Origin of the sequence: Almyronema sp., from assembly GCF_052168255.1 — a bacterium.
In the GTDB taxonomy this organism is placed as follows: Bacteria; Cyanobacteriota; Cyanobacteriia; order Phormidesmidales; family Phormidesmidaceae; genus Sphaerothrix; species Sphaerothrix epifaneia.
This window is the reverse complement of record NZ_JBQLZL010000065.1, coordinates 1-57,671: the sequence shown is the minus strand read 5'-3', so window position 1 is coordinate 57,671 and position 57,671 is coordinate 1. Positions and strand designations below refer to the sequence as shown.

47 protein-coding genes, 1 tRNA gene and 1 pseudogene (1 of these 49 running past the window's edge) are annotated in these 57,671 nt (G+C 49.9%); 35 read left to right on the top strand and 14 right to left on the bottom strand.

Annotated elements, in window-relative coordinates:
• The 3 genes and pseudogenes from ACTS3T_RS14720 to ACTS3T_RS14710 all read left to right on the top strand — a co-directional run.
• Window positions 1–1,267, top strand: a pseudogene (locus ACTS3T_RS14720) (DUF3131 domain-containing protein) (its annotated part extends 11 nt beyond the left edge of the window); the annotation flags it as partial.
• 107 nt (window positions 1,268–1,374) lie between these two features.
• Complete coding sequence (locus tag ACTS3T_RS14715) at window positions 1,375–3,360, top strand: glycosyltransferase (RefSeq protein ID WP_377965775.1); 1,986 nt, start codon at window positions 1,375–1,377, stop codon at window positions 3,358–3,360.
• Between the two features lie 336 nt (window positions 3,361–3,696).
• Window positions 3,697–4,017 (top strand): STAS domain-containing protein, encoded by a 321-nt coding sequence (locus tag ACTS3T_RS14710; RefSeq protein ID WP_377964023.1) that lies wholly within the window; start codon window positions 3,697–3,699, stop codon window positions 4,015–4,017.
• A 53-nt stretch (window positions 4,018–4,070) separates the two neighbouring features.
• Here the strand turns inward: ACTS3T_RS14710 and ACTS3T_RS14705 are convergent, their stop codons facing one another.
• The 3 genes from ACTS3T_RS14705 to ACTS3T_RS14695 all read right to left on the bottom strand — a co-directional run bounded on the left by ACTS3T_RS14705 (window position 4,071) and on the right by ACTS3T_RS14695 (window position 8,243).
• Window positions 4,071–6,905, bottom strand: coding sequence for a tetratricopeptide repeat protein (locus ACTS3T_RS14705; protein ID WP_377964025.1), 2,835 nt, complete (start codon window positions 6,903–6,905; stop codon window positions 4,071–4,073).
• Window positions 6,906–7,080: 175 nt separating this feature from the next.
• Entirely contained in the window at window positions 7,081–7,596 is a 516-nt protein-coding gene (locus tag ACTS3T_RS14700) for a hypothetical protein (RefSeq protein WP_377964027.1), read from the bottom strand.
• A 113-nt stretch (window positions 7,597–7,709) separates the two neighbouring features.
• Window positions 7,710–8,243 (bottom strand): pentapeptide repeat-containing protein, encoded by a 534-nt coding sequence (locus ACTS3T_RS14695; RefSeq protein ID WP_377964029.1) that lies wholly within the window; start codon window positions 8,241–8,243, stop codon window positions 7,710–7,712.
• Between the two features lie 254 nt (window positions 8,244–8,497).
• On the opposite strand from ACTS3T_RS14695, the gene ACTS3T_RS14690 reads away from it, so the two are divergent.
• From ACTS3T_RS14690 to ACTS3T_RS14680, 3 genes are all read left to right on the top strand, one after another.
• Window positions 8,498–10,042, top strand: a complete 1,545-nt coding sequence (locus tag ACTS3T_RS14690) for a SagB/ThcOx family dehydrogenase (protein WP_377964058.1) — start codon at window positions 8,498–8,500, stop codon at window positions 10,040–10,042.
• 161 nt (window positions 10,043–10,203) lie between these two features.
• Entirely contained in the window at window positions 10,204–13,446 is a 3,243-nt protein-coding gene (locus tag ACTS3T_RS14685) for a glycoside hydrolase family 15 protein (RefSeq protein ID WP_377964031.1), read from the top strand.
• A gap of 159 nt (window positions 13,447–13,605) precedes the next feature.
• The gene (locus tag ACTS3T_RS14680; RefSeq protein WP_377964033.1) at window positions 13,606–13,884 is read left to right on the top strand and encodes a hypothetical protein; all 279 of its coding nucleotides are present in this window, start codon (window positions 13,606–13,608) and stop codon (window positions 13,882–13,884) included.
• A 28-nt stretch (window positions 13,885–13,912) separates the two neighbouring features.
• On the opposite strand, the gene ACTS3T_RS14675 is transcribed toward ACTS3T_RS14680, so the two are convergent.
• Window positions 13,913–14,704, bottom strand: coding sequence for an RNA polymerase sigma factor SigF (locus tag ACTS3T_RS14675; RefSeq protein ID WP_377964034.1), 792 nt, complete (start codon window positions 14,702–14,704; stop codon window positions 13,913–13,915).
• Between the two features lie 473 nt (window positions 14,705–15,177).
• Here ACTS3T_RS14675 and ACTS3T_RS14670 point away from each other — a divergent pair, with 473 nt between their 5' ends.
• The 12 genes from ACTS3T_RS14670 (at window position 15,178) to hisC (ending at window position 26,529) form a co-directional block, all read left to right on the top strand.
• Complete coding sequence (locus tag ACTS3T_RS14670; protein WP_377964036.1) at window positions 15,178–16,680, top strand: glycosyl hydrolase family 57; 1,503 nt, start codon at window positions 15,178–15,180, stop codon at window positions 16,678–16,680.
• A 358-nt stretch (window positions 16,681–17,038) separates the two neighbouring features.
• The gene (locus ACTS3T_RS14665) at window positions 17,039–17,443 is read left to right on the top strand and encodes an ExbD/TolR family protein (RefSeq protein WP_377964038.1); all 405 of its coding nucleotides are present in this window, start codon (window positions 17,039–17,041) and stop codon (window positions 17,441–17,443) included.
• A 96-nt stretch (window positions 17,444–17,539) separates the two neighbouring features.
• Window positions 17,540–17,926 (top strand): hypothetical protein, encoded by a 387-nt coding sequence (locus ACTS3T_RS14660; protein WP_377964040.1) that lies wholly within the window; start codon window positions 17,540–17,542, stop codon window positions 17,924–17,926.
• A 216-nt stretch (window positions 17,927–18,142) separates the two neighbouring features.
• Window positions 18,143–18,340, top strand: coding sequence for a hypothetical protein (locus ACTS3T_RS14655; RefSeq protein ID WP_377964042.1), 198 nt, complete (start codon window positions 18,143–18,145; stop codon window positions 18,338–18,340).
• A 78-nt stretch (window positions 18,341–18,418) separates the two neighbouring features.
• Window positions 18,419–18,503, top strand: a tRNA-Ser gene (locus ACTS3T_RS14650).
• A 168-nt stretch (window positions 18,504–18,671) separates the two neighbouring features.
• Window positions 18,672–19,241: a YHS domain-containing (seleno)protein gene (locus tag ACTS3T_RS14645; RefSeq protein WP_377964044.1), complete on the top strand. Its 570-nt coding sequence runs from the start codon at window positions 18,672–18,674 to the stop codon at window positions 19,239–19,241.
• A gap of 392 nt (window positions 19,242–19,633) precedes the next feature.
• Window positions 19,634–20,335, top strand: coding sequence for an SAM-dependent methyltransferase (locus tag ACTS3T_RS14640; protein WP_377964046.1), 702 nt, complete (start codon window positions 19,634–19,636; stop codon window positions 20,333–20,335).
• 106 nt (window positions 20,336–20,441) lie between these two features.
• The gene (locus ACTS3T_RS14635) at window positions 20,442–22,385 is read left to right on the top strand and encodes an alpha-amylase family glycosyl hydrolase (RefSeq protein WP_377964048.1); all 1,944 of its coding nucleotides are present in this window, start codon (window positions 20,442–20,444) and stop codon (window positions 22,383–22,385) included.
• A gap of 39 nt (window positions 22,386–22,424) precedes the next feature.
• Window positions 22,425–24,029 carry an ATP-dependent DNA ligase gene (locus ACTS3T_RS14630; protein ID WP_377964050.1) on the top strand — a complete coding sequence of 535 codons (1,605 nt, stop codon included), beginning with the start codon at window positions 22,425–22,427 and terminating at the stop codon, window positions 24,027–24,029.
• Window positions 24,030–24,176: 147 nt separating this feature from the next.
• The gene (locus ACTS3T_RS14625; RefSeq protein WP_377964052.1) at window positions 24,177–24,545 is read left to right on the top strand and encodes a LapA family protein; all 369 of its coding nucleotides are present in this window, start codon (window positions 24,177–24,179) and stop codon (window positions 24,543–24,545) included.
• Between the two features lie 68 nt (window positions 24,546–24,613).
• Window positions 24,614–25,477 carry a segregation/condensation protein A gene (locus ACTS3T_RS14620; RefSeq protein WP_377964054.1) on the top strand — a complete coding sequence of 288 codons (864 nt, stop codon included), beginning with the start codon at window positions 24,614–24,616 and terminating at the stop codon, window positions 25,475–25,477.
• 2 nt (window positions 25,478–25,479) lie between these two features.
• Window positions 25,480–26,529 (top strand): histidinol-phosphate transaminase, encoded by a 1,050-nt coding sequence (gene hisC / locus ACTS3T_RS14615; protein WP_462935233.1) that lies wholly within the window; start codon window positions 25,480–25,482, stop codon window positions 26,527–26,529.
• A 96-nt stretch (window positions 26,530–26,625) separates the two neighbouring features.
• Here hisC and ACTS3T_RS14610 read toward each other — a convergent pair whose 3' ends face one another.
• Both ACTS3T_RS14610 and ACTS3T_RS14605 read right to left on the bottom strand, forming a co-directional pair.
• Window positions 26,626–27,582, bottom strand: a complete 957-nt coding sequence (locus ACTS3T_RS14610) for an RNA polymerase sigma factor, RpoD/SigA family (protein ID WP_377967203.1) — start codon at window positions 27,580–27,582, stop codon at window positions 26,626–26,628.
• 92 nt (window positions 27,583–27,674) lie between these two features.
• Window positions 27,675–27,806: a hypothetical protein gene (locus tag ACTS3T_RS14605; protein WP_377967206.1), complete on the bottom strand. Its 132-nt coding sequence runs from the start codon at window positions 27,804–27,806 to the stop codon at window positions 27,675–27,677.
• A gap of 289 nt (window positions 27,807–28,095) precedes the next feature.
• On the opposite strand from ACTS3T_RS14605, the gene ACTS3T_RS14600 reads away from it, so the two are divergent.
• Window positions 28,096–28,968, top strand: coding sequence for an S-methyl-5'-thioadenosine phosphorylase (locus ACTS3T_RS14600; protein ID WP_377967208.1), 873 nt, complete (start codon window positions 28,096–28,098; stop codon window positions 28,966–28,968).
• Between the two features lie 139 nt (window positions 28,969–29,107).
• On the opposite strand, the gene ACTS3T_RS14595 is transcribed toward ACTS3T_RS14600, so the two are convergent.
• Complete coding sequence (locus ACTS3T_RS14595; RefSeq protein WP_377967211.1) at window positions 29,108–29,698, bottom strand: DUF3611 family protein; 591 nt, start codon at window positions 29,696–29,698, stop codon at window positions 29,108–29,110.
• A 133-nt stretch (window positions 29,699–29,831) separates the two neighbouring features.
• Here ACTS3T_RS14595 and ACTS3T_RS14590 point away from each other — a divergent pair, with 133 nt between their 5' ends.
• Window positions 29,832–31,229, top strand: a complete 1,398-nt coding sequence (locus tag ACTS3T_RS14590; RefSeq protein WP_377967214.1) for a TldD/PmbA family protein — start codon at window positions 29,832–29,834, stop codon at window positions 31,227–31,229.
• A 228-nt stretch (window positions 31,230–31,457) separates the two neighbouring features.
• On the opposite strand, the gene ACTS3T_RS14585 is transcribed toward ACTS3T_RS14590, so the two are convergent.
• Window positions 31,458–32,123, bottom strand: coding sequence for an endonuclease III domain-containing protein (locus ACTS3T_RS14585; protein WP_377967217.1), 666 nt, complete (start codon window positions 32,121–32,123; stop codon window positions 31,458–31,460).
• Window positions 32,124–32,286: 163 nt separating this feature from the next.
• On the opposite strand from ACTS3T_RS14585, the gene ACTS3T_RS14580 reads away from it, so the two are divergent.
• Both ACTS3T_RS14580 and ACTS3T_RS14575 read left to right on the top strand, forming a co-directional pair.
• Window positions 32,287–34,680, top strand: coding sequence for a heavy metal translocating P-type ATPase (locus tag ACTS3T_RS14580; RefSeq protein ID WP_377967219.1), 2,394 nt, complete (start codon window positions 32,287–32,289; stop codon window positions 34,678–34,680).
• Between the two features lie 11 nt (window positions 34,681–34,691).
• Window positions 34,692–34,955 (top strand): hypothetical protein, encoded by a 264-nt coding sequence (locus ACTS3T_RS14575; protein ID WP_377967222.1) that lies wholly within the window; start codon window positions 34,692–34,694, stop codon window positions 34,953–34,955.
• Here the strand turns inward: ACTS3T_RS14575 and ACTS3T_RS14570 are convergent, their stop codons facing one another.
• Entirely contained in the window at window positions 34,956–36,074 is a 1,119-nt protein-coding gene (locus ACTS3T_RS14570) for an alkene reductase (RefSeq protein ID WP_377967225.1), read from the bottom strand.
• 112 nt (window positions 36,075–36,186) lie between these two features.
• On the opposite strand from ACTS3T_RS14570, the gene ACTS3T_RS14565 reads away from it, so the two are divergent.
• Window positions 36,187–36,495, top strand: a complete 309-nt coding sequence (locus ACTS3T_RS14565) for an ArsR/SmtB family transcription factor (protein WP_377967228.1) — start codon at window positions 36,187–36,189, stop codon at window positions 36,493–36,495.
• Window positions 36,496–36,522: 27 nt separating this feature from the next.
• On the opposite strand, the gene ACTS3T_RS14560 is transcribed toward ACTS3T_RS14565, so the two are convergent.
• Together ACTS3T_RS14560 and ACTS3T_RS14555 are read right to left on the bottom strand one after the other, a co-directional pair.
• Complete coding sequence (locus ACTS3T_RS14560; protein WP_377967231.1) at window positions 36,523–37,482, bottom strand: sulfotransferase family protein; 960 nt, start codon at window positions 37,480–37,482, stop codon at window positions 36,523–36,525.
• A gap of 206 nt (window positions 37,483–37,688) precedes the next feature.
• On the bottom strand, window positions 37,689–38,006 hold the full coding sequence (locus tag ACTS3T_RS14555; protein WP_377967234.1) for a Mo-dependent nitrogenase C-terminal domain-containing protein: 318 nt from the start codon (window positions 38,004–38,006) through the stop codon (window positions 37,689–37,691).
• Window positions 38,007–38,574: 568 nt separating this feature from the next.
• On the opposite strand from ACTS3T_RS14555, the gene ACTS3T_RS14550 reads away from it, so the two are divergent.
• On the top strand, window positions 38,575–39,435 hold the full coding sequence (locus tag ACTS3T_RS14550; protein ID WP_377967236.1) for a hypothetical protein: 861 nt from the start codon (window positions 38,575–38,577) through the stop codon (window positions 39,433–39,435).
• Window positions 39,436–39,660: 225 nt separating this feature from the next.
• Here ACTS3T_RS14550 and ACTS3T_RS14545 read toward each other — a convergent pair whose 3' ends face one another.
• The gene (locus ACTS3T_RS14545; RefSeq protein ID WP_377967238.1) at window positions 39,661–41,496 is read right to left on the bottom strand and encodes a bifunctional metallophosphatase/5'-nucleotidase; all 1,836 of its coding nucleotides are present in this window, start codon (window positions 41,494–41,496) and stop codon (window positions 39,661–39,663) included.
• Between the two features lie 330 nt (window positions 41,497–41,826).
• Between ACTS3T_RS14545 and glgX the strand changes: the two genes are divergently transcribed.
• The 4 genes from glgX (at window position 41,827) to ACTS3T_RS14525 (ending at window position 49,011) form a co-directional block, all read left to right on the top strand.
• Window positions 41,827–44,028 (top strand): glycogen debranching protein GlgX, encoded by a 2,202-nt coding sequence (gene glgX, locus ACTS3T_RS14540; protein ID WP_377967240.1) that lies wholly within the window; start codon window positions 41,827–41,829, stop codon window positions 44,026–44,028.
• Complete coding sequence (locus tag ACTS3T_RS14535) at window positions 44,029–44,367, top strand: MGMT family protein (protein WP_377967242.1); 339 nt, start codon at window positions 44,029–44,031, stop codon at window positions 44,365–44,367.
• A gap of 332 nt (window positions 44,368–44,699) precedes the next feature.
• Window positions 44,700–47,447 (top strand): histidine kinase N-terminal 7TM domain-containing protein, encoded by a 2,748-nt coding sequence (locus ACTS3T_RS14530; RefSeq protein ID WP_377967244.1) that lies wholly within the window; start codon window positions 44,700–44,702, stop codon window positions 47,445–47,447.
• Between the two features lie 112 nt (window positions 47,448–47,559).
• Window positions 47,560–49,011, top strand: coding sequence for a glycoside hydrolase family 13 protein (locus ACTS3T_RS14525; RefSeq protein WP_377967246.1), 1,452 nt, complete (start codon window positions 47,560–47,562; stop codon window positions 49,009–49,011).
• 243 nt (window positions 49,012–49,254) lie between these two features.
• On the opposite strand, the gene ACTS3T_RS14520 is transcribed toward ACTS3T_RS14525, so the two are convergent.
• Window positions 49,255–49,986 carry a hypothetical protein gene (locus tag ACTS3T_RS14520; protein ID WP_377967248.1) on the bottom strand — a complete coding sequence of 244 codons (732 nt, stop codon included), beginning with the start codon at window positions 49,984–49,986 and terminating at the stop codon, window positions 49,255–49,257.
• A gap of 214 nt (window positions 49,987–50,200) precedes the next feature.
• On the opposite strand from ACTS3T_RS14520, the gene ACTS3T_RS14515 reads away from it, so the two are divergent.
• On the top strand, window positions 50,201–52,093 hold the full coding sequence (locus ACTS3T_RS14515; protein WP_377967250.1) for a metallophosphoesterase family protein: 1,893 nt from the start codon (window positions 50,201–50,203) through the stop codon (window positions 52,091–52,093).
• A 68-nt stretch (window positions 52,094–52,161) separates the two neighbouring features.
• On the opposite strand, the gene ACTS3T_RS14510 is transcribed toward ACTS3T_RS14515, so the two are convergent.
• Window positions 52,162–52,335 carry a hypothetical protein gene (locus ACTS3T_RS14510; protein WP_377967252.1) on the bottom strand — a complete coding sequence of 58 codons (174 nt, stop codon included), beginning with the start codon at window positions 52,333–52,335 and terminating at the stop codon, window positions 52,162–52,164.
• 175 nt (window positions 52,336–52,510) lie between these two features.
• On the opposite strand from ACTS3T_RS14510, the gene ACTS3T_RS14505 reads away from it, so the two are divergent.
• The 6 genes from ACTS3T_RS14505 (at window position 52,511) to argB (ending at window position 57,255) form a co-directional block, all read left to right on the top strand.
• Window positions 52,511–52,732 (top strand): helix-turn-helix domain-containing protein, encoded by a 222-nt coding sequence (locus tag ACTS3T_RS14505; RefSeq protein WP_377968009.1) that lies wholly within the window; start codon window positions 52,511–52,513, stop codon window positions 52,730–52,732.
• Window positions 52,733–53,048: 316 nt separating this feature from the next.
• Window positions 53,049–53,540 carry a hypothetical protein gene (locus tag ACTS3T_RS14500; RefSeq protein ID WP_377968008.1) on the top strand — a complete coding sequence of 164 codons (492 nt, stop codon included), beginning with the start codon at window positions 53,049–53,051 and terminating at the stop codon, window positions 53,538–53,540.
• A gap of 249 nt (window positions 53,541–53,789) precedes the next feature.
• Window positions 53,790–54,725, top strand: coding sequence for a toll/interleukin-1 receptor domain-containing protein (locus tag ACTS3T_RS14495; protein WP_377968007.1), 936 nt, complete (start codon window positions 53,790–53,792; stop codon window positions 54,723–54,725).
• Between the two features lie 281 nt (window positions 54,726–55,006).
• Window positions 55,007–55,654, top strand: a complete 648-nt coding sequence (locus tag ACTS3T_RS14490) for a Uma2 family endonuclease (protein WP_462935232.1) — start codon at window positions 55,007–55,009, stop codon at window positions 55,652–55,654.
• Window positions 55,655–55,699: 45 nt separating this feature from the next.
• On the top strand, window positions 55,700–56,305 hold the full coding sequence (locus tag ACTS3T_RS14485) for a shikimate kinase (RefSeq protein ID WP_377965710.1): 606 nt from the start codon (window positions 55,700–55,702) through the stop codon (window positions 56,303–56,305).
• Window positions 56,306–56,361: 56 nt separating this feature from the next.
• On the top strand, window positions 56,362–57,255 hold the full coding sequence (argB, locus tag ACTS3T_RS14480) for an acetylglutamate kinase (RefSeq protein ID WP_377965712.1): 894 nt from the start codon (window positions 56,362–56,364) through the stop codon (window positions 57,253–57,255).
• Window positions 57,256–57,671: the final 416 nt, after the last annotated feature.

The window sequence follows — 57,671 nt, the reverse complement described above, 5'->3', positions numbered from 1 at the left end:
TTCCCTGGCACTAGCAGGCACCTTAGCCAGCCTCTCGCTCAGCATGTGTTCGGCGGCTACTCCTGAAACAGCTAACGTCTCCGAGCCATCGCCCGCTACCGCCGAAAATTACTGTGCCCCGACGGTGGCGCTCACACCTGAAGAAGAAACCTACGCCCGCGTAGCTTGGCAGTATTTTCTAGACAATCGCCAACCGACAACGGGCTTTACCAACGCCGCCGATCAGTATCCTTCCGGTACGTTATGGGATATGGGCAACTACCTGATGGCCTTAAATGCAGCCCGGTGGCTCGACTTGATTGATCAAAGTGAATTTGACTATCAGCTCAACCAGTTTTTGACCAGCCTGAGCGAACTGCCCCTGTTTGAAGAGGCGCTACCGACAAAAGTTTATAACAGCGCTACCGGTGAAATGGTGGACTATAACAATCAGCCTAGCGATCGCGGTTTGGGCTGGTCAGCGCTAGATATTGGTAGATTGTTAACCGCTTTTCACATTATTCGCACCTGCCATCCCCAGTATGAAGACTGGCTAGAAGGCATTGTGGCTAGCTGGCAGTTAGAGCGATCGGTACAAGACGGGCAACTGTATGGCGCTACTGTGAGCGAAACAGGTGAAACCGAGCTAGTGCAAGAAGGGCGACTCGGCTACGAAGAATATGCCGCTAAGGGTTATCAGCTCTGGGGCTTTGAAGTCGATCGAGCTTTAGATTTACAACCGATGCAACAAGTCACTGTTGAAGGCATCGAAGTTCCTGTAGACAGCCGCGACTACCAGACTTCAAACGCCAACAACTACGTGGTCAGCGAGTCTTACATTTTGCACGCCATTGAACACGGTTTAGAAGGTGAACTCGCTGTAGCAGCACAAGCGGTTCTAGAAGCGCAGAAGCAACGCTACGAAGCCACGGGGCAGTTAACCGCCGTCTCAGAAGACAACATTGATCAAGCGCCCCATTTTCTCTACAACACCGTTTATGCCAACGGTGAACCCTGGGCGGTTATCACCGAGAAAAACGAACCCTATCCCGAACTACGAACGCTCAGCACCAAAGCTGCTTTTGGCTGGTATTACCTTTACCCAGAGGCCGCTTATCCGCAGGCACTCTTTGCCGCAGTGAAAACGCTACACGATCCGGCAGGCAGCGGCTACTTTGCCGGTATTTACGAAGCAACTGGCGAAACCAATGCCATCCTCACAGGCAACACAAATGGGTTGCTGATGGAACTCTTTTACTACAAAGCCAGAGGAAGTCAACCGCTGATTACCCAGCCCTAGCTCATCAGCCGACTAGCCAGCCTGTTGGCCTCCGGTAACCCTTACCTGGCTCAACCGGTTTAATTCTTCACCTGCAAGACCTCAAAGGATCAGCGATGGTAGCCTCCACAGTACTCGAAAACATGTCTGCTTTTTATGGCAATACGCGATCGCAGCTCAAAAAACGAACGCTGTTGTTTCGCTATTTAGCCATTATCAATATTATTGTTGGCTTCTGGTATTTGCAGTGGCGAGTAGCCCATTCGCTTAACAGCAACGTCTTGTGGTTTTCAGTGCCATTGTTGCTGGCTGAAATCTATAGCTACCTGGGCGGAGTCATGTTTATGATCGGGCTTTGGCGACCGCTCCAGCGTCAGGTGCGATCGCTCGATCGCCTCATCCCAGAAATGCCGCCCCAACAGTGGCCCACGGTTGATGTTTTTATTACCTGCTACAACGAACCGCCAGACCTGGTCGAGCAGACAATACGGGCGGCGCTAGCGCTGGATTATTTACCCCAGCAGTTGCGCGTTTATGTCTTAGATGATGGCAATTCCCCTGAACTACGTTCTGTGGCAGAACGCCTTTGCCTGGAAGACTTGCAATCTCCTGCTTTAATCCGCCGATCCGAACAGCTACAGCAGCAACGGCAAGCCCTAATCGAACGCTTAGCCCAACTGCAACAACTTCAGCCTCAAACTGAAGTCGCTGAAAGCTGTTTAACGACGCAATCGGCAGCGACTGAATCGTCTTTTCACCTGCTGCAAGTTTTTGCACAAGGTCTGCGACTTTTAAACCCAGAACACCCCTCACTGAGCGATCGCCTCAGTCAAGAAATTGCCCAAACCCAGGTAGCCATTCACCATCAAGAACTAGCCTTAGCTGACTTAGCTCGTTGCCGCTACATTGCCCGCCCGAAACCCAGCCATCGGCCTCATCATGCCAAAGCCGGAAACATTAACTATGCCATCTTTTCAGGAAAAACGGCGGGCGCATTTATTCTGACGCTAGACGCTGACCACGTTCCCAAACCTCAATTTTTGAAACGGGTGTTGCCATACTTTTTCAATTACAACCTGTTTACGGGTCAGTATGAACCTAACCGCATTGCTTTTGTGCAAACACCTCAGGGTTTTTATAATTTGCCTCAAGGCGATCCTTTTGGTCATCAAGCCCATCTGTTTTATGGCCCTATTCAGCAAGGAAAAGACGGCTTGAACTCAGCCTTTTATACCGGGACTAACGCCCTCATGCGGCGTGAAGCATTAGTTAACGTAGGCTTACAAAACTTTTCGGCAGCCTTCTCTGCTGACGAAAAACGGTTAGAAGAATTCGATTTAATTGGCGGCTTATCTAGCAGCAGCATAACAGAAGATATGAATACGGCCATGCGGCTGCACGCATCAGGGTGGCGATCGATCTATCACGATGAGCTACTAGCTGAAGGGTTAGCGCCAGATGATTTGAGTTCTACTTTGAAGCAGCGTTTACGGTGGGCACAAGGCACGATTCAGGTTTTGAAAACCGAAAATCCACTGACTAAGCCAGGGCTAAGCTGCTGGCAAAGGCTGCAATATTTCCAGACAATGTACAGTTACTTTGCTGGCTTTGCGGCTCTGGTGTTTCTGGCTTGTCCGATTATTTACTTTTTCACAGGGCTAATTCCGGTTGAGGCTTTCGGGCCTGAGTTTGCCCTTTATTTTTTCCCTGCTTTTTTGATTAACCGTCTAACGTTTCTCACGGTTGCCTGGGGTATTCCAGCCCGCGAAATTTGGCGATCTGAGCAATATGCGATCGCGCTTTTTCCGCTATTTATCCAGGCAGTTTGGAGCGTTTTTTCTAAGCAACCGCTCAAGTTTCAAGTCACCCCCAAGCAGCGCCAGTCAGGCATTTATCTGAAACTGGTATGGCCTCAGATTTTTGTCTTTAGTCTTACGGTTACAGGTATTTTTTGGGGGCTTGGACAGCTTTTGCTCAACCGGATTGCTGACCCCATAGCTTATGGCGTCAATGTGGGCTGGGGGCTTTATGGTTTGGTGCTGTTGTGGACTGTCATTCGCGCCTCAGTTTGGCAGCCAGATATAGCCAAAGGCAAAAATTAAGCTCAGAAGGTAGAACCAAAGGTTTACTCTAAGCAGCTTCTCGCTTTTATAGCTAAAGACAGGCAGTAGCATGCAAAGCTTTTACCATTCTACCTGAGCAAAAGATATGTGATTTAAGCAGGGTTATATCAATTCTCGATTTTGGATTTTCGATTTTGAATTGAACAGTCTTGGCTCTGCAGACGTTTCGTCAGTCTCATCTGTACCTTTCTTTTGAAGAATTGGTATTAAACATATCGTTTTGCCACTTTAAGTTGAGTAGTAGAGATAGTTTTTAGCCTGAAGTTGGCACTCTACTAAAAAGACAATTTGTTTACTGAAATCAACGCAATCATCATGGATACCTCAATCAAAATTATTGAGCTTAATGGCCACTTAGATATCAATAGCAGTGATGATCTACGTCGTCGCACCCTAGACCTGATTAGCCAAGGACAAAAAAATATTTTGATTGACTGTCAAAATCTTAGCTTTATGGATAGCTCTGGGCTGAGTGCTTTAGTAATGGCGATGAAGGCCACTAGAGAAGTGGGCGGACGGCTCTCCATCTGTGCGATTAATCACCAGGCTCAAATGCTGTTTAAGCTAACGGGCATGGACAAAGTTTTTGAAATCTTTGCCAATCAAAGCGAAGCTGTCGCCTGTATGCAAGTTTAAGCGCTGACTTCAACGACACAGTTGCCGCTTATGGATGCATTGCGGCGATCGCCTCAACGCCTCACCAAATCCTTAAACCAGTCGTCTTCCCAAAGGGTATCAAAAGCAGGTTCTACCTTAGCTTCTTCGCGGTAAGAAGGCTCTAGCCGAATCGCCTGTTGCAGATTTTCTAGCGCCATATCTACCTCGCGCTGCATAGCGTAGCAAATAGCCTTGTTGTAGAGGGCTTTGTCGTAGTCGGCATCGGCCTCTAAAGCTCGGTCAAAGCTGCGAATAGCTTCGGCATCTCGCCCTAGCTTCATCAGCACATAACCTCGGTTGTCCCATGCCTTTGAAGAATCGGGGTTAAACCGGGTAGCCTTGTCAAAAGAAGTTAGCGCCTCTTCAAACTTTTCTAATTCGCTTAAAGCCAGTCCTCGATTTAACCAGGCAACTGCGTCGTTGGGCTGAATTTCTACCGCTTTGTCAAAAGATTGAAAAGCTGCTTCGTGCTGCTGCAAAATGCCATAGGCCACACCCCGATTGACCCAGGCTTCGTGATACTCAGCGTTCACTTCTAGCGCTTGATCAAAGGCGGCGATCGCCGCTTCTCGTTGACGCAAGCGACTCAGCACCATGCCCTTGTTAAACCAGGCTTTTGCATCGCTAGGCCGTTCTGCTAAAAAGCGATCAAGCACCGCTGCGGCCTCTTCATAGCGCTTCAGCTCTCGCAAAACCAAACCTTTTTGATACCAAGGTTCGACCGCTTCCGGTTGCAAAGAAAGCACCTGATCCAGCGCTGCTAGAGCTTCTTCATAACGCTGGAGGTCTGACAAAGCTTCTGCTTTGTTTTGCCAAATCTCGACATTGCGCGGTTGAATTTCTAAAGCGCCATCATATTCAGCGATCGCTTCGGCGAAGCGCCCCTGAGATTTAAGCAAATGCCCTTTTTCAATCCGGTCATCGGCTGTCAAAAACAGCTCTGGGCGATTGGCCTGCAGTTGCTCAATTTGAGTAGATAAAGCTTGGGTCGCTTGCCGAATTTCGGCTTCAAAAGAATCGGCGACAAATTGCGGGGTCACCTCGCCCAACTGCTGCATAATCTGCGCTTTTTCGGCCTGGGCTTCAGTTTGTAAGGTTTCAAGGCGATCGCGAAACTCAGCGTTAAGCTGGCTCAATTCGTCAAATGTGGTCGTTTGCTGCTGGCTCAGGCGGGTTTGTAGGTCTGCTATTTGAGCATCAAAGTCTGCCTTGACCTGTTCTAAGCGATCGAAAGCAGCTTGCTGCCTTTGTGCTGCTTCGGCTTCTAAAACGCTAACTTGTTCACCCAAACGCTGATCAAAGGCTTCTAAACCGCCCAAGACGCGATCGCGCCGTTCAAAAACAACCGCCCGCATTTCTGCTAGCTGATCGACAAACTCACTAGCAGCTTGTTGCAAGCTAGCCAGCGTTTGGCTGCGCTCACCCGCTAGCCCACTTCCCAAGTCCTGTAGCTGTTGTTGAAAGGCTTGAGCAGACTGTTCTAAATCACCGAGCAAACGACTCTTTTGGGTGCCCAAGTCAGTCTGTAGCGCTTCTAGCTGGCTGGCAAACGCAGTAGCCGTCTGCTGCAATTGGTCAAAAGACTGCTGCTTTTGGGTATCTAGATCTTGCTGTAAATTGCCTAGCTGAACCGCCACTAGCTCTGACTGCTGATTGAGATCTTGCAACAAGCTGGTTTTGCGCTGCGCGACTTCGGCTTTAATGTCAGCAAACTGACCGTCGAAGCTACTAGCCGTCTGTTGCAGTTCACTTAACGTCCGCTCTTTTTGCGACTCAACAGCTTGCCGGATCTGGTTAAACTGTTTTTCAAAATCTTGGGTAGCACGTTCAATATTTTGTAGCGCCAGTTCTTTATGGCCGTAAGTGCTAGCTTGCAACTCGGCAAGCTGAGCGTTGATTTCTTGAGATTGCTGCGTCAACCCAGCTAGCAGTTGATCTCGTCGCTGGTAAAGCTGCTGTTGGGCTTCACTTTGCAAAGCGTCTAAGCGATCGGGGAAATTGGCTTGTAACTGCTGTAGTTCAGCCAGCGCCCGATCGCGCGTCTGTTCAATCTGGCTTTGTAAGTCTCGCACAGCCGCACTAAAATCAGCTTTTTGCTGTTGCAGCGTCTCTGTTAAATCTGTTTGCTGTTGCTGGCGACTGGCTGTCAGCATCTCTACCTGCTGGCTGATTGTAGCCTCAGCAGCGCTAACCCTTTGGCTAACCGTCTCCTGCCGGGTTTGCAACTGAGACGAAAACTGACTGAGTTGCTGATCGGCCTGTTGGTGCAGCGTATCTACGGTTTGGCTAAACTGTGATTGGCTCGTGTGCAGGTCTTGCTGAAAGCTGGCAATTTGTTCTTGCCAGTCGGCTAACGTCGTTTGCTTAAAATCGCTCAAATCCGCTACTAGCTTGGCGATCGCTTGTTTTTGGCTAGCGGCCTCGCCAGCAAACCTGTCTGAGCGCTCGGCTAACTCATCGGCCAGCGTTTCAGCCTCCTGCAAAATCTGATCGAGTTCTTTGGTGGCTGAGCGAATCTGGTTTTCCAGATCAGTCATCTCGTTAAGCTGGGTGCGGACGACCGTAGCGACTTCACGCACCACAGATTGCCGTAGAAACCACAGCATGGCGACGCCAATACCAATTAGCAATACCAACGCCCCCAGCAGCACCACAAACAAAGTGGTTGCTCGGCTGAAGGCAAGGTTAGCCTCTTGTTGTAGTTGTTCTAGGGTCTGCCGCTCTTCAGGCGTAACCGCTTGAGCCAGTAAAGGCTGAGAGGGTTCACTGACGGTTGCAGCCGCTGTGGGGGGGCTGGGCAACAACAAGTAAAAGAACAACAAACTCTTAGACAACAACAGCAGCTTTTCTGTTGACATCTGCCTCATCAAGACTCCCTTACGCTGGCATGGGCAGTTAGCGGCTTTGAGTGACTACGCTAGCTACGCTTTAGCATACTCAATTGCAGCAACTCCTGCTACTTTAGCGCCGCCTAAGGCTGAGCGCGGCAACCGTTGCCACTCCCTCCCCAAAGCCAGCGATCGCACTTTTAGCCAATCTAGCTCAGGCAGGCTCAGTATAACCCTGCAAATTTTCTGGTTCAAACTGCCGCAAAATGCGGGTTGCCTGCCGAACCAGTTCGTCAGATCCCTGGGTGATAATCAGATACTTACCCGCGTTTAATCGATTTCGATAAGCGATCGCATCCCCACTGCCCACTGTCCAACCGGAAATACGCCCCACCACGAAAGCGCCCAAAGCGCCAGAAGCCGCTCCCAGCAATCCGCCAATCAAGTGGTTGCCCAGTTCTCCCGCCCAAGCAAACGTTTGCAAGCCTGAGAGAACGCTAAAGGCAAAACCTGCCAAAAAGCCAAAAGGTATTACCCACGTTGCCAACCGATTAGATTGTTTATCTGCTTCATCGTCGGGATTGATTAAACCAAATTCGTCTGCGCTTTGGTAGCCACGCCCAAGCACAGAAACCTGACTCATCGGTACAGCCTCTTCTGCTAGCGCCGAATAAGCCTTTTCCACCTGAATTCGATTGGATAAAACTGCGATTAAATAGTTATTAGCCATGCTATTTCTCAAATACTTGTCTTAACGCTACTGTTGCCAAAGTAACGAAATAATAAGGGTTTTGCCCTCCCTCACAGGGTCAGTGAGTGAGGTCGAAAGTAAGAGATTGGTGGTTAAAGGTCGTAATGATAGCCATCTGGCAAAACAGTGGTGCGATCGCAAATTGCACCCGCTAGGTTAATGGCTTGGGCGCGAAACAGGCAGCTTCCGACTAAATTGGCTTGAGCCAAATTAGCGTGATTCAAATTTGTGCGGATGAGCGCAGCCTGGGTTAAGTTAGCCCCTCGTAAATCGGCATAGCTCAAATCAGCGCCTGATAGTTTAGCCTGACTCAAATCAACGCCTGACAAATTGCAATGACTGAGGTTTGCCCGTGTCAAGTCAACACCTTGTAAATTAGCCCGACTCAAATCGACCCCATAAAGCTTGGCATCGGCTAAGTTAGCGCCAGCCAGTAAACACTGACTCAAATTTGCTTGACTGAAATTGGCATAAGGAGCATAAATACCCGTTAGGTTAGAGTGCTGTAAAATAATGCCACGCACATCGATTTCAAATAAATTGATTTGATTTAGATTACTATTAGAAAAATCTCGCTGCCCTGCTTGATAAGCCTTTAGCAGTTCTTCGACGGTCATTTCTTGCATGTGTTATCTCTGAATTAAGCGATCGCTCCTAGTTTTTCCAAAGGGGTTAAAAACGGCCATTAACGGTTTATCTTTGAGAATTGTCATCACAGTCAAAGACTAAGCAAAAATACTCATTGACAAAACTTAATATATCAACGTCACGGATTCATTGGGTGGCGATTTAAGATTCTTTTCAGCATTTCCGAGGATCTGTCTCTGTAGCGTTCCGTGTCACCCTGGAAAAGGTTTTGTCTTTTGCCTACCGCTTCTTTATGACTCATTTACAGCTTTCGTTTGCTCAGCACTACCATGAACGGACGAAATACAGCCCTGCTGGTCTTGCGGCTAAGGCTCAGTCGCTCGACTGGTCAACTCAGCCTAGTCCTTACAAGCAGTATCCGCTGGGCGCGTTGGTTGACTTGCAACCCTATTTGGCTGAAACAGAAGCATCTCAGGTAGATACCGTTTCAATGGCAGCGCGATTATCGCGCTTGCTGATTAATACCTATGGGCTAACAGCGCGTGTGCCGAGTCTGTCAGGCGAACCCTTTTATCTCAGAGCGGCTCCGTCAGCCGGAGGGCTATATCCAGCCGAAATCTATTTGATCTCACGCGGAACCTCTCTCCTGCCGGCTGGACTTTACAACTATCAGGTGCGCTCTCACGGCTTGGTACGATTTTGGGATGAGCACGTCTGGCAAACGTTGCAAAAGGCTTGCTTTTGGCACCCGGCGCTAGAGCAAACCCATCTGGCGATGGTAATTAGCGCTGTCTTTTTTCGCTCGGCTTGGCGCTATCAAGATCGGGCTTATCGCCGCATCTACCTCGATACTGGCCACCTGCTCGGTAATTTGGAGCTAGCAAGTTCGCTGGCTGATTATCGGCCTCACTTAATCGGTGGCTTTGCCGATACGGCGGTTAATCAACTGCTCTACCTCAATGCGCCAGAAGAAGCGGCGATCGCCGTTGTGGCTTTAGCTGATTTGCTGCAGGTGGAGCAAAATTTGCCGTCTAGCAACACGACTTTAGCCTCCGGCGTTCACCACGACTATCCTGAATTGCCCGATGGCGAACTGTTGCCCTATTTGCACCAAGTCTCGCAAATTCCCGCGATCGCGGATTCTCCCACGCCTGATCCCCAACCCTCGCTTACGCCGCCTGAACCCCAGGCAGACAAATACAATTTTCCTTTTTGCTTAAAAGCCTCTACCGTCACTTCTGCCATTGAGTGGGGTGAGTCTCTGCAAAAATTAGAAAACACAATTCTGCGTCGCCGCTCAACGCGACACTATAGCGGTCTTGATCTAACCTTTGCCGAGCTAAAATCGCTGCTACACTTTGCCTATCAGCCCGAAGCCTACGCTGAACAAGGGCTAGATCGCCAGCCCGACTACTTCGACCTCAGCTTAATCGAAACCTTTATCGCCGCCTCAGCAATTGTCGGACTAGATGAAGGTTGCTACTACTACGCACCTCAGGCTCAAGAACTGCGTCAGGTTCGCTTCAAAAATTTTCGGCGCGATTTGCATTATTTGTGTCTGGGGCAAGACTTGGGTCGCGATGCCGCCGCCGTTCTGTTTCACACCGCTGATTTAAAGAAAGCCGTCGCTCGTTACGGCGATCGCGCTTACCGCTATCTACATATGGATGCTGGCCATCTAGGGCAACGGCTCAATCTAGCAGCCATTCGTTTGGGGTTGGGCGTCAGCGGCATTGGCGGATTTTTTGACGACCAAGTCAACGAAATTCTAGGCATCCCTGGCGATGAAGCTGTTCTCTACATTACAACCTTGGGTCAACCACGCCAGCGACAGTAGGGTAACTTCGATTTCAGAAGTGAATCGTCTATTGTGAGACAAGTAAGCCATGACAGATTGAGCACATCGCCGCTTTTCGGCGCGATCGCGCTTCATCGGCCATCGCTCGATGAGTCCTTCAAAGGGCTGTCGCCTGCTTTTCCCTTGCTTTTCCGAAGACTATGGAACTTTCCCGCTTAAACGCTCAGCTTGATAACTACTATCAGCAAGTTCAGACGGTCATCTTATCGCGGCAGCATCCCGTTAGCGGTTTGTTGCCTGCCAGCACAGCCATTACCGCCCACGGCAACTATACAGATGCCTGGGTGCGCGATAACGTTTACAGCATTTTGGCTGTTTGGGGACTGGGGCTGGCCTATCGCAAAATTGATGAAAATCAAGGCCGCACCTATGAGCTAGAGCAAAGCGTCGTCAAACTCATGCGGGGTCTGCTGTTTGCCATGATGATGCAGGCGGAAAAAGTCGAGCGCTTTAAGGAAACGCAAGCCCCGCTAGACGCCCTCCATGCTAAATATGACACGGCTACCGGAAACGCCGTTGTTGGCGATGCTGAATGGGGTCATCTACAGCTTGATGCTACTGCCCTGTATTTGCTGATGCTGGCTCAGATGACGGCTTCAGGGCTACAAATTATATACACACAAGATGAAGTCAACTTCATTCAAAATCTGGTGTATTACATTGGCCGCGCTTACCGGACGCCCGACTACGGCATTTGGGAGCGGGGTAACAAGCTCAATCATGGCAAGCCGGAACTGAACGTTAGCTCCGTTGGTATGGCTAAAGCGGCTCTCGAAGCCATTAATGGACTCAATCTCTTTGGGGTTAAAGGCGGGCAAGCCTCGGTTATCCATGTGCTGCCAGACGAAATCGCTCGCGCCCGCATCACCTTAGAGTCACTGTTACCTCGCGAATCGGGTTCAAAAGAAGTCGATGCCGCTGTTTTGAGTGTGATTAGCTTTCCAGCTTTTGCTGTCGAAAATAGCGCCCTAGTGGATCAAACTTGCAGCAAAATTGTTGACAAGCTTCAGGGGCACTACGGCTGTAAGCGCTTTTTGCGAGACGGACACCAGACCGTTCTGGAAGATACCGAGCGGTTACACTATGAACCGCAAGAGCTGAAGCAGTTTGAACATATTGAATGCGAGTGGCCTCTATTTTTTACCTATCTGTTTTTAGACAGTTTGTTTCGAGGTGATGCCGCTAAAACTGCCTTTTACGAAAAGCGTTTAGCTGCGATCGCCATTGAAAAAGACGGCATTGCCCTCTTACCAGAACTGTATTATGTTTCTGCCGACCACATTGAGGCAGAGCGCCAGTCTCCCCACAGTCAGCAACGGCTGCCCAACGAAAACTTACCCCTGGTTTGGGCACAAAGTCTTTACTTAGTCGGCCAGCTTTTGCAAGAAAAACTGATTACGTTGGGCGACATTGACCCCTTAGGGCGTCACCTAAAACTCGGCCATCGCCAGCCAATTGTGCAAATTGCCTTGCTGGCCGAAGACGAAGCTCTCCAGACAGAACTGGCAACTTATGGGGTATTGACGCAAATACCCAGTCAAATTGAGCCAATCCAGGTGCGCACGTCCTACGATCTTTCTCAAATTTATGCGCAAATTGGCCGTAACGCCAAGCTCAGACTCAGCGGTAGACCAATTCGTCGCTTGCGCAGTCTAACGACCTCCCGCATTTTCCACATTCGGGGAGAAACGATGGTCTTTTTGCCCTCGTTTTTAGATCCTCAAAAGTTTTACCTAACGCTGGACTATCACTTTCTAGTTGCCCAAATTCGCAGTGAACTGGCTTATATCTACGAACACTGGTACGAACCCGGACGCCCTACCGTTACCCTGCTGCTGACCCATGCCATGTTTGAGTTAGGGCACAAAGCTGTTCACGAATCGCCCTTACTCGATCTTCTGCAAGAAATGCAGGATGGCTACTGCGGTACCGTCCCCGTTAAAATTGCGCCTTTGTTTCAACTCTTGCTGACGGCTCGCGCCGAACGCGTCGATAATGTCCACAATCTAAAACTGGGGCTGACTCTGGCGCAGCCAACGCTGCCCGTCTCGGCGTATCTGACGCTCAATCCCCAAAACAGCTTGCCGCTCAGCGCCATGCAAGAATTTGACCTGGAGCGAGAAACCGATTTAGAGCGGCTGTTACAGGGTTTGCGGCAATCTGACAATTTGTATGAGCAAATTGAGCTACTCAGCAGCCTCAAACAGCTAAAAGGTCTAGAGTTTGATACTGGCTTGGGAGGAAAGCAGCGTCTAGTAACCATTGAAGACCTGCTGCAAGAAGTTTATGTCAAAGCAGGGCGACTAGAGCTGTGGAGTATCGTGCGGCGGGCAGCGGGACTGCTAGACAAGGCCGACATTAGTTTATCGGATGCCTTGACCACGCTGTTGGTTCGGCAAAAACAGGTAGCGGTTGGCAAAGCCTATAGCGAAGCCTCGTTAATTACTGATCCGATGCGCCACAACGATATTCAAGCTCGAATCGACGAGCTATGCCGTGAAGATGTACGCGATCGCCCCTTAACGCAAGAGATCCTGATTTATCTCAGCATTTTGATTAAAACCGACCCACCGTTGTTTAAGGGATTGTGGACGCTGCGCATTAGCTACTTGATTTTGCTGTTGACAAACGAACTAGCCCATGAACATCAGCTCACGCCAGACGAAGCCTACGAGCATTTGATGAGTCTCAGTCCTTTTGAAATCAAGCTACGGCTAAAGCAAGTTTTGGCCGGATACAACGGTCTCAATCAACTGTTGTTTAAGCGCGAATCTTTACATATACGGCGGCAAAAGTCAGTGAACTGGGCCGTCGTTCCGGCTGAGGCGAATGGCAAAGAAGCCCCGGCTGGAGATTGGTGGCGCAAACGCAAAATTGATGGAGAGATCAACCGTTTGCCAGAACAGTTTTATAGCCAGGTTTGGACTTTGCTGCACCACTGCAAAGGCATTGTCATTGGCGATAAGTTAGAACGGCGCAATCGGCTGGTTAGTCATCTGGTGCTGTCAGAAATGACCCCAGGTGAGCAAAATTTTGCCCTCATGATCAACCATCTGCTGCACAAAATACAGGCTCCCGAATATCGCCATTTGACGGTAGAAGCCTTGCAGGAACTGGCTCAAATTTTTGAGCAAAACCCCGACCTTCAGTTTGAAGACTATATCGTCCTAGATGTTTTGGTCGGCCATGCGGTACGTCTGGCCTGGTTAGAGCGAGAACCTCAGCGGGGCGATCGCTACGACGAAGACAAAGCAGCCGCTTGGCGCTCTTTTTATCAACAATCAACCCAAAGCTGTGCAGTTTACCTGGCTAAAGCCCTCAAATTCTTGAGTGAACTGGGTGAAAAAGAGCCACTAGCACCAGAGGCTTCTCAAACGGCTTAGATTGCAGCTACCCCTCAGGCGCAAAAGCTATCAGAAAAATTACTGAACTTTTCTGGTGTTGTTTGCCGTGAGACGGGAATACTTAGGTCAAGCAAAGATGCAGTTCTTCAGCCAAATAGCTGATTTTTGTTTCCTTCTTAACCTATATACAGTAAACACATGTTAGCCACTCAATTCAATTGTCTTAGCTATCACGGTTGGCAGATTCGGGTCACTCAGGAAGCAGAAGACTTTGGCTTTGAATGCTATCCTCCCGACCAGCTAGACTTCTGTAATAACGGCGAATACTATAGCGATCGCGTTGCCGCTTTTTGTGCAGCCTGCGAATTCATCGATCGCGAGATTGCCATTCAAGCCTTGCTAGAACTGGCCGAAGCGTGGCTAGAGTCTGGCTCAATTGATGAAATTGAGTACTGGAACCTAACTGACTTTAGCTAAGTCTTGGCTATGCAAACGGTGAGCAAATTTAGTGTACTGAAGCTTCAGCAGAGATCGGACAACGCTCTAGCGTAGCGCTGAGCTGATCTAAACCGCGTTGAATGCGACGGGTAATCGTCATGGGGCTGACCCCAACCTGGTTGGCAACTTCTTTTCGAGATAAGTTCTTGAAGTAGACACACTCAATAGCAAGGCGGGTTTTTTCTTCTAGCTGATTGAGCGCCTGCTGGATTTGTTCGCGGTCTTCTTCCCAAAGCTGTAGGGTTTGCGCTTGGGCATCCGGCAGCATATCTCCCAGCGTCAGCGCTGTATCTTCTTGGCGGTTGACAGTCGCGTCTAGGCTGAGCGGCGAACGGTTACAGGTAGATAGCTTAACCTCTTGCCATTCGACAGCAGAAATATTCAGCCGATCAGCAATTTCATTGTCCTTTGGTTGGCGACCTAACTCTTCAACTAAATCGATGCGAACCCGCTGCCCAGCTTTTTGTAATTCTTGCCAGCGGCGAGGAATCTTGACGGTCATGCTGCGATCGCGCAAGTAGTGCAGCATTTCACCGCGAATGTAGGGAACCGCAAACGAGCTAAACGCACAGCCTTGGGTCGGATTGAAGCGTTCAATGGCGCGAATTAAACCTAAATAGCCAATTTGCTCCAAATCTTCGTAGGGTTCAGAGCATTGCCGACTGACGCGGTGAGCAATCTTACGCACCAAGCCAGCATTCATTTTGACGATGCGGTTGCGCAGCGCTGTTGAAGGATTCTGGCAGTAGGCAACCAGCAGTTCCATCAGTTTGGTATGGAGGGAAGATTGGGTTCTCATGATTAAGGGGGCACCTCTTACTTGCTTCGTGCCCATTGTGCGAGATGGGTCTGGCCCCCTGAACCTGTTGTTCTACGGAATTATCCAACCCCCCCCCGGCAAATATCCGTAAATCCACGCAACCTCTACGCAACAATACGGTCAGTTTGTGAGGTTTTGAGGGGTTGTCAGGTATCTGATCACAGCCCGGAGATGATTTTATCCCCAATTTTGATCAATAGCTGTGACATTACTTAGCAGAGCTTAAGCTGTTCAATCAGCGTCATCGACTATCATTGTCGGACGAGATACAAACCAAGCGCTGTTCTGTCTGCGTAGCCCTATAGCTGAAAAATATAAGCCGCGAGTCACCTAAACTTCCTTTCTGTAAGACGAGTGCCAACTAGATTTGTGCCAGCGCGATCGCGATTTTTAGCGCTAGCACAAATGGGCTAGCCGATGATGAACCCCTGTTGACCTGATCGAGATAACTTATGATTGCTCAAGCGCCTAATCCTCCCTTACCTCAGCTCGACGAAATTCGTAACGGTTTGCCCAATATTTGCGGTTGGGAGGCGGCGATCGCTACGGTAACGAACCATAGTGAGCCTGTTTTTTTGCCCATTACTAACCTCAATCTCGATCACATCAGTGCAGGGTTTGCCTGCGCCCTCCACATGCACCAGCCGACGATTCCAGCGGGTCGTGAGGGGCAGCTTATTGGCAACTTACAGCATATGTTTGAACATCCCCAGGATGGCGACAATCATAATGCAAGCGTTTTTGCTGAGTGCTACCGTCGCATGGGCGATTTTATTCCTGAGATCGTCCATAACGGGGGCAATCCGCGCATCATGCTGGACTATTCTGGCAATTTGCTGTGGAGTTTGCGGCAAATGGGGCGCGATGATGTCATTGACAACCTTAAGCGTATTACCTGTGATCCGCAGTATTTTCCTTACGTGGAATGGTTAGGTACGCTGTGGAGCCATGCGGTGGTTCCTTCTACACCCATTCCCGATATCAAGCTACACATTCAAGCTTGGCAACAGCACTTTGCTGCCATATTTGGGTATGACGCCCTCAGAAGGGTTAAAGGCTTTTCTCCCCCGGAGATGCACCTTCCCAATCACCCAGATACGCTTTTTGAATATGTTAAAGCTCTAAAAGATTGCGGCTATCGCTGGCTGCTTGTGCAAGAACACTCGGTTGAGCGCCTAGATGGTTCGGGGCTGTGGCATGAACATAAGTACATCCCCAATCGGCTCATTGCTCGCAACTGCCAGGGCGAAACGACTGATATTACAGTCTTGATCAAAACCCAGGGTTCTGATACCAAGCTCGTAGCTCAGATGCAGCCTTATCACGAAGCAAAAGGGCGATCGCGGCAACTCATCGGTCAAATTCAGGTACCAGGCTGCGTCAGTCAGATTGCCGACGGGGAAAATGGCGGTGTGATGATGAACGAATTTCCCCGTGACTTTCCTCCTGTCTGGTATGACATTAAAACCAATGGTCGCAGCACGACTGGCGTTGTAGGCATCAACGGTACGGAATATATTGAACTCATTGAAGCGGCTGGGGTCAATCCGTCCGATTACCCCACCTGTCAGGCTGTTCATCAACACAAAATTTGGCAGCGCCTAGACCCAGACCAAGCGACACCAGAGGCAGTCACAGCAATCATCCAAGATTTGCAGACTAACGACACCAGCTTTAGCATGGACGGCGCTTCTTGGACTAACGATCTAAGCTGGGTACGCGGCTACGAAAATGTGCTTGGCCCCATGACTCAGCTCAGTGCGTTGTTTCATCAAAAGTACGATCCGTTAGTCCAGGCCGATCCGGGCGTGACCCAACAAGCCCATTACCAGGCTGCTTTGCTACCCGTCTTACTGCTCGAAACTAGCTGCTTTCGCTATTGGGGCCAGGGTGTTTGGACAGACTATGCCAACGAAATCTATCAACGTGGCAAGGCTATTTTGCAAGCACAATGAATAACGAGGCGGCCTTATTAGCCAACCACTGGCAAGATTGGATAGTGACGCTGGCCTACATCGGCTTTGCCCTGTTTGTCACCTGGCAAGTTTTGACAGCCAAGAAGTAATCAGACTCTGTTGAGAGTTAATCTCAAGAAAAAAGTCTAGCCGCTAGGGCTAGACCTGAACACCTTGACTGGCTGAGAGGAGAACACACCATAGAACAATAGACAAAGCCAAAGTTTGGAGTAGTTCTTGTCAACTGTTTGACCTAAAAATATCTTACCTTAATGCGATTTATTGTCAACTAAATCGATGGGGTTTGGCCAAAAACTGAGTTAGCCTAATAAGCAGAGTCCTTTCTCTGCGGTCTGTGATGAACCTGCCTGAAGAGCCTGAAAAGCCTTTTCAAATAAACATCGTGCCGATGATCGATGTGATCTTCGCGATACTGGCTTTTTTCATTTTGTCTACGCTCTTTTTAACCCGCGCCGAAGGGCTACCAGTTGACTTGCCAAGGGCAGCCACGGCTAATCAGCAGCGATCGCCCGATCTCACTTTAACGATTGATGCCCAAGGAAATTTATTTTTGGAGACTGAGGCTGTTGATCTAGGCAACCTAGCAACTGCCGTAGAAAGTCGCACAGCAGCCGGAGAACCCGTATTGGTTACGATCAATGCCGATGAGGCGGTCAATCATGGGCGAGTCGTTGCGGTGATGGATGAACTGCGCCAAGTCAACCAGGTGCGAATTGGGATTGCCACTCAGCCTATAGATTAGCGTTTCATTACAAGCTTCGGTTTTTATTAACAGACAATCCGCTAAAGCCTTGCTATACCTAAACATGTAAATCTATTGAGCAAGGCAATTTTGGCTATGTCAACTGCAACTGTTCTGCAATTTATGCAGAAAACTGCCGACGATGCAGCCCTGCGCCAGCAGCTAGAAGAACTCCTGGGTGTCGGCGATGGCGATATCAGCAGCGAATCGGAGCTGGATGCGGAAGAAACAGAAGCACTGAAGGGAGAGCGGGCACCGATTGTAGCGGAGTTTGCAGCTAAAAACGGCTATCCTTTCTCTGTTGATGAGCTGGTGGCGGTTGTTGATGCTTTTCAAAAACATCAGGCGGGCGAAATATCTGACCAAGAATTTGCCACGCTAATGGGCGTAAGTAGTCATACCAGTCGCAATCAAAATGCAGTCCAGCGTTTAGCTACTTACTTAACGCGCACTTATCTGGGTTATGACTTGTCTTCTACATAGCTCTCAGCACGATCGCCGCTGACAATTCAGCGAATTGGGCGGCTACTGGGCAAAACCACATCGATGCTAAAGACTCTGGCAGGCACTAGCAAACCTCTAGAGTCTTTATTTGACTTTAATTTCAGCTAGCTTGTCTTGCTAATTTTGGGTCGTAGGTAGACGCTGGAGAAGCGATCGCCGCCTACCGTAAACCTGTAGATCTCAAAAAGCAAAACAATGACGGGCGATCGCTCTACGGACAAAACCTCACGACCCAAAACCAACACCAAAGCGGCTGCCAAGGCTCAAGTAGCCTTAGCGACTGATCCAGCGACCGATCCACAAGCGCTGACCTCAGATCAGGCCGAGCCGATGTCGCCAGACGAAACGGTCGAGCCCGCTCAACCCCGTAAAGAAGCTGCCCAGGGCGAATAATCTTACGCTAAACTATAGGCTGCTGCAGCACGCCTGATTGGTGATAAAATCGCCATCACGCTAGCAAATGCGCCGCCAGGAGAGGTGGCAGAGTGGTCGATTGCGCTCGACTTGAAATCGAGTGTGCCGAAAGGCACCGTGGGTTCGAATCCCACCCTCTCCGTTGCAAGTTAAATTTATGATCAGGTTTGAACCCGTTGCTTGCTACGCTGAATCAACGCTTGCTTAAAGGAAATTTCTAGCAAGCTCTCATGGGTTTCTCAGTTGAACCTCGTTTGATAGCAATAGATTATTCACCCGTTCTGTTGCTTCATCTCGCTACGAGGCTTTTATGAGACATCCCAACTGGAAGACCGCAATCACTACGCTGCTATTGGGCATGAGTTTGCTAGCAAGCTGCAGCCAAACAGCTAGCACACCGCCAGCTAGTGACGAACCGGCGGCTAGCGTTACCGCTCCCCCATCCGAGTCAGTCGCCGATGAAACGGCAACTGAAACCGTTTCTAGCGAAGCAGCCGCAGGCGAACCGGAAATTTTTGCCGAAAACAACATTGCCATTAAGGGAACTGATCCAGTTGCTTACTTTACGCAAGGAGAAGCTGTTCCGGGCAGTGCCGACTATACTTACGACTGGCAAGGGGCAACCTGGCAGTTTGCTAGCGCCGAACATCGCGATTTATTTGCGGCAAATCCAGAACAGTACGCCCCCCAGTATGGCGGCTATTGTGCCTGGGCCGTTAGCCAAGGATATACGGCTCCGATTGACCCACAAGCCTGGAAAATCGTAGAGGGTCGGCTCTATCTCAACTATGACAAGCGTGTACAACAGCGTTGGTCTAGAGACATCCCTGGCAATATCGCCAAAGCGGATCAAAACTGGCCTGCTGTTCTGAGTCAATAGTCAGTATTAGCATCGGTTGCTAGCCAAAAAAAGATGCCAAATCTTAGTCGAAGACTTGGCATCTGATTCACTTTCCACTTAACGAGCTAGACAATGCAAGGAGAGCTTGGATAACTAATCAGTCGCTTTTATCCAGCCAGTGCTGAACTGATCCCAAACATCTTATTGCTATTGCATCCAGTATAAACGCGCAGGCGTAGACTGACTCACTTTAAAGCCAATCTTGACATTGTCTCTAAACTTTGGATGGCTTTAAGTGAGCGATCGCCCTAAAGCTTTTCAACGGCAAAATTTTGCGATAGTTAATAGGATTACCCTTTGCTAATTGTCTAGGGATAGTTGCTGAGTTCTGACGGCGATAGGATAAAGACACCGTAAAGCAGCACAGGGCAATGGGCTTACATCTAGAACAGGTTGTCCCCTGGGGGCGATCGCTGGCTGAGTATACTGGCATGTTTGCGCTGGGTACGGCTGAGCTAAACCAAAAACTGCTGGATTGCGGCGGTGGGCCAGCTAGCTTTAATGCTGAACTGACGCAGCAAGGCGGGCACGTTGTTTCTTGTGATCCGATTTATCAGTTTACGAAAGCCGAAATTGCCCAACAAATTCGTGCCACCTATGGGGTGATCTTAAACGGGGTACGCCAGCATCTTGATTGTTATGTCTGGCGGGAAATTCCCTCTCCCGAAGCCTTGGGGAAAGTGCGGATGACTGCCATGAAGCAATTTTTAGCAGACTTTGAAACTGGCTTACAGGCTAATCGCTATCAGGTAGCTGCTTTGCCTCACTTACCTTTTGCCAACCAAACGTTTGAATTGGCTTTGTGTAGTCATTTGCTCTTTACTTATACACAGCAACTTTCGCTAAACTTTCACGTCAGCGCCCTGGCTGAACTCTGCCGGGTGGCTACCGAGGTACGCATTTTTCCGCTGTTGCAGCTTTCAGGGGAACCTTCACCGCATTTAGCCGCCGCGATCGCCCAGTGCCAGCTTTGGGGGCTAGATACTGAGATTGTCACAGTTCCTTATGAATTTCAGCGGGGTGGCAATCAAATGCTGCGAATTCGGCAATCAAGAAAGCGGTTTATTCGCTAGGGCAAGTATAGATTTGTAATTAGCTCAGAGAATTTGCCGAAGGGCTGAACCCTTCTTGGCAAAATAAGAGCATAAAAATTGTATCGTTTGTTACCGAGCAGAGATCATGGCTCGTCAACGAATTGCTTATCGTTCCACGCCAGACTATACGCAGCCTTTAATTGAAGTACCCGCTAAAGTTCGCGATCGCCTTTTTGAACGCCTCAGTTTTCTCTATGGCTCAGGCAAGGCAAAGCGCTACTTACCGGAGCTAGAAAGATTACTCAAAGTTCATTGTGCGCATAAAGTTCTGGCGACAACCGCTGCTGAACCATCGCTTGAACCTGGCGATCGCTTTAGCGAAAAAGATCTGGTGTTGATTACCTATGGCGATTTAATCCAGGGTCAGGGGCGATCGCCCTTGGCTTCTTTAGCTCAGTTTTTACAACAGCTACCCAAGTTCGCTAACGTCATCAATACGCTGCATATCTTGCCATTTTTTCCCTACTCTTCCGATCGCGGCTTTTCCATCACAGACTTTCATGTAGTCGATCCCAAATTGGGATCATGGCAAGACATCACCGCCCTGGGCAGTCAGTACCAGCTCATGTTTGACGGGGTATTTAACCATGTCTCGGCTCAGAGCCTTGCTTTTCAAGAAATGCTCAACGGCAATCCGCTCTATCGAGATGTCTTTACCACCTACACCTCCCCCGGTGAACTCACCTTAGAACAGCGGCAGATGATTTTGCGCCCTCGCACGTCTGATATTTTGACCCAGTATCATTCAATTAATGGCCCCGTCTGGGTTTGGACAACCTTTTCGCCCGATCAAATTGACTTAAATTACCGCAATCCTCATGTCCTGTTGGGCGTGGTTGAAACGCTGCTGCTCTATGTGCGTCGCGGCGCTAACATTATTCGCCTAGATGCAGTCACTTACTTGTGGGACGAGCCGGGAACAACAGGCGCAAACCTGGCGCAAACTCACGAAGTCATCAAGCTCCTACGGGATGTGCTGAGTGTCGCTGATCCAACGGTGAGCCTGATTACCGAAACCAATATTCCGCATGCCGACAATATTGCCTATTTTGGCGATGGCACAGATGAAGCCCATATGGTCTACAATTTCGCGCTGCCGCCTTTGGTGCTTTATACCTTTTATCAGCAAGATGCGACGGCGCTGACAAATTGGGCCAAAACCCTGACCTATCCTTCTGCCACCACGACGTTCTTTAATATTTTGGATACCCATGATGGCATTGGGCTGATGGGGGTCAAAGACATTTTGCCTGCCGCCGAAATTCAGTTTCTTTTGCAACAGGCACGCGACCAAGGTGCCTTTATCTCGTATCGCACCAGCGAAAAGGGACAAAAAGAACCTTACGAAATCAACACCACCTGGTTTAGCGCCCTCAGTTTAGACAGCAGCCCGGAAGATCTGAGCTTTCAAGTCAAGCGATATGTGGCTTCTCGCAGTCTAGCTTTGGTACTCAGAGGGGTTCCAGGCATTTATCTGCACGGCTTAATGGGTAGTCAAAATGATGTGGATACGGTGTTGCGGACGCAGTCTAAGCGCGATATTAATCGGCAAATCATTCGGCAAGTCGACATAATTAAAGCGATCGCCGATCCTCAGTCTAAGCTTTCGCACCTGATGCAGCAGTTAGGCCGCCTGCTGGAAATTCGTGTCCGCCAGCCAGCCTTTCACCCCAATGGCGCTCAGCGAATTTTAGCGCTAGGGCCAGAAGTATTTGCCGTTTTGAGAATTTCCCCCGACTGCACTCAACATATTTTGACGCTGACCAACGTAACGGCTTGTGCCTGTCGGCTAGAAATTTCGCTGGCAGAATTGGGAATCACGGGTCTACACCCCACCGAGCTAGCCCCAGCCAGCTCCAGCGATGAGCCTATTATTTGCGCTATCCCTGACGATAGCCACTGGTATGACCTAGTAGGTCGCCGGGGTTGGCGAGCAACCCAGCAAAAGCTAGCGATCGCGCTAGAACCCTATGATGTGGTTTGGCTGGTGCCGTTTGTTGAACTAGAGCAGGCGATCGAATCAGGTTGAGCTTGTCATAATGGCAGTAAGCGCAAAGGTTCTGGCATAATGAAGCGTTTTACTCAGCTATTTCAGGCCGTAGACGCCACCACCTCTACTAACGCTAAAGTTCAGGCACTGCAAACTTACTTTCAAACCGAAGAACCTGAAAACGCGGTTTGGGCGCTATATTTGCTGCTGGGCAAAACTCGGCGGCGCTTGGTTACTTCGCGCGTTCTTAGAGATGTCTTTTTACACATTTCTGAGATGCCAGAGTGGTTATTTCAAGACTGCTATGCCCATGTAGGAGACTCGGCTGAAGCGATCGCTTTACTGCTCAATACGGTTTCACTCTCGGCAGAACCGCTACATTTGCCCCTACATGTATGGATGGAAGACGTCATTCCAACCGTAAAGCAGGCCAAGTCGGATGCAGCTTTACGGCAGCTAATCGTGTCTTGGTGGGCTTCTTTAACAGCGTTTGAAGTCTTTGTGCTCAACAAGGTGCTCACGGGTGCTTTCCGCTTTGGCGCTTCTAGCAAGTTAGTGATTCGAGCTTTGGCTCAAGCTTATGACCTGCCTGAAGCCGTTTTAACCCACCGCTTGATGGGCGATTTTACCCCCACGGCTGAGTTTTTTCGGCAGCTTGTTAACCCAGAGGCGGCTGAAACTGCTCCTAGCCAGCCCTATCCGTTTTTTCTGGCTGCTCAAATTGATGAAGAAAAATTTCAGCGAGAAGACCTTGACCGTTGGCAAGCGGAGTGGAAATGGGACGGTATCCGAGCTCAAATTGTCAAACGGATGGGGGAAGTGTTTATTTGGTCGCGCGGAGAAGATTTAATTACGCCGCAATTTCCTGAGCTAGAAGCCTGCTTTTTGGCAAACTTTGCCGACGGCTTAGTGTTTGACGGCGAAATTGTCTGCTGGCAGGGCGATCGCCCCATGAACTTCAACGCTTTGCAAAAACGGCTAGGCCGTAAGCGAGTCAGCCAAAAATTAATGCAAGAAAATCCGGTGCGCTTTATCGCCTACGACTTAATTGAACACCAAGGCCAGGATATTCGAGACAAGTCCCTCAGCGATCGCCGCCAACGGCTTTTGGCAGTGCTGGGAAAAACGACCGCTAGCTGTGTTGGCCCATCTCCGGTTGTGGCCTGCGAAACGTTTGCCCAACTGCAGCAACTCAGAGCGCGATCGCGACTGGAAAATGCCGAAGGGCTGATGCTGAAAGCGTTAGACAGTCCCTATTTAGTGGGTCGCAAGCGGGGCTACTGGTGGAAATACAAAGTTGACCCGATGACGTTAGACGCTGTTTTGATCTACGCCCAAGCAGGCAGCGGCAAACGAGCCAACCTGTTTACCGATTACACCTTTGCGCTCTGGCAAAACGAAACGCTGGTACCCTTTGCCAAAGCCTACTCTGGCCTAGACAACGCTGAAATTGAAAAACTCGATCGCTGGATTCGTCGCCACACCACCGAACGCTTTGGCCCTGTTCGTTCAGTAGAACCTATCCAAGTTTTTGAAATTGGGTTTGAAGGCATTGCAGCCTCCAAGCGGCACAAATCTGGCATTTCAGTCCGGTTTCCCCGAATTCTGCGTTGGCGGCACGACAAACCTGCCTCGGAAGCCGACACCCTGCAAGCGGCCAAGGCGCTGTTAACTGAGGGCTGAGGCCAAACCCTAGATAAAGCTTAGTCAGAAAAACTTGATCCCTGCTGTTAAATAGCCTTTACATAGGTCAGAATTTGGTTTGGCGGTTACAGTAGAGGGTGACTTCATGTTTTTGACCGATTCTAAGCTGACTTGAGGAGCGGACCGATGCGACAAGTTAACTTTGTAGTCATTTTCGTCATTTGTTTGGCACTTGTCCTCTTTGGCATTGAAAACACTGACCCAGCCGTCATTCACATTGTCCGAGGAATTGATTTACAAGCTCCCCTATGCGTTGAATTGATTGTTGCCATGGGGCTTGGGGCTGTTTTGGCCTGGGTGTTCAGCGTCTGGATACAGGTACAAAACTACTTTGCTAAAAACCAAGAGGTGCAGCAGCGAGATACGCGCATTCAAGAACTGGAGCAAAATATTGAACGCTACCGGGTTGAACTAGAAGAGCAAAAACTCATGCTGCCAGCAGCCAACAACAGCAACGGCGAAGAGACTGAATCTAGCAAAGCCTATGCCAGTTAGACTGTAGGGGCGAGGCGTCCCTCGCTCCTGATCTCCGCTCTCGCCAAAGTCCGCAACCCACCGTCATTATGGCTCTTCCCCTCGCCCAAAGCGCGATCGCTTTTCTCATTGATTTAGCCGAACAAGGAGAAATTGACCCGTGGGATGTGAAAGTCATCGACGTGATCGATCGCTTTTTGGGCACGCTGCAGCTCCAGCAAAATAGCGGCCAGCTCAATGGACGCACCGCTTATGAAGCCAGCCTTTCGGAGTCGGGAGAAGCCTTTCTCTATGCTGCCATGCTGGTGCTGTTGAAGGCAGACACCCTGGTACGGGCTGAAGTTGAAGAAGTTGAAGCCGATTTTGGCGGTGACGAGTTTTTAGAAAATGAAAATCTGGTTGAAACGCCGTTACCGCGAAACCTCGAACGGCATTTGCATCGACGGGCGGTAGCTGCTCCGCCAGCAAAACGGCAGGTAACGCTCAATGAGCTAATTGAACAGCTTGAGCTAATTGCCACTGTACTAGAAGAAAACCCCACTCGTCTGCGCAAGCGCCAAGCCAAGCCTCAGTCTAAGCGGCAAGCGGTACGCGCGATCGCTCAGCTAGCCCACCAAGAAAATCTGTCTGAAATCGCTGCGGCGCTAGAAGCTTTTTTAGACACCTACTGGGACGAGTTAGAAGAAGCGCTAGAGTGGATCGAATTTGAAAAACTGATTGAACTTTGGCCGCAATTTCGTCCTGATAATTTAGAGCAGCACGAATTTGACTCTCCTGAGCAAGCTTACAAACACGAAAAAGTAGGTATCTTTTGGGGGCTATTGTTTCTCTCGGCTCAATCCAAGGTTGAAATGCATCAGCAAACTTTTTATCAAGACCTACAGGTGCGCAACCTCAACAAAATGCCTTTAGCCGATTTGCAGGACTTACCCTCCTACGTGCTGCCAGACTAGCCATGAGTTACTTTCGGCCTGCCATTGACGCTGCTGGCGGTTATCGGCCAGGGGAGCAACCCAAACCGGGAACCCCCATCATCAAGCTCAACACCAACGAAAATCCCTACCCGCCTTCACCGCAAGCCATTAAGGTTTTGCGTACGCTTGATAGCGAGTGGCTGCGGCGCTACCCTGACCCCTATGCCAAGGCGTTTTGTCAGGCCGTTAGCCAGGTTCTAGCCGTACCAGCAGATTGGATAATTGTTGGCAATGGCAGCGATGAACTGCTCAATGTGTTGATTCGGGCGTGTGCTGAAGGTCGCGATCGCCCAGTGGTTTATCCCATGCCGACCTACGTGCTGTACCGAACGCTATCAGCCCTGCACCCTGCTACCGCGATCGAAATTCCCTATGGTGATAATTTTGAGTTCCCCCTCGAAGCGTTAGTGGCAGCGGCTGGAGCCGTGACGTTTATTGCTTCACCCAACAGCCCTACTGGCCATGTCATACCCCTAGCCGAACTACGGCAGTTGGCTCAGCAAGTTAAGGGTATCTTGGTCATTGACGAAGCCTATATCGATTTTGCCGAAGACACTGCCTTACCGTTGGTGGCAGAATTTACCAACGTCATTGTGCTACGAACCTTGTCAAAAGGCTATTCGCTGGCAGGTTTGCGTATGGGCTTTGGCATTGCTAATCCTCAGCTACTTTCTGGCTTGTTCAAAGTTAAAGATAGCTACAATATCGACGCGATCGCTACCCAAGTAGCCACAGCAGCGATGCAAGATCAAACTTATAAAAATGCTTGTGCTGCGAAGGTCAAAGCCGACCGCGCTCAGCTAACGATCGCGCTGAAGGATCTAGACTTTGCAGTTCTCAACTCTCAAGCCAATTTTGTCTTGGCCACCCCACCCTCTGGCAATGCGGCCTTTCTGCAAGCTGCCCTCAAACAACAGGGTATTTTAGTCCGCTATTTCGACCAACCAGGGTTAGCCGATAAGCTCCGCATTACCGTAGGAACAGCGGCTCAAAACCGCTTGCTAATAGAAACACTCAAGCCACTGATTTAAACCGACTATCCAACTGGCTTAACGGCTAGTCTATTGTCTAAAGGCTTGCTTTTAGCTCAAGCAACTCGCGGCGAAGCGCTATGGCTCAGCCATAGGCTAGCCTGCCAAATATTCTCGGATGTCTAACTGCCGCTTACGTAACTTGCTCAGGGCTTCACGCTCTATTTGTCGCACCCGTTCGCGGCTAATGCTCATTAGATCGCCAATTTTTGCCAGCGTCATTGAGCGACCGTCTGCCAAACCAAAGCGCAAAGACAACACTTGCTGCTGCTGCGGTGTCAAATCAGCAAGCATGGCATCAAGGTCAAGCTTAAGAGCCGATTGGGTCGTGTACTCTTCTGGGGTCATGCCAGTATCTTCTAGCAGTTCGCCCAGCTCTGTGTCCTGATTGTCTCCAATGCGCAAATCTAGAGACAAAGGCTGTCGTGACTTTTCCAGGTAGTCGCGTACTTGCTTAGGCGTTAGATCTAATTCCTGAGCCAGATCGGTCACAGAAGGTGCATAGCCCAACTTTTGGGTAAGCTGTCGCTGGGCTTTCTTGATTTTGTTCAGCTTTTCGGTAATGTGAATCGGCAAACGAATTGTCCGGCTTTTTTCCGCGATCGCGCGGGTGATTGCCTGACGAATCCACCAGTAAGCATAAGTCGAAAAGCGATAGCCCTTAGTCGGATCAAACTTTTCAACCCCGCGCTGCATGCCAATCGTGCCTTCTTGAATTAGATCTAATAGATCAACATTGCGCTTGAGATACTTTTTTGCCACCGAAACAACCAGCCGCAGATTGGCTTCCACCATGCGACGCTTAGCCAAGCTACCCGCTTCCACGGTTTTTTGCAGATCAGCCTCAGCTAAATCAACGGCTGCAGCCCATTCACTCAAACTAGGTTCCCTTCCTAAGGTTTCAGCCACCTGCTCGCGCTGTTGTTCGAGTTGACAGAGCCGTTTCACCCGTTTGCCCAGAACAATTTCTTCTTCGTGGGTCAACATGGGTACCCGGCCAATCTCCTTTAGATAAGCGCGAACCGAGTCAGTCGTGGAGGTAGAAGATTTCATTGCCAACGGACACTCAAAAAACTTAGGAGAAAAAACGCCGCTCAAATGCCTTTACACATCCGAACAGCGAATAAAACAAATCACTAAATTCGTTAGCGGTCTTTAATCCGCACCGGAATTAGCTCAGGCTGAGGGGCTGACTCAGTCGTGTGTTGAGAGTATACCCAGTAAGCGGCAGCTAACCCAGATAAAGCAGCTACCCAAATAGAAGCTTCTGAAATCATTTTGTGCTTAACCTTGTAAAAATCAATTTGTAAAATATTGTAACTATTATTAATTTATTTGTCTCTCTATCCTGAGAAGAATATTTTCGTCAGGCTAAGGGAGGAAACAGCTACAAAACAAACCTAGAGTGATTGCTAGACAAGTTGCTGCATCTAATGCAACAGAATAAGCTCAGCTTAGCTGAGAAGTTCCCTTTAGAATCTGTAACGAATATTAAGGGATACTTTACATCGCGCGATCGCCCGCTCTGCCGTTAAGATAGGGGGCGTCTACATGGGAGCAGACAGCGTGACTGAAGCAAAGATTGGCATTATTGGCGGTAGTGGCCTCTATCAAATGGAGGCGTTGCAAGATATAGAAGAAGTTCAGCTAGAAACGCCTTTCGGTTCTCCATCCGATGCCATAATCGTCGGCACCTTAGAGGGCACCCAGGTTGCTTTTCTCGCCCGCCACGGTCGGCACCATCATTTAATGCCTTCAGAACTGCCCTTTCAAGCCAACATCCACGCGATGAAGCAGCTTGGGGTTGAATATCTTATTTCGGCTTCAGCCGTTGGCTCGCTTAAGGCTGAAGTCAAACCGCTAGATATGGTTGTGCCCGATCAGTTTATCGATCGCACCAAAAATCGAGTTTCTACTTTCTTTGGCGATGGGATTGTCGCTCATATTGCCTTTGGTGATCCGGTTTGTCCCCAACTTGCCCAGGAATTAGCCACGGCTGTAGCTAGCCTCAACCTCGATCAGGTAACACTGCATCAAGGGGGCACCTACGTTTGCATGGAAGGGCCAGCTTTCTCTACCAAAGCTGAGTCTAATCTTTACCGCAGTTGGGATGCCACCGTGATCGGCATGACCAACCTACCCGAAGCTAAGCTAGCACGAGAAGCCGAAATCGCCTATGCAACCCTAGCCCTGGTAACTGACTACGACTGCTGGCACCCCGACCACGACAGCGTCACGGTAGAAATGGTTATTGGTAATCTGCGCAAAAATGCCATTAATGCTCAGCGCGTTATTCAAGCAGTGGTTAAGCAACTGGCTCAAAATCCTCCCGCTTCTGAAGCCCACTCTGCCTTGCAATATGCCATTCTCACACCGCTGTCTCAAGCTCCAGAGCAGACCAAAGAAAAGCTGCACCTGCTGCTGAAAAAATATTTGTAACCGGGCTAGCTACAGCTACAAGGCAACTATAAGTAAAGAGGATGCACCAAAGGATCTGTCTATGGTGCATCCTGTCAACATCTCTTTTGAAATTTAGAGGTAGGCTTGGCCGATACAGCTAACAGTTTTTGCCAAACCTCTACTGCCGATTCACAGCCCGCGATAGCCATAAAGACGAGACGATCCCCACAAAGTGGGCAATGCTGGTATTGGTATTGGCCTGCACGATCAGCAAATCAAACGAAGTAATAAAACCACGAACAGCGGTGGGGCTGAGGATAACACCCCCTTGCGTAGGCTGCTCAAAAGACTTGAAGATCAAAGCGCCTACAATTGCGCCTGCCCCAAGCTGCGTCAACAACATGCCCGCCAAACTCGCTATCAGTCCAACTTGGATTGCCCGCACAGCATCTTTGGGCTTAGGACGAGCATCAGGCCGACTCGATCGCAGTTTACGCGCCAAACGCGTATAACGAAAAGCCCAATAAGCGCTAAAAAAAACGACAAACAGCGCTAAAGTAGCAAAAAACAACCCGGCCCCCGTGCCAGGGCTAGACTGATTGCTGTCTGCTTGCCGAAAACTCAGCCCTGAAATCGCGAATAGCAGTAGAAATCCAGAAACGACTGAAAGCACAATCTGCGCCCAGAAGCTGATCCAGCCAATCAGCCGAAAGGTGCTGGCAATTCGTCGAACAGCGGGCGGAAGGGAATAGTCAAGTTCACCAGTCATAAGTTGTGATCCTAAAGCAGCACTGCTTGTTCAGCCGCTTCTATCTGCCATGCGCCTTTGATCTTAGACCGATTTGATAGATTTGACGGCACAATAGACGAAAGACTCAACGCTTTGCTGCCTTAAATTATCTATGGCTTCACCTTTAGACCAGGGAAAAGATTTACTAACTGAGCTGATTGCCCGCTATGCGCCACAGGTTGACTATTTGGCGATTCGTCTAGAAGAAGCTGAAGGTACCGATATTTTGCTGCGGGGAGGCAAAGTAGAAACCCTCAGTGAAGGACTTTCTATTGGTGGTCAAGTACGGGCTTGCTACAAAGGAGGATGGGGATTTGCCAGCTTTAATCGGCTTTCTAACCTCAAAGCTCGATTAGAAGAAGCGATCGCTGCTGCTCGGTTAGTCGGCGATGAAGAAACGCTGCTAGCTGCCATTGAGCCAATCCAGGTGGTTCATCGCTTAAAGTTAACTGGCAGCGATCCGCGTCAAATTTCCCTTCACCGCAAAAAAGACCTTTGCAGTCACTATGCTGATATTTTGCAGCAAGTAGATACTCAAGTCACTACAACTTCAGTTCGCTATAACGACAGCGCTCAGCGCATTTTACTCGCTACTTCTGAAGGAACCCTGATTGAGCAAAGCTGGGTTGATATGGAGATGCGCTTTGCTGCGACTGCACGCAATGGGGAAACAGTTCAAACCGGAAGAGAAACCACGGGTTCTCGCAAAGCCTACGAAGATCTAGAAAATTTAGATGAGCAGGTACTCGGAGCTGCCAAGCGTGCTGTCGAAGCTCTCAAGCTCCCTCCGGTCAAAGGCAATACCTATTGCGTCGTTATTGATCCCATTTTGACAGGTCTGTTTGTGCATGAGGCATTTGGTCACTTGTCTGAAGCAGATATGGCTTACGAAAATCCAGATGTGCTAGAAGTTATGACCTTAGGGCGTCGTTTCGGGCCTGAAAACCTGCAAATTTTTGATGGGGCTGCCCCAGAAGGGCACCGGGGAAGCTACGCTTTTGACGACGAGGGTACACCAGCAACCACCACACAACTGATTAAAAATGGGGTACTCGTCGGTCGGCTACACTCGCGCGAAACGGCTGGAAAGCTCAATGAAGCCCCGACAGGAAATGCCCGCTGTCTCAATTACCACTATCCGCCGCTGGTGCGTATGACCAATACCTGGATTGAGCGCGGTGAGACGCCTGTTAAAGACTTGTTTACAGATATCAAAGAAGGCGTCTATGCCCGTAACTGGTTGGGCGGCATGACCAACGGTGAAATGTTTACCTTTACTGCGGGTGAAGCTTGGATGATTCGCCAGGGCGAAATTGCTGAACCCGTTCGAGATGTCACCCTCTCTGGGAATGTGTTTCGGACATTGGCGGATATTGAAGCCATTGGGGATGATTTCTATTGGGATGAATCGGGGGGGTGTGGCAAAGGCGGACAAGGAGGCTTACCTGTAGGCTGCGGTGGCCCTAGCTTGCGTATTCGCAATGTGGTTGTGGGCGGCGCTGCCAATTAATTCCCTGGTTCTTTAAGCTGCGATTTAGAAATCTATTCGACGGGTTGTTTCTCGGCCTCCGGCTAGCGTCGGTTTTTGCTGCTGCGTCAATTGATCCCTCTTGTCTCAAAATTGGGGCAAATTTTGGTTTCTTGTAGACTCAAATGACGTAAATTTGTCGATTTTCCCCAAACTGACAAAAGCGGGCTATGCGGGTTACAACGACAACCACCGGGTTAAGACCCGCCTTTAGCTGCCATCGACGCCAACTTGGGCACACAGATCTAGCAGAGGACAAGTGCGGCATTGGGGCTGGCTACCTTTGCAGATGTGCTTGCCAAACGGCACAAGCAGTTTGTTGATCTCAATCCAGTAGCGCTGAGGCAAAACTGCTTCCAGCGCTTTTAGCGTTTTTTCAGGCGTTTTGGTTTGCACATAGCCCCAGCGGTTGGTGACCCGGTGAACGTGAATATCAACGCTGATGCAGGCATAGCCCAAGGCGACGCCGAGAGCTAGGTGTGTACATTTGGGGCCAACACCGTTAAAGCCACTGAGAATAGCGGGATCGGCGGGTAGTTCACCATTGTAATCGGCTAAAATCTGCTGGGCGATCGCTTGAATTTGCACCGCCTTGCGATCGGCAAAAGTGCTTTTCTGTATCAGATTGTTGAGGTCGAGAAGGCTGAGTTGGGCGATCGCCGCTGGCGTTCTGGCTTTGGCAAACAACCGCTGAGCAACCCTGATACTGACTTCGTCATAGGTGCGAATAGAGAGAATGCACGCGATCAACTGCTCAAATAAAGAGTCGTAGCCCTGCTCTGCCAACTCAAACATGGCGGCTTTGGGGTAGGGCTGTACTGCCTGACGCAGACACTCAAAAACTAAGTCAATCTCGAAGGAGGGTAAAGTCGGCACGCCGCTAATCTGTCTATTTTTCCGATTGTAAGCAGGTTTGGAGCCGTTCGACACTGTGGCGTTGTTTGGCCTGCTGCTGGGCTAATGCTTGCTTTGCCAAGAAGATTGACTCTCTAGTCTACTGGAGACTTTATCCTAGCAGTAGAGATAGAAATAGCTTGCTATGGAAACGACCCATCTTCGCCTCAAGGGTATGAGTTGTGCTGGCTGTGCCAATGCGATCGAGACTGCTATTCAAGCAGTTCCAGGCGTAGCAGCTGGCAATGTTAACTTTGCCATGGAACAGGCTACTGTGCAGTACGACCCGCAAAAAGTCAGTTTAGCCACCATTCAGCAGGCAGTTTCAGCAGCGGGCTATGGCGCAGAACCCTTAGCCGCCGTCACAGAAGAGGCTGATCAGGCAGCGCGGCGGGCAGAGCAGCAACAACTGTGGCATAAGGTGCTGTTGGGTGCGGTGATTAGCATTCTTTTAGTCTTTGGGTCTATCCCGATGATGACGGGGTTGGCGTTGCCGTTGATCCCAGATTGGCTACACCATCCCTGGTTGCAGCTCATTTTGACCACGCCTGTGATGGTTTGGTGTGGTCAGAGCTTTTTTGTCGGCGCTTGGAAGGCATTTAAGCGACATGCGGCTGATATGAATACGCTGGTAGCGTTAGGAACTGGGGCGGCTTATCTTTACTCAGTCGTTATCACGCTATTTCCCAACATTTTGCTTTCCCAAGGTTTGCGTCCCGAAGTTTATTACGAATCAGCAGCCGTCATTATTACGCTCATTTTATTAGGGCGATTTTTAGAGCAGCGGGCGCGGGGGCAAACCTCAGAAGCCATTCGTCAGCTCATGGGGTTGCAAGCCAAAACAGCGCGAGTGATTCGAGCAGATCAGCTAGTAGATGTGCCTTTAGCCGCCGTGGTGGTCGATGACGTTGTCGTGGTGCGTCCCGGCGAAAAAATTCCGGTAGATGGGTATGTGGTTGAAGGATCTTCCACAGTCGATGAGTCAATGGTGACGGGTGAGCCTTTGCCCGTTGCCAAGTCGAGGGGCGATGAAGTTATTGGAGCCACGATTAACAAAACAGGCAGTTTTAAGTTTCGGGCGGCGCGGGTAGGAAAAGAAACACTGCTGGCTCAAATTGTCCAGCTAGTGCAAGAGGCGCAGGGTTCAAAAGCTCCAATTCAACGATTGGCCGACCAGATTATTGCCTGGTTTGTACCTGGTGTAATTGCGATCGCCCTCCTCACCTTCATTATCTGGTTCAACCTCATGGGCAATTTCACGCTGGCGCTAATTAACACCGTTGGCGTGCTGATTATTGCTTGCCCTTGTGCCCTGGGGTTAGCCACTCCCACCTCGATTATGGTCGGAACTGGAAAGGGCGCTGAAAACGGCATTCTCATCAAAGGAGCTGACAGTTTAGAACTGGCTCACGATATTCAAACTCTGGTGCTAGACAAAACCGGAACCCTCACCCAAGGCAAACCCACTGTGATTAACTTTGCCACGACGCGGGGAACTGCCAATGACAATGAACTCAAGCTGCTAAAGCTAGCCGCAGCTTTAGAGCAAAATTCAGAACACCCCCTAGCTGAGGCGATCGCCCAATATGCTCAAGCTCAAGCTATTTCTCACAGCGATATCAGCGCAGTTAAAGTAGAAAAATTTGAGGCGATCGCGGGTAAAGGCGTACAAGGTCTGGTTTCAGACCGCTGGGTGCAAATCGGGACTCAGCGTTGGCTGGAGGAACTAGCCATTGCCACCGATACGCTGCAATCTCTATGCCAAAGTTGGGAAGCGGCTAGCCAAACCACCGCCTGGATTGCAATTGATGGAGAAGTTGAAGGACTCTTTGGCATTGCCGACGCGCTCAAGCCTGCGTCGGCCTCTGCGGTTAAGGCTTTGCAAAAGATGGGCATTGAAGTGATTATGCTCACAGGCGACAATCGCCAAACCGCCCAAGCGATCGCCCGTGAAGTGGGCATTACCGAAGTGATTGCCGAAGTTCACCCCGACCAAAAGGCGACGGTGGTGAAACAGTTGCAGCAGGGGAGGCGGGGACGCGGAGAGGGGGGGACGCGGAGAGGGGGAGAGGCGGAGAGACGGGGACGCGGAGAGGGGGAGAAGGTTGAGGAGGAGGGGAAGGGTAAAGCGCGATCTAGTGAGGGTTCAGGCCGGAGAACGGTGGCAATGGTGGGGGATGGTATTAATGATGCTCCGGCGCTGGCACAGGCGGATGTGGGAATTGCCATTGGAACGGGAACAGATGTGGCGATCGCGGCGAGTGATATTACGCTGATTTCGGGGGATTTGCGCGGATTGGTGACGGCAATTCAGCTCAGCCAAGCGACCATGAGCAATATTCGCCAAAACCTATTTTTTGCCTTTATCTACAACGTCCTGGGCATTCCAATCGCGGCGGGAATACTCTACCCCCTGTTTGGCTGGCTGCTGAGTCCGGTAATTGCCGGGGCGGCGATGGCTTTTAGCTCGGTGTCGGTAGTCACTAATGCACTGCGACTACGCAACTTTCGTCCTCAGCCCTTTTCGGCCAAAGTCTAGAGGCTCCAACGATGAAAAACCCCAGCCACTTGATTCAGCAAATGTTAGGCATCGCCTTGGGATTAAGCCTAGCAGCAGAGGTTGCGATCGCCCAGCCTCATACCCCTCCGGCTGAGAACCCACGCCAGTTTGAAAAAATCGAGCAGCCGCTGCCGCTCAAAATTGGCGTCACGCTGGCTGGCATTGCCTTAATAGGGGCTGAGCTATGGTGGTTCCGCTTTAGCCATGCTCAAGCCCCCGCAACAGCCCCTCAAGATCAGTCGAGCCGCGGCTGACTAGGCCAAGCTAGGCTTGATCGATTCCTCTAAAGACTCTTCCAGAAACGGATAGTCGATATAGCCATGCTCATCGCCACCATAGAAAGTTGAACGATCGTACTGGTTCAATGGGGCATCTAGCTTAAAGCGCTTAGGCAGATCTGGATTAGCGATAAACAGGCGGCCATAAGCCACTAAGTCAGCGTTACCTTCAGCCAAAATCTCATTGCCGCTGGCTTTGTCGTAACCATCCGCTGCAATCAAAGTGCCGTTATAGATTGAACGAAAGAAGCGCGTGCCAATTTCAAACTTATCTTCACCCGGTCGAGGGTCAATAATGTGAAGATAGGCCAGATTAAAGCCATTAAGCTGCTCCGCCAAGTAGCGATACAGCGCCTCTGGATTAGAATCCGACATATCGTTGAAGCTGCCGCTGGGCGAGAACCGAATCCCCACGCGATCGCTGCCCCAAACATCGACGACTGCCGCCGTCACTTCTAGCAGCAATCGTGCCCGGTTTTCGATCGAGCCACCATAGCGATCGCTCCGCTGATTAGCGCCATCTCGCAAAAACTGATCGAGCAAATAGCCGTTAGCCGAGTGAATTTCAACCCCGTCAAACCCAGCCGCTAGGGCATTTTTAGCCCCTTGACGATACTGCTCAACAATTTCCGGAATTTCCTCAGTCTCCAAGGCGCGAGGGGTGACAAAAGGCTTCATACCTTCATAGGTTGAGGCTTCGCCAGCAGGCTTGATGGCGCTAGGTGCTACAGGCAACTCACCATTAGGCTGTAGCAAAGGGTGAGAAATTCGACCGACGTGCCAGAGCTGTAGAAAAATGCGGCCACCATTCCCATGAACCGCTTCGGTGACCTTTTGCCAAACTGCTGTTTGCTCTGCCGAATAAATACCGGGCGTATCGGGGTAGCCAACGCCGTAAGGGGAAACCTGAGTAGCTTCTGAGATAATCAATCCGGCTGATGCCCGCTGAGAATAATAAATTTGGTGAACCGACTGAGGCACGTTGTTTATAGCACGATTGCGGGTGAGAGGAGCCATCACCAGCCGATTAGGCAACGTGTAGCGGCCTACTTGAACAGGCGTGAATAGGTCAACTTGAGCAGTTGCAGTCGTCATAAAAAACCTCCTATAAGCTCAACTGAAATACGTGTAGCGATCGCAGTTACTTCAATTGTTCGACAATTTTTGAACAATTGAAGCTTAGCATTCTCACTGGCATAATGCAAACATGAGGACTTTAAATCACCCTACAAAAGAAGACATCTCTCTGTCGGCGGTTCTCTACGCCCTCAGTGACAACTATCGTTTAGAAATTGTCCGCCGCTTGGCTGAGCAAGGCGAACTTACCTGTAGCGGCCTAGCCTTGCCTGCGGCTAAATCTACCCTGTCGCATCATTTCAAGGTTTTGCGAGAAGCCGGACTCATCTACAGCCGCACCGAAGGCCGAGAATGCTATAACTCCCTGCGACAGCAAGACCTGCAAGAACGTTTTCCAGGACTGCTAGCAGCGGTTTTGGAATCGGCTGAGCCGTTGTAAAGCTGAGCCAAAGCTTTTTGCCCGTTGCTAGTGATAGCCCAAGCGCTGCAGTGTAGATCCGGCAATCTTGTCAATAATTGCCAAATCTTGAGAAGACAGGCGCGAACCCGTGCCAATATCGCCTTTGTTCACCAGTTTGCCTTCGCCTTTGTCTTTTTGCCGACTGATATCTGTGGCTTGAATAATCTGTTCAACAACGCTTGGCTGCTGATCGAGTTGGGCAAAGTCTAAAATCTTTTGCAACTCTAAAGGTGTGTGGCGGCGCAGTTCTTCATAGCGAACCAGGTGAATGCGATCGCGAAAGGCACTGTCTTGCCGAAAGCGATCGCCACAATGAATACAGGTCTTCCAGTTGGTGATAACCTGTGCTGTGCTCTGCCGCGCCCAGGCTTCTGAAGTGGCAAAAGCCTGATAAGAGGCTCGCACATCCCGACCATCGCGAATAATCTCGACAACTCTTGCCTCCGGGAAAGAGTTGAGAATAACATCTACAAACTTGATATTGATCGGTGTTTTTTCCACTAGAACCCGGTGACGAGGTTCACTGTGCTGGGCAAAATAACCATCTAAAATCAGGCGAACTAACTGTTTTGCTTGTTCAGGTTGGCTCAGGTCGGCGTATTGGGTTCGAACCGTTTGGATATACTTTGCTAGATCAGCACGGCTTACGGCATGGTGCGGCCCAACTTTTTCTTGCTTGCTGGCGTAGGCATCATAGTATTTCAAAGCCCCTTGCCACAGATCCTCCGAGGAAAAGCCCTTCAAAATTGGCAGCAGTCCATAAACTTTGATCAAGCTTTTGGCCGCTTTCAACCGCTGCGATAGGGAGAGATGGGCTGTTTTGACAAACGGGTTATAAAACACGTTGTAAAGATAGGTTTCTGGCGGGATCGCTAGCACTTGAGGATGTTCTGCTAGCATTCGCTTTAGCCAGGTAGTGCCTGAACGAGGGCAGCCAACAACAAAAAGTTTGGCGTAAGGCTCCATAAGCGGTAACGGCAAGTTCAGTAGGGTAAGTTTATTCCAGCAGGCAACCTGGTTTGGCTTAAAACAGAATCACTCAGTTTTAAGTTGGAAAAACCAGGGCAAGCCTATTTTTCCCTTGAAGGTTTGGGGCCTATCAAGTTGGGCTTTTGGCTGGTTAAAGCGGTACGCCTCAGGCAACTTGCTGACGACCCAAACCAACCTGAACTTTAGATATAAGCTGAAATATCTTCGCCGCACTCATCAGCCAGGTAGCACAAGGCGCGAAACCGCAGGCTGACCAACTCTTCATAAAGCGGATTGAGTTTGCAAAGTGGCGGAATGTGGCCGACCTTACGCCCGAAGACGAGAATATCTCGTTCAAAAGGACACTGGGCGGGAATCAACTTTGCCAAGCGACGAGCGGTTGTCTGGCGTTGAACGTTGAGGTTGTCGAGCCAAGCTCGGAGTGGACGGAAAACATCAAATTTGGGTAATTGTAGTGACCCATAACTGTTTGCTTGAAAACCAGAAACGCGGTTATTCATTGCACTTAATCTTGAACAACTTCAAGAGACGTGATTGGACTGAACGCCCTTGTCTGTGTCTACCCTAAAAAACGCTGCGATGAACTGGGTAAAGCAAACAATAAAAAGAGCTTGGGTTTACTGAAGCTCTAATGAAGGTGGGCGTTCTCAACCATTATGCCCAGCTTTGTAACGTTTTGTAACAAGCTGGAGAAGGTTTCCTTTCTAGTTTGCGATCGCCCATCTCTAAAAGGGGCCAGCTAGAGACACTTTCAGGAGTGTCAACGCTTTTGCTATTGAGCAAAGTTAATTAAATTTGCCGTGGTCATTGACAAATTAAAAGGCTTTGGTGGCACCAGCCGCCAGTAAAGGCCATAACGCTGGCGATCGCGCTAGCCAAAAAACAGATCTGATTCTTTGAAAACTTGTATCAAACAAAACCAGTTTGCCACTCACCGTTGTATAAATTGACTGTTCCTGAAAAGCCCATGCTCAATGAGCTACGTCCGCAGTGTGATGCTGCGAATGAAACTCAAAAAGTAGTTTTATATAAACGTCATACCGGGTTTGAGCCAAAGGCTATTTATTCATGCAAGTCTCACGGTCATCATCTAGATTTTTGGGCGGCACTGTTTTGCTGAGCTTAGCGATCGCTTGCCCCGGATACGCGGCTTCAGTTGTGCTCAATACTGATTTGGGCGAAATCGGCACCGTTGATCCCGCTTTGGGTGACTTTTCATCCACCTTTGTGGGGTCGCGTTTTAACGATGTTGCTTTATCTCAGTCGGGCAAAATAGTTGGCGTGACCGCGGATCAACAGCTTTATCAAATTGAAGGGAAAACGGCTACAGCGATTGGGAGTTTAGGGCTAGCTGCTTCGGTGTTGGTTACTGGCCTGAGCTTTGATTCTCAAGACCGACTGTATGCCCTTGGGTTAGACACCCAATCGCAAACCGGACAGGTTTACCAGGTTAGCCCTGTCACAGGCTTGGCAACTGCGGTTGTAGCTGGATTAGCCGTAGGCATCTACGGAGATCTGGTGTTTGACGCCGATCGCAATCGATTTTGGGCTATCCGGCAAGAAAATGTAACCAGTCCCACCAGCATTCTCTTCTCGCTAACGCCCAGTGGAGCGGCGGCAGATATTGGTAGCGTCGGTTTTGCCGCTATCACCGGATTAGCAATCAGCAACGGTGCTCTATATGGCTATACCCAGCAGGGAGAACAAGTGTTGATTAATCCGTTTACAGGAGTTGGCACTTTTGACTTGGCGCTTAAAAGCCCCAGCGGAGGCGATCGCCAGTTTTTAGGCGCAGCTTCAGCCCCTATTCCTTACTCGACGGTGCCCCAAACGCCCCCAGTGCCAGAACCTTCTTTTTGGCTAGCAGCGATCGCGGCTGGCAGTTTAGGCACTTTGATGCGGCGCTGCCAACAGCGATCGCAGCGCTAAAGTTGGCAGATGAGAGTAAGAGCAGAAGGCAAGCTGTTCTATCCGTAGCTTGCAGCAGGTGAAGGGTCTCAAGCCGAATGACCACAGCGATAATGGTTTAACAAAAAGGATTCTGTTGTTGCAAAAAGGGCGATCGACGCATTTCAAATTAAGACGTCAGAGGGCAAGTCATAAACTTGCCCTCTTTAAACGTTTGCGCTTAGCTTAGGCGCTTGGCCTGGTCAACTAAGCGGCTGTCTGGCGACGCTTGAGCACCCCAGCCCCTAAAGCGCCCAATCCGAGCAGGCTCAAAAAGGTTCCCGGTTCAGGAACAGCCTCAGTTTCAAAAATGCGACCTTCGCCACCGACAGGATACTGGGCTGCTGTCACTACACCCTCAAGTCCTCCTTCATTGGCTGAAGCCGCGATATAGTTTTGCAACGCCTGCTGGTAAGAAACTCCAACATTGGTCAACGGATTATCAGCCAAGGGATAGCCATCGCCCCCACGGGCTAAAAAGTCAATCGTTGCGAGGGCAATCGTCGGCGCGCCATCTACGACCTGGCCGTTTTTGACGATATAGGTACCATCCTCTAGCTGGACATCAATCACCCGGCTACCCGGTGCAGCCGACAGATCAAGGCCAACTTGAACCCCTGCCACTTGCGCAAAAGCGCCCCCGACATTTTCAACCGCAGCATAGGCATTTTCAAAAATAGCCTTCACTTGAGCGGGTACTACGTCAGCGACAATCGAGACAAAGTTGGGAAAAGGCAGAATATCAATCGTGTCTTTAACCGTAAGGTCGCCTGCCGGAATGATGGCATTATTGCGAATTCCGCCCCCGTTTTGCAGGGCAATGACTGGGGTTTCGGCACCTAGAGAATCGGCTAGCTGCTGAGCTTGCCAGAGCAGCGCATCGGCTATCAGGTTACCTAAGTTGGTTTCAGTCGTCCGTACCGAACCCCGAACCCCGTTGAGGTCTACTTCGCTCTCACCGACGACCTGAGCTTCTAAGGCAGCTACCGCCGCTTCCAGGGGCGCGATCACTTCACTGGCGATAGTGGCATCGGGTTCAATCCCTTGCGCGGCCAGGTCAGCAGCTAAAACCCGAATGGGTTCGCCGTTAAAAGCGGTGACAATGCCGCCATCAAACTCAACCTCTAGACGGCCTATGTAGCCATACTCACCTGGCGTAGTGACAATCGGCACAAGCTGACCGTCGGCGTTAGTAGCGGTTACAGGGTAAGAACCAAAGACGCTAGCCGCCCCACTGCCAACATTTGCCTGATCGCTGGGGAGGGCATTGTTGAGGTCGTTAATGAGCAGTTCGTCTCCTCCCCCAGCAATCACAATATCGACGCCGCTGAGTTGGGGTACCAGATCAATTTCGGTATTAATGGACTGCAGGTGGCTGATCAGAATAATTTTGTCTACCCCTTGAGCCTGTAGCTGATCAATTTCAGCCTGGACTTCTGCCAAAACGGGTTGAACATCCACTTCACCGGGGCTAGAAATAGAGGCTAGGGTTTCGGTAATGGCAGACACAACACCAATTTGCTCACCCCCTTTGTTGATGATGGTGCTTTCAGCAATCCGACCCGTTGCCACTAAAGGCGCTAGCGGCGTGTTAGCAAAATTGAGATTGGCGCTGAGGAAAGGAGCCGTACCGCCAAAGTCATCGTAATAGGTGTTGATAAAGTCGGTTAAAAAAGTAGGGCCGAAGTCGAAGTCGTGGTTACCCAAGGCGATCGCATCATAACCAATTGCGGCTAGCACCTGAGCGTCATAGAGTACACCCGACTCTTGACTAGCGGTAAAGCTAAGACCCGCTAGAAAGTTATCACCTGATGACAGGGTGATGGGGTTGACAGCCGTGCTCCGCAGGTTGTTGAGCAACCCGACAAATTCAGCCGCCCCCCCTTCGCTACCCGCTGGCCCGGTGCTGGGTAATAGCGCTGACTCACCATCATTGTTGTGAAAAACTGTCAGGGTAAAAGCAGAAACTGGCTCTACCGTGAAAAATCCAACCAGACTCAAACCGCTAGCGGCTAAAGCAGTGTTTTTGAGGAGCTTATACATAGATAGGTCGAACCGTTACTCTACTAATCGATAGCTATTGATTCAGAGACACAAGAACGTCATCAAGCACTGAGCAAGGAGCCGGATAACGCTTGGTATAAATACGCACGCCTCGTAGCCTAGCGACTGTAGATTAAGGAAAAATGCGGAAAGGTTAAGTGAAGATGCGATAAAGTTAAGCGAAGCTTAAGCGATCGCTTTTTAATCAAGACTTTAAAGTCGGTGTGTTTGACTTCACAAGTTCTTTAACTAGATTAGAAAATGGCAAAAATGTAAGCAATTATTAAAATACGGTGGAGAGCTTATGTTGCTGGTTTAGTGGGAGTTTTTATGGAGCTACAAATTTGGCCTGGTAAATCCCACCCGCTGGGGGCCACTTGGGATGGTCAAGGAACTAATTTCGCTCTTTTTTCAGAAAATGCTATTCGAGTAGAGCTGTGTCTGTTTGACGAAGACGAACAGGAAACGCGGATTCCCCTTCCAGAGGTTAGCAACTTCGTCTGGCATTGCTATATTCCGGGCATTCATCCCGGCCAGCGCTATGGTTTTCGGGTTTATGGGCGGCATCAGCCCGAACAGGGGCAGCGTTTTAATGTGAATAAGCTGCTGATCGATCCTTATGCAAAGGCGATCGCGGGAGATGTGATTCACAGCAGCGAGATTTTTGGCTATCCGGTAGAGCAGATGCCGGATGTAGACTGCGATTTGCTGCGATCCAAACAAGATGACGCCCAGTTTATTCCTAAAGCGGTTGTCATTGATCCCAGCTTTGATTGGGAAGACGATCGCTTTCCCAACACGCCCTGGTATCAAACCATCATTTACGAAACCCACGTTAAAGGACTCACTCAGCAGCACCCCGATATTCCACCAGACTTACGCGGTACCTATGCTGGGCTAGGGCATCCCGCCGCGATCGCTCACTTACAGTCGCTAGGCATTACTGCCATTGAACTCCTGCCTGTCCACCACTTCAACCGCTATCCGGGTCATCTGGTTGGAGTCGGACTACACAACTACTGGGGGTACGACTCCCTCGGTTATTTTGCGCCTTACGCTGGCTATAGTGCCTCTGGGGTTCACGGCCAGCAGGTGCAAGAGTTTAAGCAGATGGTAAAAGCGCTGCACAAAGCGGGGATCGAAGTCATTCTAGATGTGGTGTACAACCACACAGGAGAAGGCAACCAATTTGGCCCTACCCTGTCGCTACGGGGTATCGACAACGCGGTTTACTATCGCCTCAGCGAAGAAGATCCTCGTTACTACATCGACTTTACTGGCTGCGGTAACTCGCTTAACGTCCGCCATCCGCAAATTTTGAAGCTAATTATGGATAGCCTGCGCTATTGGGTGCTGGAAATGCACGTTGATGGCTTTCGCTTTGATTTAGCTTCAGCGCTGGCGCGGGAATTGTACGAAGTTGATAGTTTGGCCGCCTTTTTTGACATTATTCACCAAGACCCGGTGCTATCGGTGACAAAGCTGATTGCTGAACCTTGGGATTTAGGGGAAGGAGGCTATCAGGTTGGCAACTTTCCGCTGCTATGGTCGGAGTGGAACGGTAAATACCGCGATACCATGCGCGATTTCTGGCGCGATGAACCTTGCCGTTTGGGTGAATTTGCCTTTCGGATGACGGGTAGCTCAGACCTGTATGAATTTAACGGCAAGCTGCCCCATGCCAGCATTAACTTTATTACCTGCCACGATGGGTTTACGCTGCGCGATCTGGTGAGCTACAACCAGAAGCACAACGAGGCCAATGGCGAAGATAACCGCGACGGTGAAAGCTACAACCGTTCTTGGAACTGTGGCGCAGAAGGCTCTACCGATGACGCCGAAATTTTGCAGCTACGGCTGCGGCAGCAGCGCAACTTTCTGGCTACGCTGATGCTTTCTCAAGGTGTGCCGATGATGCTAGGGGGCGACGAATTTGGGCGATCGCAAAAAGGCAACAACAACGGCTACTGCCAAGACAACGAAATTTCCTGGTTTGACTGGAACCTTTCTGCTGAAAATGCAGAACTACTAGACTTTACCCGTCAGCTGATTCAGTTTCGGCGGCAGCACCCGGTCTTTTGTCGGCGTGACTGGTTTCAAGGGCGAGAAATTCATGGTTCTGGAGTGAGCGATTTAGGTTGGTTTAATCCCGATGGAACCGAGGTGCGAGATGACGATTGGCATGAGCATTCAGCCAAAGCCATTGGCATTTTCCTCAATGGCGAAGAACTCAGAACCCCTAACGCTCAGGGTAAGCGCGTTGTAGACGATAGCTTTTTGCTATTTTTTAACGCTCAGCCTGATTTGGTAGAGTTTGCAATTCCTTCCACCTTGCAGCAGCAGTCCTGGCAGGTGACGTTAGATACTAAGGCAGGTGGCTTTATCACTGATGGCCCTGTTTACGGCAAGTCTGATTGTGTACCCGTTGCAGGGCGATCGCTGATAGTGCTGCACTGTCCGCTGTGTTTTAAGACGGCCAACTGCGCCGACGAATCGGTGCAAGTCATTACCTGTGCCACCAAAGCAGATTAAGTGTCTACCTACGATCGCATTTACGAAATTGTCCGACAAATTCCGGTTGGGCAGGTTGCTACCTACGGTCAAGTCGCCGAACTAGCGGGGCTGTTTGGCAAGCCGCGCTTGGTTGGCTACGCGCTCTACCGGGTTACTAGCGATGCTGACGTTCCCTGGCAGCGAGTTGTCAATGCCAAAGGAGAAGTCTCTCACTCTCCTCAGCGTCAGGGAACCGACTACTTGCAAAGGGACTTGCTAGAAGCGGAGGGGATTGTCTTTAGCGCCGCTGGTAAAATTGATCTGCGCCAATATCGCTGGCAGCCGCCGCTAGAGCTAGTGCTAAAGGCAGAAGGATGAGGGCAAAGGGCAGAAGCAAGGCTTTTCTGACAGTGGCTTGCAGCCATGTTTGTGGCGAGGGTTAGGTTTGAAAACCTGGATTGATACCAACGTAAACAATAAATTTGAGTACAGCAGCCATTTCTTTACACCCGGCTTATATATAGCTGTCTCACAATCAGTAAAACAGCGTAACAAATCCGATAAATTGCTGATACTGCCTAAAAATTTTTGTAAAAAACAATAGACTGAATCTAGGAGAAGCCATCAATTGCTAGCGGTTGTTTTTCCTAATTAAAAACTCAGAACATCAGCCTGTTGCTGTTTAGCGGCTAATGGCAAGATCGTAGGCTATGTGTATTCAATATTCCACCGCGATCGTTGCATTAGGGCTGGGCACAGCTACAGCGGTTCTGTTGGCTGGGGTCACTTGGCAACGACGGCAGGCACCGGGGGCGGGTTCACTCATTGTGTTTTCCCTAGCGCTAGCCGAGTGGATGTTGACCTATGCTTATAGCCTGCTAGCAGCTAACCTGGCTGATCGAATTTTTTGGAGCAACGCTACTTATTTAGGCATTGTCTTTGTTCCTGTTAGCTGGCTGTGCTTTGCCTGTACCTACATTGGGCGTAGAGCTTGGCTAACCCGTCGTAATTTAGCGCTGCTGAGCGGGGTGCCGATCATAACGCTTTTGGCCGTCAGCACCAATCATTATCACGGTCTTTTCAGAACGCAAGTGCTGATCGATCAAGTTGGCTCCTGTTGGTCGATGAGCGTTGTAATGGGGCCGCTTTTTTGGGGACACACTGTTTATTCGTACCTGCTGATTGCGACGGGTACGGTTCTTCTGCTCAAAACGCTAACGCGCTCTACCAACTTTTATCGCCGTCAAGCCCAATTTATGCTGCTAGCGGTTTTCCCCCCCTGGGTCATCAATGCGACGTATTTGTTTAATGCCCAATCGCTATCGGGTCTGGATTTTACCCCTCTGGCTTTTACCCTGAGCTGCCTGGTGTTTGTGTGGGATATGCGGCGGCACCAGTTGCTTGATATTGTGCCGATCGCCCGCGATGTTGTAATTGACAATATGCAAGATGCGCTAATTGTTTTAGACGAGCGCGATCGCATTGTCGATCTCAATCCAGCCGCTGTGCAGCTTATCGGCACTCAGCCTGAGCGGATCTTTGGCAAATCGATTGTGAAGGCTCACCCAGATTTGTGCTTTTTAACTCAGGACTATCAGCCAGTCTTTTCGGCTCAGGTTGAGCGGAGTTTGCTCATTCAGGGGGAACAACGCGATTTTGAAATTCGGCTGTCGCCCCTTTATGACTCGTACCAAAAATTGCAGGGACGAGCCATTTTGCTGCGTGATATTAGCGATCGCAAGCGTACTGAAGCCGAACTGGTGGCCGCTAAAAATAAAGCTGAAGCTGCCAGTAAAGCCAAAAGCACATTCGTTGCCAATATGAGCCACGAACTGCGCACGCCGCTCAATGCCATTTTGGGCTTTTCGGAACTTATGCGTAGCGATCCGAATACGCCTGTCAATCAGCTTGATTATCTCAACACTATCTACCAGGCGGGCGAGCATTTGCTGTCGTTAATTAACGATGTGCTGTCTATTTCCAAAATTGAAGCAGACAAGCTAGAACTTAACGAAAACAACTTTAATCTGCTGAAATTTTTAGCCAATTTAGAGCAAGTCTTTCAGTTGCGGGCTAATCCCCAAAAACTTCAAATTCAGTTTGAAATTGCTCAGAATTTACCGCTTTGGGTCAGCGGCGACGAAGGCAAACTGCGGCAGGTATTGGTGAATTTGTTAGACAACGCGGTCAAATTTACTCCGCAAGGTGAAGTGCGCCTCAGGGTCACGCTAGCCGCCAATCAACCCCACCAAAAGACAGACAAAGCGATCGCTGAAGCAGAGTGGGTACCCCCTGTCTTGCCCGATCAGGGCGTTTGCTGGCTGCGTTTTGAAGTGAGTGACACGGGCTTGGGGATTGCCCCGGCTGAACTAGAAAATCTTTTTGAAGCGTTTTGGCAGGCAGAAGCCGGACGGCGATCGCTGCAGGGAACAGGCTTAGGCTTGGCCATTAGCCAGAAGTTTGTGCAGTTGATGGGGGGCGATATTACAGTTGACAGCGTGCTGCAGCAAGGAAGCTGCTTTGCAGTGGTGTTGCCTTTAGCGGTGCAGCCCGAAGTAGAAGAAAGTCCACCAGAACCTTTAGAAGCGGCTACTATTTTGGTTCCGGGTCAGCGGGAGTACCGTATTTTGATTGCCGACGACAGTTTGCCCAATCGGCAGTTGCTAGCGGTACTGCTACGGCAAGCAGGCTTTGCTGTGCGAGAAGCTGAAAACGGCGAGGCCGCTATTCGCCAATGGCAGCTTTGGCAGCCGCATTTAATTTGGATGGATGTGCGGATGCCGATTATGGATGGTGTGACGGCTACTCACTGGATTAAGGCTAAAAGTCCCCATACGGTCATTATTGCGCTAACGGCTAGTGCTTTCGAAGAAGAACATGCCTATATTCAGTCGTCGCAGTGTGATGATATTGTGCTGAAGCCGTTTCAGCCGAGCCTTATTTTTGAAAAAATGGCTGCTTTTTTGGGCGTTCGCTATCAGCAGGTAACACGCGATCGCCGGCTGATTAGCCCTGCCTCGGCGATACCGCCGCTTGAGGTCAAACAAATCAACGATCTACAGATTTTGGTTGCCGATGATAGCGCCGTCAACCGCAAAGTAGTGCTACACCTGCTGCAACGGCTAGGACACACAGCCGAAGTGGTTTGTAACGGTCGAGAAGCTCTAGACGCTGTCCGCAACCGCCACTACGATTTAGCCCTGCTCGATTTGCGAATGCCAGAACTCAGTGGGCTAGAGGTTGCCCAGGCGATCGCAGCAGAATTTACAACTCAGCCTAAGCCTATGCTGGTAGCCCTGACGGGCGCTACCGATGCCGCCACGCGCGATCGCTGTTACCAAGCGGGGATGGATGCTTTTCTATCTAAGCCGTGTAGCCTAGATGCTTTGAGCGCTTTATTGAGTCAATGGCCTCGCCTTACTCACCCTGTGGCCTCCCGGCTGAAGCCAAAACTTTAGCGAACAGGCCGCTTAGAAACCCGCTCGCGGCGATCGCCTTGGCGGTCGAATTTTGCTGATTAGCCACTATCTCGCTAGTCTAACCAGTAGAAGTGCAAGGGTAGATAGACTGATGGATGTTCAAACGCCAGATTGGGTCAAGCACGCCGTTTTTTATCAAATTTTTCCAGATCGCTTTGCGCGTACTGATCGAGTCCACAACAAGCCAGAAATGGCGGTAACGCTAGAACCCTGGAATTCTCCGCCCACGCTCATGGGCTATAAGGGGGGCGATTTGTGGGGGGCTAGGGATAAACTCGATTATCTACAAGATTTAGGCATCAACGCGATCTATTTCACCCCCATTTTTCGCTCTCCTAGCAATCATCGCTATCACACGCACGATTATTATCAAGTCGATCCGCTTTTAGGAGGCAATGAGGCTTTTTTTGAATTTTTAGAAGCTGCCCACCAGCGAGACATCAAAGTTGTGTTAGATGGTGTGTTTAACCATGCTAGTCGCGGCTTCTTTTTCTTTAACGACATTTTGGAAAATGGGCCGTACTCTCCCTGGCTGGATTGGTTTCAGGTAGAGCAGTGGCCCCTATCTGCCTATGACGGTGCTTTGCCTGCCAATTATGTAAGCTGGGTCAACAACCGCGCTTTACCTCAGTTTCGCCACAGTAATCCGGCGGTGAAAGAATACATTATGCAAATTGCCGAATACTGGATCAAAGCCGGGATTGACGGTTGGCGGCTAGACGTGCCGTTTGAGATTCAAACAGAAGGCTTTTGGCAAGAATTTCGCGATCGCGTTAAAACCATTAACCCAGATGCCTACATCGTGGGTGAAATCTGGACGGATGCGCGACAGTGGCTCGACGGTACCCAGTTTGATGCGGTGATGAACTACCTCTTTACCGGGCCAACGCTAGCGTTTACAGCAGGCGATCGCGTGGTGATGGAGTACGTAGAAGAACCGCACTACTATCCCTACCCGCCTTTAGACGCCGCTGGCTATGCCGCTAAGATTCAGCATTTGCTAGAGCTTTATCCGTGGGAAATTCAGCTCGCCCAGATGAACCTGCTTTCTAGCCACGATATTGCCCGCGCTTTGTCAGTCGTCGCTGAAGACCTAGCCAGCTTTGAGCTAGCCCTACTGCTGCAAATGACTTTTCCAGGTGCTCCCAGCATTTACTACGGCGATGAAGTTGGCCTAGCGGGTGGAACGGATCCTGATAACCGTCGTAGTTTTCCGGCTGAGGCAGATTGGAACCAGGAGCTTTTACAAACCCACAAAGCTTTAATTGCCCTGCGCCATGCCCACCCAGCCCTGCGCACAGGCACGTACGAACCCCTTGCCACTCCAGGCAAGTGCTATGTCTTTAAGCGATCGCTAGCTGACGAAACTCTGATTGTGGCAGTCAATGTCGGCGAAGCAGACGCGATTGTGCAGATCTCCAAAGCTGAGTTAAAGGCTGAGGCTGTCCAAGCCAAAGTCCTCTACGGTTCTGGCCAAGGCGAGTGGCAAGACAAAACCTTGGAGATTACCGTCCCGGCTCGGAGCGGTTTAGTAATGGCATAAGCCTTTTTAGGGTTAAAGGCAGATTATCGCTCAAGGTAGAGGGCTAAGGACAGAAGGTAAAGCTTTTCTGTCATTGAAGCGTCTTAATGCTGGTGGCTACCGCTCTACCCTCTTTTGTCAGTCCAGGAAAAATTGGCGAATTGCGTTGTTTTGGCCTACGAGCAAGCAAGGTCTGATCCCAGTTTGAGAGAAGAGGTCTACCAAAGGTAGCCGCAAAAAGCCCTATTCTGGCGATCGCGCTGCCTAACCTTCGGGTGGTACACAGCTTGTGGCATCGTATTGCACCTGCACTTCCAGCGAATAGGCTTTGACCGCATTGCCCGCCGGAAATGATTGCTTTTGGGCCTCCACCAAAGCCTTCTGGTTGAGGATATCGTAGCCAGTGCTCTTAAGCAGTTCGGGTTCTTCCACAAGCTGTCCCGCCGGATCTACAATGACGCCAACCGACGCCAAAACAGGTTCTGGAGACAGGCATTTCGTTGGCTCGTAGGGCAAAACCAGCGGATCAGCTAGGCGGGTAGGAAACAACCCATAGTTTAGCGACAGTTCAGCCACCCATTCTGAAAAGCGACCTGTCGCTTCTCCTTCCGTCGTCCAATTAGCGCTGTAGCTATAAAAGCGAATATCTTTGAGCTTGTCTTCTAGCGGTGAAGCGTCTGTAATTTCAGTCCCCGTTGATGTTTCTGTTTCTGATGTTTCTGTTTCTGTTTGCTCAGCAGCGGTATCTGTTTCGTTTAAGTCTGTTTCTGTAGAAGCAGTCTCTAAACGGGGCGCGATCGCTTCAGCAGGTACCTTTGTCGCTACTGCTGGGGCGGGGGGCGAAGAACTTGCCCTTGGCGGGGCAGGCGGGGGGGCGGCAGGTGGTTCAGCGATCGGGGGCGGCAGGGTTGCCTCTACAGGCAAGCGCGTGACGCGAATGGTTTCTTGTGGCTCTGGTTCTGGCTCTGGAATTTCGGCCTTTTGGGATGAAGGCATTGGTAACATGAGCAACAGGCTATGTAACCCCAGCGATACCCACAGCATAGGGCGTAAAAGCGGTTGTAGTAACTGCCATCGACGCTGCTTGGCCAAAACAAATGCTGCAAGAATGCAAACAACAACAATGAGCCTGAGTTTCTCTAAGCTGATTTTAGTTCGCCCAGTTTAGCGGTAGCTTAGGCAATGGACACTTTAACGGTTGGCTGCAGCAATGAGTAAGCGAGAAGATACAACCTTGATAGTGGCAGGCATTCTGCTGATCCTGGCGACGGGCCTCTTTATTAGCCTAGATTCGGGTCTCTCAAACCTATTGCAGCGGCAGACCCATCTTTTAGGAGAAACTCCCTTGCTGAGCGATCCGTTTTTGCAATATCCAACTGACTCATCGGTTAGAGTTGTGTGGTTCACCGAGTTTGAAGGGATGAACCATGTGGTTGCTTACGGCGATCCTACTCAGTTTGTCTCAACTGAGGCTTTAGCCGATCTTCAAACCGATGACTTAGCCAACACCACCGAGGCCAACACCACGCGGCTAACGCGCTTACGAGAAGATCAAGATTCACACCTGGCTCAGAGCGATTCATCTGAACTTTCTCAGCCCATCGATCGCCCGATTTGGCGACATGAGGCAGAAATTTCAGGGTTGCGTCCCGGCGACCGAGTGCCTTATCAGGTTTTAAGTGCGGAAATGGGGGGACAGCTTTATAAAAGCCGTCTTTTTTCTCTGGCGGTAGCCCCCCCGGCGAACCAACCCTTAAAGATTTTGCTCACCTCTGATCACCAGCTCATGCCGATGACCCCGGCCAACCTGCAAAAGGTGGTAGAAACTGTCGGTCAGGTAGATGCGGTGTTTCATGCGGGCGATTTGGTCAATATTCCCGATCGCGCGTCTGAGTGGTTTGATGATGCCCGAGGCAATGCTTTTTTCCCCAGTTTGCAAGGGCGGGCTAACTATGCCCTCGAACGAGCCGGAACCACTACGGTTTATCGCGGGGGCGAAATTATTCAACACGCGCCTTTGTTTCCCACGGTGGGTAACCACGAGGTAATGGGGCGTTATTCTCAATTTGATAGCTTAGATAGCCAGTTTAACGACCCTATTCCCTGGGGAGTTGCTAATCAGCTTTATAGCCAACATGCTAAAGCCTTCAACCCAACTGACAACCCTCAGGTTAAGGCGCAGTGGCTCAAAAATAGTTCGTTCAATACCGATACTTACGAGCAGCTATTTACTTTGCCCAAAAGCCCCATACCGGGCGAAGCGGAAGAAACCAGCCGCTACTATGCCACTACCTTTGGTGATGTTCGCCTCGTGTCGCTGTTTGTCACCAATATTTGGCGATCGCCCAATCTTGCCCCTAAAACTCGCGGACGCTACCGCGAAAGCGCTGCTGACCTGTCTAGGCCCAATCGCTGGGGGCATGGGCAGCACATCTTTATGGGGATTAATCAGGGCAGTCCTCAATATCAATGGTTAGCGCAAGAACTCGCTAGTGAAGCGTTTCAACAAGCTAAGTACAAAGTTGTCATGCTGCACCATCCGCCCCATAGCTTAGGCGGCAACATTGTGCCCCCCTTTACCAATCCGGTGCCTGTGTATGACACTGCCCCAGATGGCAGTCTGCAAGCCATCCGCTACGAATACCCCAAAGACCAAGACTACATTATTCGCGATTTGCTGCCGCTGCTAGAGCAGGCTGGGGTGCAGCTTGTTTTCTACGGTCACGACCATGTTTGGAACCGCTTTGCCAGTGCTAGCGGGCTAAACTTTTTAGAAAGCGCTAATGTGGGCAATACCTATAACGCTCACTGGGGCGACAATCCCAGAGAGGTGCCTCAGCGGCAAGAGTCTGATCTAGCTAGCTACCAAGCCGATAACTATGCCCCCCTGGGCGATCCTTACGGGTTAGAGCCAATTGTGCCTGCGATCGCGCCCCTTACCAGCGCAGAGGGAACGCCTTTGCCCTACATTGCCAGTAATGACATTACGGCTTTTAGCATTTTAGAAACCGATACGGGTCACGTCACTAGCTACTATTTTGATACGCGAGAGCCTGATTCTGACGTGGTGAAGTTTGACCAGTTTTCGCTACTGCCGGGATGAGTCTGCACCCAATATTTAGATGCAGCAGCGGCGGGGCAAGGATTACTCTTTGCCCCCCTCTAAGGCGACTAATTGCTAACGTCAAAGATGACGACAAATAGCGCTTGAGGAATTAGCCGCCGCAGTTGACGCAGATGACCGTCGGCGTCGGAGCGGTTGCGGAAACGGCCAACGGTGATGCGCTGGCATTTGGGCAGTAGACGAACGATGACCCAAGGGTTAAGCCGTTCTCGGTAGTGCATAATAGGTTAGCCTCCATTGCAAGGTGGAGCCAGAGCCAGTGCGGGAAGGTTGGTCGCCGTGTCGCACTGGCTTTTTGGCTTTTGATGATACATAAACGTAACATCGTTATCATACAGTCAAAAGTACATATATGTAACATTTACGCTGTTATAAGCCTCTGACAGAATCGGAGGCATGGGAAAAGCGGGCGTTGCACTCAAGCAGGTACTAGAGACTTACAATATTCCTCAGAATCAACTGGCTGTTGAAATGGGGACTGGACGACCTAATGTTCATCGCTGGATCAATGAACAGGCTGACCCAGTAGGCGACAAGATTTTAGCGATCCGTGATGCGTTGCAAAAGATTAATCCTGAAGCGGCGGCAGCGTTTACCAAACTTTATTGGGAAGCGTGAGAGAGTGTTTGAAAAGCCAATGGTTGTGATTTTAGGCACTCATCGATTCCCCCTAGCCCCCCTTTTTAAGAGGGGAATTGGCTCGGAAGTTCCCCTGTTTAAGGGGAATTTAGGAGGATCTAAAGCATTTTGCTACGCAGCAGATATCTTTTCAAACATCCTCCGAGCAAAATGCAGAAACATAGAATGGTCTTGACTAAATTTAGATAGTCGCCACGACGCTGAACTAATTATTAAGATGCGCATAGTCTAGAGCCTTTCGAGATTTTAGGCGGCTAAAATTCAAGCGTAAGACCTCCTCTATCCTGCTTGCTCTATGTCTACACCCGCAGTTCTAAAATCTGTCACCGTGAGCCTTCCTTTTGGTATTGGCTCTGCTTCTTGGGAAGCGGATCCTACTGAGCAAAATGCGGCTTGGGAGCTTTACATCGAGCTAGTGACGCGAATAGCAGTACAGCCGTTAGATACAGAGCAAGGCACTGTCCGAGAGGCCATGAACTCGCTTTACAGCCTCTTCGGTTCTACTCGTGAGATTTTACGCAAGGCTGGGCCTAAAGTTGGGGCTTCTCATGATTCTGTGGGAGGGATTGCGATCGCAGTGTTAAACAACGGCTTACGGCCTTTCCTCTCCAAATGGCATCCAACATTGCAGGCATGGGAATCTAAGAAAACATTAGATGTAAGCGCTCAAGCCCATGAGAAGTCTTGGGAACAAGAACCCGCTTTACGCAGAGAGCTAGAAGCATTACGAACTAATTTAGAGCAATATGCCAATGCTTTAGCTAAGATTGCCGGAGTTGAGTATTGAAAATAATGACATACTTCGAGCAGAAGCTGATAGATTGCCTAGAGCGCAGAAAGAGTGGCGCGATCGCGTACTGAAAGATCCTAGCAAGAAAATGATTCAGCCCAATCGTTGATTTTTCCGTTGATCTATAATAGACCTGATAAACCTGAACCTTGCCAGACTTCTGATCCCGGAATTCGTTGCAAAGTAGCTGAAGAAGATAAAGAATTGAGCTTTCAACCACTGAAAACTAACATAGGAAATTAGCGCATGTCCGAGTTTGATGTTTTTTTAGCCCATAACAGTCTGGATAAACCCCTGATTCAGAAAATTTACGATGAGCTGCAAAAACGAGGCATCAAACCTTGGCTAGACGAAGTAGAAATTTGTCCTGGTGATAATTTTCAATTTATGATCCGAAAAGCTATTAAGGCAGCAAGAACAGCCGCTATCTGTATCGGCCAAAATGAGCTAGGTAAATGGCAAGAATTGGAGACTCAAACATTTGTTAGCTTAGCTGTTCAGCAAAGTGTTCGGATAATTCCAGTTTTGCTACCTGGAGTAGAGAAAATCCCAGAAAGCGCATTTGCTTTAGATAATTTTCATGCTGTGAAATTTGGCGAGACTTTAAATAATCAGCAAGCATTTGATTTATTGGAATGGGGAATTACAGGCAAAAAACCTGAACTACCATGGAAAATTTCCGGATTAGAAGATCCTTCACCGGAACCAGAAAAGATCTGCCAAGAATTTGATCCAACCAAAATTCTTTTTATCAAGAACGTTAAAGATCCCTCCGGTTGCTGGGCTTATCGACTCAAAGGCGTAAGGGAAGACAAAGCTCCAGTTTTTGAGTTGATGTGGCGATCGAGCGCTCATGGGTCAGGTTCACCCAAAGCTGGTGATCTAATGATTTTGCACCAGCAGGCAAAAGTTACTCATGTCGTCGAATTTCTAGACGACGAAGTTCGCAAAATGGATTTTGGCTTTCTCCGCTGGGTCAAAGCGGTCTGGATTCCTCGCCAGCAAGACTGGTATCAATTGCCTCACCAAAAAGAAATTCTAGGCTTCAGCCCTAAATACTCAGATGGCAATACGCATGATTTTAGAAGCCCCAACTTCTCCACTTTTCGCAACGCGTGGACTTCTCTGTCTGACTTCCAGCATTACGTAGCGGATGAGCTTAAAAAGCTTGATAACATTTAAAGCGCTACAGAACGTCAGGGCGGGGGCGCACTTGGTAGATCATTTAGAATTTGCTGTTTAGCCATGAGCCTACGCCAAAACAGAACCGAGATTAAGATAAGAGGGCGTTTGAAAAGTGATCTGCAGTAGCTTTAGGCACCTGCTGATCCCCCCTGCTTAAAAAGGGGGTAAAAGTTCCCCTTTTTAAGAGGGATTTAGGGGGATCTCCACTTTTGCTACAAAAAATAGGACTTTTCAAACCTCACATTTAGAATTCTTCCGCCTACTTGAGGCATACGCTGATGGTTACTCTACAGCTTCGACAAATTGACATTCCATCCGGTCAGCGTCTGCTACTCCATGATGTCAGTTGGGCTGAGTTTGAAGCCATCTTGACAGAGCTTGGATCTCATCGCAGCATCCGTATCGCTTATGACAGCGGCATTTTAGAAATTATGGCTCCGCTTCCTGAGCATGAGTATTTCAAACAGTCGATTAGCATTGCCGTTGAAGACATTGCCGAGGTTTTGAATAAAGACTACGAAAGCTACGGCTCTACAACCTGGCGCAAACAAGCTGAGCAAGCAGGGATAGAACCTGACAACTGTTTCTATTTTCAGCATGAAGCTCAAATTAGGGGGAAGCTGGCGTTTGATTTGAACCGAGATCCACCGCCAGATCTAGCCTTAGAGATTGACATCACCCATAAATCTCTAGCGCGCTTTCCCATTTATGCTCGGCTAGGCGTTCCCGAAATTTGGTGCTATGACAGTGGGACATTACATATCTATCTGCTTCAGCAAAACCAATACGTACAAACAGAGCAAGGCCGGGTGTTTCCGTCTCTTAAGGTTCAGGAGTTGCCAAGGCTAATTGAGGAAAATCGCGATCGCGGTCGGCTAGCGCTACGGCGAGCTATCAGAGCGTGGGTAAAAACCCAAAACGTCTGATCTTGCTAGACAATAGAAACCGCAGCCAGTAAGCACCCCAAAACCGTGAGCGATCTCTTAAAAGGCACCAATCTCTACCTAATTGGCATGATGGGCACAGGCAAAACCACCGTTGGCGAAATCATCGCCAAAAAGCTGGGCTACCGCTTTGTAGATACCGATGCATTAGTTGAGCAAGCCACCCAGCAAACCATCCCCGACATTTTTGCCAAAGAGGGAGAAGCCGCCTTTCGCCAGATCGAAACCCAAGTTTTAAGCCAGGTTGCCCCCTACACCCGCCTCGTCGTCGCCACCGGGGGCGGCATCGTCACCCAGCCCCAAAACTGGAGCTATCTCCACCACGGCATCGTCGTTTGGCTAGATGTGCCCTTAGCCCTTTTGCAAACACGGCTAAAAGGCGACAGCCAACGCCCCCTCCTGCAAAAAGACAACTGGATTGACCAATTACAAAGCCTCAGCCAGCAGCGGCAACCCCTCTATGCCCAAGCCGACGTGCGAGTAGCCATTACCGCCCAGCAATCTCCTAAAACAGTGGCCAGCGCCGCCCTTGTCGCCGTCCACCAGCTCATTTTAGAAAACCCTGTACCTACCACACCCCCCGCAATTAAAATCCACGGAATAGAACCGCCAAACGCCGCCGATCAAAACTAGGATGGCAAATGGTTTAAAGTATCTTCTTGGCTCCCTAAACAGTAATATCCCCATCCATGCACAACGAAAGCGAATACATTGTCGAAGCCGAAGCTACCCGCGTTCGTGTCTTGAGTGAAGCGCTGCCCTATATGCAGCAGTTTCGTGGTCAAACCGTTGTGGTCAAATATGGCGGCGCTGCCATGAAAGATAGCAGCCTCAAAGCCAAAGTCATCCGCGATATTGTGTTTATGACCTGCGTGGGCATTCGCCCTGTAGTGGTGCATGGGGGTGGCCCCGAAATTAATACCTGGCTGGGCAAACTCGGCATTGAACCTCAGTTTAAGAATGGCCTGCGCGTAACCGATGCACCCACGATGGATGTGGTAGAGATGGTGCTGGTTGGCCGGGTTAATAAAGAATTGGTTTCGTTGATTAATCAGGCTGGTGGCTCAGCGGTGGGGCTGTGTGGCAAAGATGGCGACTTGATCAAAGCTCGACCCCAAGGAGATACGGGCGTAGGCTTTGTGGGTGAAGTCAATAGCATTGATGCCCGTTTGGTAAAATCCCTGGTGGAAGCGGGCTACGTACCTGTGATTTCTAGCGTTGCCGCTGATGAAAACGGACAGGCTTACAACATTAACGCCGACACCGTCGCGGGCGAACTGGCGGCAGCGCTCAACGCTGAAAAACTGGTACTACTCACCGACACAGCCGGGATTTTGCGCGATTACAAAGATCCTTCAACCTTAATTCCGCGCTTGAATATTCAAGAGGCTCGACAGCTAATTGAAGACGGTATTGTCGCAGGCGGCATGATTCCTAAGGTTACTTGCTGTGTGCGATCGCTGGCGCAAGGTGTTCGCTCTGCCACCATTGCCGATGGCCGCATTCCCCATGCTCTACTGCTGGAGATTTTTACCGATTCAGGCATGGGTTCGATGATTGTGGCCTCTAAATACATTCAGTAAGCCACATTCAGTAAGCCACTCCTCCAACGACCCAACAATAGCCCAAAATTAAAGGGCACCTAGTAAGCCAGGTGCCCTATCAATCAGGAAAGAGTTAGATCGGGTTAAAACATAAGCCAGGATTAGATAATAAGTAACCCTGGATTCGGTATAGAGGGTTCGATATAGTCAACGTTGTACAAGCGATTCAAATCTACAGGGAACTGTTTTAGAATCTCAAGCCGCTCTGGGTTTCTAAGTGATAACCAGGCACTGGCTTAACGTTGTTGAATACATCATAGAAAGTCTGCTGGGGTTAGACCTCCATCTTCAGCCGCATTATGTTCAGGCTGAACGGTCTATCCAAAGCAGGAGAGGATTGATATCAATTCTCGATTTTGGATTTTCGATTTTGAATTGAACAGTCTTTGCTCTGC

What these genes read in the sequence shown, in the direction of transcription:
- ACTS3T_RS14710 (WP_377964023.1), top strand. Translation starts at nt 3,697, where the DNA reads ATGGATACCTCAATCAAAATTATTGAGCTTAATGGCCACTTAGATATC.
- ACTS3T_RS14625 (WP_377964052.1), top strand. Translation starts at nt 24,177, where the DNA reads ATGCGACAAGTTAACTTTGTAGTCATTTTCGTCATTTGTTTGGCACTT.
- ACTS3T_RS14695 (WP_377964029.1), bottom strand. Translation starts at nt 8,243, where the DNA reads ATGCAAGAAATGACCGTCGAAGAACTGCTAAAGGCTTATCAAGCAGGG.
- ACTS3T_RS14605 (WP_377967206.1), bottom strand. Translation starts at nt 27,806, where the DNA reads ATGATTTCAGAAGCTTCTATTTGGGTAGCTGCTTTATCTGGGTTAGCT.
- ACTS3T_RS14520 (WP_377967248.1), bottom strand. Translation starts at nt 49,986, where the DNA reads ATGCCTTCATCCCAAAAGGCCGAAATTCCAGAGCCAGAACCAGAGCCA.
- ACTS3T_RS14490 (WP_462935232.1), top strand. Translation starts at nt 55,007, where the DNA reads ATGGTTACTCTACAGCTTCGACAAATTGACATTCCATCCGGTCAGCGT.
- ACTS3T_RS14515 (WP_377967250.1), top strand. Translation starts at nt 50,201, where the DNA reads ATGAGTAAGCGAGAAGATACAACCTTGATAGTGGCAGGCATTCTGCTG.
- ACTS3T_RS14550 (WP_377967236.1), top strand. Translation starts at nt 38,575, where the DNA reads ATGCAAGTCTCACGGTCATCATCTAGATTTTTGGGCGGCACTGTTTTG.
- ACTS3T_RS14620 (WP_377964054.1), top strand. Translation starts at nt 24,614, where the DNA reads ATGGCTCTTCCCCTCGCCCAAAGCGCGATCGCTTTTCTCATTGATTTA.
- ACTS3T_RS14505 (WP_377968009.1), top strand. Translation starts at nt 52,511, where the DNA reads ATGGGAAAAGCGGGCGTTGCACTCAAGCAGGTACTAGAGACTTACAAT.
- ACTS3T_RS14665 (WP_377964038.1), top strand. Translation starts at nt 17,039, where the DNA reads ATGAACCTGCCTGAAGAGCCTGAAAAGCCTTTTCAAATAAACATCGTG.
- ACTS3T_RS14525 (WP_377967246.1), top strand. Translation starts at nt 47,560, where the DNA reads ATGGATGTTCAAACGCCAGATTGGGTCAAGCACGCCGTTTTTTATCAA.
- ACTS3T_RS14705 (WP_377964025.1), bottom strand. Translation starts at nt 6,905, where the DNA reads ATGAGGCAGATGTCAACAGAAAAGCTGCTGTTGTTGTCTAAGAGTTTG.
- ACTS3T_RS14610 (WP_377967203.1), bottom strand. Translation starts at nt 27,582, where the DNA reads ATGAAATCTTCTACCTCCACGACTGACTCGGTTCGCGCTTATCTAAAG.
- ACTS3T_RS14500 (WP_377968008.1), top strand. Translation starts at nt 53,049, where the DNA reads ATGTCTACACCCGCAGTTCTAAAATCTGTCACCGTGAGCCTTCCTTTT.
- ACTS3T_RS14690 (WP_377964058.1), top strand. Translation starts at nt 8,498, where the DNA reads ATGACTCATTTACAGCTTTCGTTTGCTCAGCACTACCATGAACGGACG.
- ACTS3T_RS14685 (WP_377964031.1), top strand. Translation starts at nt 10,204, where the DNA reads ATGGAACTTTCCCGCTTAAACGCTCAGCTTGATAACTACTATCAGCAA.
- ACTS3T_RS14530 (WP_377967244.1), top strand. Translation starts at nt 44,700, where the DNA reads ATGTGTATTCAATATTCCACCGCGATCGTTGCATTAGGGCTGGGCACA.
- argB (WP_377965712.1), top strand. Translation starts at nt 56,362, where the DNA reads ATGCACAACGAAAGCGAATACATTGTCGAAGCCGAAGCTACCCGCGTT.
- ACTS3T_RS14555 (WP_377967234.1), bottom strand. Translation starts at nt 38,006, where the DNA reads ATGAATAACCGCGTTTCTGGTTTTCAAGCAAACAGTTATGGGTCACTA.
- ACTS3T_RS14545 (WP_377967238.1), bottom strand. Translation starts at nt 41,496, where the DNA reads ATGTATAAGCTCCTCAAAAACACTGCTTTAGCCGCTAGCGGTTTGAGT.
- ACTS3T_RS14575 (WP_377967222.1), top strand. Translation starts at nt 34,692, where the DNA reads ATGAAAAACCCCAGCCACTTGATTCAGCAAATGTTAGGCATCGCCTTG.
- ACTS3T_RS14680 (WP_377964033.1), top strand. Translation starts at nt 13,606, where the DNA reads ATGTTAGCCACTCAATTCAATTGTCTTAGCTATCACGGTTGGCAGATT.
- ACTS3T_RS14495 (WP_377968007.1), top strand. Translation starts at nt 53,790, where the DNA reads ATGTCCGAGTTTGATGTTTTTTTAGCCCATAACAGTCTGGATAAACCC.
- ACTS3T_RS14590 (WP_377967214.1), top strand. Translation starts at nt 29,832, where the DNA reads ATGGCTTCACCTTTAGACCAGGGAAAAGATTTACTAACTGAGCTGATT.
- ACTS3T_RS14570 (WP_377967225.1), bottom strand. Translation starts at nt 36,074, where the DNA reads ATGACGACTGCAACTGCTCAAGTTGACCTATTCACGCCTGTTCAAGTA.
- glgX (WP_377967240.1), top strand. Translation starts at nt 41,827, where the DNA reads ATGGAGCTACAAATTTGGCCTGGTAAATCCCACCCGCTGGGGGCCACT.
- ACTS3T_RS14565 (WP_377967228.1), top strand. Translation starts at nt 36,187, where the DNA reads ATGAGGACTTTAAATCACCCTACAAAAGAAGACATCTCTCTGTCGGCG.
- ACTS3T_RS14595 (WP_377967211.1), bottom strand. Translation starts at nt 29,698, where the DNA reads ATGACTGGTGAACTTGACTATTCCCTTCCGCCCGCTGTTCGACGAATT.
- ACTS3T_RS14645 (WP_377964044.1), top strand. Translation starts at nt 18,672, where the DNA reads ATGAGACATCCCAACTGGAAGACCGCAATCACTACGCTGCTATTGGGC.
- ACTS3T_RS14655 (WP_377964042.1), top strand. Translation starts at nt 18,143, where the DNA reads ATGACGGGCGATCGCTCTACGGACAAAACCTCACGACCCAAAACCAAC.
- ACTS3T_RS14640 (WP_377964046.1), top strand. Translation starts at nt 19,634, where the DNA reads ATGGGCTTACATCTAGAACAGGTTGTCCCCTGGGGGCGATCGCTGGCT.
- ACTS3T_RS14635 (WP_377964048.1), top strand. Translation starts at nt 20,442, where the DNA reads ATGGCTCGTCAACGAATTGCTTATCGTTCCACGCCAGACTATACGCAG.
- ACTS3T_RS14660 (WP_377964040.1), top strand. Translation starts at nt 17,540, where the DNA reads ATGTCAACTGCAACTGTTCTGCAATTTATGCAGAAAACTGCCGACGAT.
- hisC (WP_462935233.1), top strand. Translation starts at nt 25,480, where the DNA reads ATGAGTTACTTTCGGCCTGCCATTGACGCTGCTGGCGGTTATCGGCCA.
- ACTS3T_RS14675 (WP_377964034.1), bottom strand. Translation starts at nt 14,704, where the DNA reads ATGAGAACCCAATCTTCCCTCCATACCAAACTGATGGAACTGCTGGTT.
- ACTS3T_RS14580 (WP_377967219.1), top strand. Translation starts at nt 32,287, where the DNA reads ATGGAAACGACCCATCTTCGCCTCAAGGGTATGAGTTGTGCTGGCTGT.
- ACTS3T_RS14715 (WP_377965775.1), top strand. Translation starts at nt 1,375, where the DNA reads ATGGTAGCCTCCACAGTACTCGAAAACATGTCTGCTTTTTATGGCAAT.
- ACTS3T_RS14560 (WP_377967231.1), bottom strand. Translation starts at nt 37,482, where the DNA reads ATGGAGCCTTACGCCAAACTTTTTGTTGTTGGCTGCCCTCGTTCAGGC.
- ACTS3T_RS14510 (WP_377967252.1), bottom strand. Translation starts at nt 52,335, where the DNA reads ATGCACTACCGAGAACGGCTTAACCCTTGGGTCATCGTTCGTCTACTG.
- ACTS3T_RS14700 (WP_377964027.1), bottom strand. Translation starts at nt 7,596, where the DNA reads ATGGCTAATAACTATTTAATCGCAGTTTTATCCAATCGAATTCAGGTG.
- ACTS3T_RS14670 (WP_377964036.1), top strand. Translation starts at nt 15,178, where the DNA reads ATGATTGCTCAAGCGCCTAATCCTCCCTTACCTCAGCTCGACGAAATT.
- ACTS3T_RS14630 (WP_377964050.1), top strand. Translation starts at nt 22,425, where the DNA reads ATGAAGCGTTTTACTCAGCTATTTCAGGCCGTAGACGCCACCACCTCT.